The sequence below is a fragment of the Gilliamella sp. X-23 genome, from assembly GCF_057063545.1.
The window spans coordinates 115344-173014 of the sequence record NZ_JBXSQG010000003.1; the positions used below are offsets into that span (position 1 = coordinate 115344).

Annotated in this window: 51 protein-coding genes and 1 tRNA gene (2 of these 52 cut by a window edge); 16 read left to right on the forward strand and 36 right to left on the reverse strand. The window is 36.8% G+C overall.

Annotated features, from left to right (window positions below; genetic code table 11):
* The 6 genes from ACYH9I_RS03215 to cyaY all read left to right on the forward strand — a co-directional run.
* A protein-coding gene (locus tag ACYH9I_RS03215; RefSeq protein ID WP_483558875.1) for a DNA polymerase III subunit psi crosses the window boundary here: on the forward strand, nucleotides 1-265 show its 3' portion. The gene continues 143 nt to the left of window position 1, outside the view; the window shows 265 of its 408 coding nt (coding positions 144-408); its start codon lies off the left edge, out of view; the stop codon is at nucleotides 263-265.
* Nucleotides 234-695: a ribosomal protein S18-alanine N-acetyltransferase gene (rimI, locus tag ACYH9I_RS03220; protein ID WP_483558877.1), complete on the forward strand. Its 462-nt coding sequence runs from the start codon at nucleotides 234-236 to the stop codon at nucleotides 693-695. Before ACYH9I_RS03215 ends, rimI begins: the two co-directional genes overlap by 32 nt.
* A gap of 34 nt (nucleotides 696-729) precedes the next feature.
* Nucleotides 730-1365, forward strand: coding sequence for a thiamine diphosphokinase (locus tag ACYH9I_RS03225; RefSeq protein ID WP_483558879.1), 636 nt, complete (start codon nucleotides 730-732; stop codon nucleotides 1363-1365).
* A 79-nt stretch (nucleotides 1366-1444) separates the two neighbouring features.
* A complete protein-coding gene (locus ACYH9I_RS03230; RefSeq protein ID WP_483558881.1) occupies nucleotides 1445-2248 on the forward strand; it encodes a hypothetical protein in 804 nt (267 codons plus the stop codon).
* A complete protein-coding gene (locus ACYH9I_RS03235) occupies nucleotides 2249-2758 on the forward strand; it encodes a surface-adhesin E family protein (protein WP_483558883.1) in 510 nt (169 codons plus the stop codon).
* Between the two features lie 103 nt (nucleotides 2759-2861).
* The gene (gene cyaY / locus ACYH9I_RS03240; RefSeq protein WP_483558885.1) at nucleotides 2862-3173 is read left to right on the forward strand and encodes an iron donor protein CyaY; all 312 of its coding nucleotides are present in this window, start codon (nucleotides 2862-2864) and stop codon (nucleotides 3171-3173) included.
* Between the two features lie 78 nt (nucleotides 3174-3251).
* Here cyaY and uvrD read toward each other — a convergent pair whose 3' ends face one another.
* From uvrD to pmbA, 12 genes are all read right to left on the reverse strand, one after another.
* On the reverse strand, nucleotides 3252-5450 hold the full coding sequence (uvrD, locus tag ACYH9I_RS03245) for a DNA helicase II (protein ID WP_483559007.1): 2199 nt from the start codon (nucleotides 5448-5450) through the stop codon (nucleotides 3252-3254).
* A 225-nt stretch (nucleotides 5451-5675) separates the two neighbouring features.
* Nucleotides 5676-6389: a 5-amino-6-(5-phospho-D-ribitylamino)uracil phosphatase YigB gene (yigB, locus tag ACYH9I_RS03250; RefSeq protein WP_483558887.1), complete on the reverse strand. Its 714-nt coding sequence runs from the start codon at nucleotides 6387-6389 to the stop codon at nucleotides 5676-5678.
* A 2-nt stretch (nucleotides 6390-6391) separates the two neighbouring features.
* Entirely contained in the window at nucleotides 6392-7312 is a 921-nt protein-coding gene (xerC, locus tag ACYH9I_RS03255) for a tyrosine recombinase XerC (RefSeq protein WP_483558889.1), read from the reverse strand.
* Nucleotides 7313-7321: 9 nt separating this feature from the next.
* Entirely contained in the window at nucleotides 7322-8056 is a 735-nt protein-coding gene (locus tag ACYH9I_RS03260; protein WP_483558890.1) for a DUF484 family protein, read from the reverse strand.
* A gap of 169 nt (nucleotides 8057-8225) precedes the next feature.
* Entirely contained in the window at nucleotides 8226-9050 is an 825-nt protein-coding gene (gene dapF / locus ACYH9I_RS03265; RefSeq protein ID WP_483558892.1) for a diaminopimelate epimerase, read from the reverse strand.
* A 135-nt stretch (nucleotides 9051-9185) separates the two neighbouring features.
* Nucleotides 9186-10439 carry a diaminopimelate decarboxylase gene (gene lysA / locus ACYH9I_RS03270; RefSeq protein WP_483558894.1) on the reverse strand — a complete coding sequence of 418 codons (1254 nt, stop codon included), beginning with the start codon at nucleotides 10437-10439 and terminating at the stop codon, nucleotides 9186-9188.
* A gap of 12 nt (nucleotides 10440-10451) precedes the next feature.
* Complete coding sequence (gene lptM, locus ACYH9I_RS03275; protein WP_483558896.1) at nucleotides 10452-10619, reverse strand: LPS translocon maturation chaperone LptM; 168 nt, start codon at nucleotides 10617-10619, stop codon at nucleotides 10452-10454.
* A gap of 235 nt (nucleotides 10620-10854) precedes the next feature.
* Complete coding sequence (recG, locus tag ACYH9I_RS03280) at nucleotides 10855-12948, reverse strand: ATP-dependent DNA helicase RecG (RefSeq protein WP_483558897.1); 2094 nt, start codon at nucleotides 12946-12948, stop codon at nucleotides 10855-10857.
* A 5-nt stretch (nucleotides 12949-12953) separates the two neighbouring features.
* Nucleotides 12954-15062, reverse strand: coding sequence for a bifunctional GTP diphosphokinase/guanosine-3',5'-bis pyrophosphate 3'-pyrophosphohydrolase (spoT, locus tag ACYH9I_RS03285; protein WP_483558899.1), 2109 nt, complete (start codon nucleotides 15060-15062; stop codon nucleotides 12954-12956).
* Between the two features lie 23 nt (nucleotides 15063-15085).
* Complete coding sequence (gene rpoZ, locus ACYH9I_RS03290) at nucleotides 15086-15376, reverse strand: DNA-directed RNA polymerase subunit omega (protein ID WP_091345929.1); 291 nt, start codon at nucleotides 15374-15376, stop codon at nucleotides 15086-15088.
* Between the two features lie 159 nt (nucleotides 15377-15535).
* The gene (locus tag ACYH9I_RS03295; protein ID WP_483558900.1) at nucleotides 15536-17278 is read right to left on the reverse strand and encodes a SulP family inorganic anion transporter; all 1743 of its coding nucleotides are present in this window, start codon (nucleotides 17276-17278) and stop codon (nucleotides 15536-15538) included.
* A gap of 8 nt (nucleotides 17279-17286) precedes the next feature.
* The gene (gene pmbA / locus ACYH9I_RS03300; protein WP_483558902.1) at nucleotides 17287-18639 is read right to left on the reverse strand and encodes a metalloprotease PmbA; all 1353 of its coding nucleotides are present in this window, start codon (nucleotides 18637-18639) and stop codon (nucleotides 17287-17289) included.
* Between the two features lie 77 nt (nucleotides 18640-18716).
* Between pmbA and yjgA the strand changes: the two genes are divergently transcribed.
* The 3 genes from yjgA (at nucleotide 18717) to cspE (ending at nucleotide 20576) form a co-directional block, all read left to right on the forward strand.
* Entirely contained in the window at nucleotides 18717-19253 is a 537-nt protein-coding gene (gene yjgA, locus ACYH9I_RS03305; RefSeq protein ID WP_483558904.1) for a ribosome biogenesis factor YjgA, read from the forward strand.
* Nucleotides 19254-19317: 64 nt separating this feature from the next.
* Nucleotides 19318-19848: an inorganic diphosphatase gene (ppa, locus tag ACYH9I_RS03310; RefSeq protein ID WP_065561528.1), complete on the forward strand. Its 531-nt coding sequence runs from the start codon at nucleotides 19318-19320 to the stop codon at nucleotides 19846-19848.
* A gap of 518 nt (nucleotides 19849-20366) precedes the next feature.
* Nucleotides 20367-20576 carry a transcription antiterminator/RNA stability regulator CspE gene (cspE, locus tag ACYH9I_RS03315; RefSeq protein ID WP_025315032.1) on the forward strand — a complete coding sequence of 70 codons (210 nt, stop codon included), beginning with the start codon at nucleotides 20367-20369 and terminating at the stop codon, nucleotides 20574-20576.
* Between the two features lie 138 nt (nucleotides 20577-20714).
* Here the strand turns inward: cspE and gapA are convergent, their stop codons facing one another.
* The 4 genes from gapA to ACYH9I_RS03335 form a co-directional block, all read right to left on the reverse strand.
* Nucleotides 20715-21713 (reverse strand): glyceraldehyde-3-phosphate dehydrogenase, encoded by a 999-nt coding sequence (gene gapA / locus ACYH9I_RS03320; protein ID WP_091345936.1) that lies wholly within the window; start codon nucleotides 21711-21713, stop codon nucleotides 20715-20717.
* A 690-nt stretch (nucleotides 21714-22403) separates the two neighbouring features.
* A complete protein-coding gene (locus ACYH9I_RS03325; RefSeq protein WP_483558905.1) occupies nucleotides 22404-24077 on the reverse strand; it encodes a hypothetical protein in 1674 nt (557 codons plus the stop codon).
* Nucleotides 24078-24621: 544 nt separating this feature from the next.
* Nucleotides 24622-26172: a hypothetical protein gene (locus ACYH9I_RS03330; protein WP_483558906.1), complete on the reverse strand. Its 1551-nt coding sequence runs from the start codon at nucleotides 26170-26172 to the stop codon at nucleotides 24622-24624.
* A gap of 446 nt (nucleotides 26173-26618) precedes the next feature.
* Entirely contained in the window at nucleotides 26619-27539 is a 921-nt protein-coding gene (locus ACYH9I_RS03335; RefSeq protein ID WP_483558907.1) for an L-lactate dehydrogenase, read from the reverse strand.
* 411 nt (nucleotides 27540-27950) lie between these two features.
* Here ACYH9I_RS03335 and ACYH9I_RS03340 point away from each other — a divergent pair, with 411 nt between their 5' ends.
* From ACYH9I_RS03340 to ACYH9I_RS03355, 4 genes are read left to right on the forward strand one after another with little or no spacing between them, the layout of a single operon-like run.
* Complete coding sequence (locus tag ACYH9I_RS03340; RefSeq protein ID WP_483558908.1) at nucleotides 27951-28871, forward strand: metal ABC transporter substrate-binding protein; 921 nt, start codon at nucleotides 27951-27953, stop codon at nucleotides 28869-28871.
* Complete coding sequence (locus tag ACYH9I_RS03345) at nucleotides 28871-29761, forward strand: manganese/iron ABC transporter ATP-binding protein (RefSeq protein ID WP_174797629.1); 891 nt, start codon at nucleotides 28871-28873, stop codon at nucleotides 29759-29761. The genes ACYH9I_RS03340 and ACYH9I_RS03345 overlap by 1 nt, the downstream gene beginning before the upstream one ends.
* A gap of 6 nt (nucleotides 29762-29767) precedes the next feature.
* The gene (locus ACYH9I_RS03350; protein WP_483558910.1) at nucleotides 29768-30634 is read left to right on the forward strand and encodes a metal ABC transporter permease; all 867 of its coding nucleotides are present in this window, start codon (nucleotides 29768-29770) and stop codon (nucleotides 30632-30634) included.
* Nucleotides 30631-31467, forward strand: coding sequence for a metal ABC transporter permease (locus ACYH9I_RS03355; RefSeq protein WP_483558911.1), 837 nt, complete (start codon nucleotides 30631-30633; stop codon nucleotides 31465-31467). Before ACYH9I_RS03350 ends, ACYH9I_RS03355 begins: the two co-directional genes overlap by 4 nt.
* A gap of 119 nt (nucleotides 31468-31586) precedes the next feature.
* Here ACYH9I_RS03355 and dnaB read toward each other — a convergent pair whose 3' ends face one another.
* The 4 genes from dnaB to ACYH9I_RS03375 all read right to left on the reverse strand — a co-directional run bounded on the left by dnaB (nucleotide 31587) and on the right by ACYH9I_RS03375 (nucleotide 36189).
* Entirely contained in the window at nucleotides 31587-32996 is a 1410-nt protein-coding gene (gene dnaB / locus ACYH9I_RS03360; protein ID WP_483559008.1) for a replicative DNA helicase, read from the reverse strand.
* A gap of 63 nt (nucleotides 32997-33059) precedes the next feature.
* Entirely contained in the window at nucleotides 33060-33851 is a 792-nt protein-coding gene (gene truA / locus ACYH9I_RS03365) for a tRNA pseudouridine(38-40) synthase TruA (protein ID WP_483558913.1), read from the reverse strand.
* Entirely contained in the window at nucleotides 33838-34857 is a 1020-nt protein-coding gene (locus ACYH9I_RS03370) for an aspartate-semialdehyde dehydrogenase (RefSeq protein ID WP_483558915.1), read from the reverse strand. The genes truA and ACYH9I_RS03370 overlap by 14 nt, the downstream gene beginning before the upstream one ends.
* Before the next feature lie 321 nt (nucleotides 34858-35178).
* Nucleotides 35179-36189 carry a hypothetical protein gene (locus tag ACYH9I_RS03375; RefSeq protein WP_483558917.1) on the reverse strand — a complete coding sequence of 337 codons (1011 nt, stop codon included), beginning with the start codon at nucleotides 36187-36189 and terminating at the stop codon, nucleotides 35179-35181.
* A 304-nt stretch (nucleotides 36190-36493) separates the two neighbouring features.
* Between ACYH9I_RS03375 and ACYH9I_RS03380 the strand changes: the two genes are divergently transcribed.
* Nucleotides 36494-37540, forward strand: a complete 1047-nt coding sequence (locus tag ACYH9I_RS03380) for a LacI family DNA-binding transcriptional regulator (protein ID WP_483558918.1) — start codon at nucleotides 36494-36496, stop codon at nucleotides 37538-37540.
* 299 nt (nucleotides 37541-37839) lie between these two features.
* On the opposite strand, the gene ACYH9I_RS03385 is transcribed toward ACYH9I_RS03380, so the two are convergent.
* The 13 genes from ACYH9I_RS03385 to ACYH9I_RS03445 all read right to left on the reverse strand — a co-directional run bounded on the left by ACYH9I_RS03385 (nucleotide 37840) and on the right by ACYH9I_RS03445 (nucleotide 52246).
* Nucleotides 37840-37965: a hypothetical protein gene (locus ACYH9I_RS03385; RefSeq protein WP_483558919.1), complete on the reverse strand. Its 126-nt coding sequence runs from the start codon at nucleotides 37963-37965 to the stop codon at nucleotides 37840-37842.
* Nucleotides 37966-38490: 525 nt separating this feature from the next.
* Nucleotides 38491-38775 (reverse strand): hypothetical protein, encoded by a 285-nt coding sequence (locus tag ACYH9I_RS03390; protein ID WP_483558921.1) that lies wholly within the window; start codon nucleotides 38773-38775, stop codon nucleotides 38491-38493.
* A 366-nt stretch (nucleotides 38776-39141) separates the two neighbouring features.
* Nucleotides 39142-40050 (reverse strand): tRNA pseudouridine(55) synthase TruB, encoded by a 909-nt coding sequence (truB, locus tag ACYH9I_RS03395; RefSeq protein ID WP_483558923.1) that lies wholly within the window; start codon nucleotides 40048-40050, stop codon nucleotides 39142-39144.
* A gap of 64 nt (nucleotides 40051-40114) precedes the next feature.
* Nucleotides 40115-40492 carry a 30S ribosome-binding factor RbfA gene (gene rbfA / locus ACYH9I_RS03400; protein WP_065586528.1) on the reverse strand — a complete coding sequence of 126 codons (378 nt, stop codon included), beginning with the start codon at nucleotides 40490-40492 and terminating at the stop codon, nucleotides 40115-40117.
* 65 nt (nucleotides 40493-40557) lie between these two features.
* A complete protein-coding gene (gene infB / locus ACYH9I_RS03405; RefSeq protein WP_483558925.1) occupies nucleotides 40558-43194 on the reverse strand; it encodes a translation initiation factor IF-2 in 2637 nt (878 codons plus the stop codon).
* A gap of 17 nt (nucleotides 43195-43211) precedes the next feature.
* Nucleotides 43212-44687, reverse strand: a complete 1476-nt coding sequence (gene nusA / locus ACYH9I_RS03410; RefSeq protein WP_483558927.1) for a transcription termination factor NusA — start codon at nucleotides 44685-44687, stop codon at nucleotides 43212-43214.
* A 16-nt stretch (nucleotides 44688-44703) separates the two neighbouring features.
* On the reverse strand, nucleotides 44704-45165 hold the full coding sequence (gene rimP, locus ACYH9I_RS03415) for a ribosome maturation factor RimP (protein WP_091345968.1): 462 nt from the start codon (nucleotides 45163-45165) through the stop codon (nucleotides 44704-44706).
* A gap of 188 nt (nucleotides 45166-45353) precedes the next feature.
* A tRNA-Met gene (locus ACYH9I_RS03420) sits at nucleotides 45354-45430 on the reverse strand.
* A 208-nt stretch (nucleotides 45431-45638) separates the two neighbouring features.
* Nucleotides 45639-46445, reverse strand: coding sequence for a tryptophan synthase subunit alpha (trpA, locus tag ACYH9I_RS03425; RefSeq protein ID WP_483558929.1), 807 nt, complete (start codon nucleotides 46443-46445; stop codon nucleotides 45639-45641).
* The gene (gene trpB, locus ACYH9I_RS03430; RefSeq protein ID WP_483558931.1) at nucleotides 46442-47635 is read right to left on the reverse strand and encodes a tryptophan synthase subunit beta; all 1194 of its coding nucleotides are present in this window, start codon (nucleotides 47633-47635) and stop codon (nucleotides 46442-46444) included. The genes trpA and trpB overlap by 4 nt, the downstream gene beginning before the upstream one ends.
* A 13-nt stretch (nucleotides 47636-47648) precedes the next feature.
* Entirely contained in the window at nucleotides 47649-49037 is a 1389-nt protein-coding gene (trpCF, locus tag ACYH9I_RS03435; protein ID WP_483558933.1) for a bifunctional indole-3-glycerol-phosphate synthase TrpC/phosphoribosylanthranilate isomerase TrpF, read from the reverse strand.
* Between the two features lie 15 nt (nucleotides 49038-49052).
* Nucleotides 49053-50684 carry a bifunctional anthranilate synthase glutamate amidotransferase component TrpG/anthranilate phosphoribosyltransferase TrpD gene (trpD, locus tag ACYH9I_RS03440; RefSeq protein ID WP_483558934.1) on the reverse strand — a complete coding sequence of 544 codons (1632 nt, stop codon included), beginning with the start codon at nucleotides 50682-50684 and terminating at the stop codon, nucleotides 49053-49055.
* Nucleotides 50684-52246, reverse strand: coding sequence for an anthranilate synthase component 1 (locus ACYH9I_RS03445; RefSeq protein ID WP_483558936.1), 1563 nt, complete (start codon nucleotides 52244-52246; stop codon nucleotides 50684-50686). Before ACYH9I_RS03445 ends, trpD begins: the two co-directional genes overlap by 1 nt.
* Nucleotides 52247-52815: 569 nt before the next feature.
* On the opposite strand from ACYH9I_RS03445, the gene ACYH9I_RS03450 reads away from it, so the two are divergent.
* Together ACYH9I_RS03450 and ACYH9I_RS03455 are read left to right on the forward strand one after the other, a co-directional pair.
* Nucleotides 52816-53724 carry an SPFH domain-containing protein gene (locus ACYH9I_RS03450; RefSeq protein WP_483558938.1) on the forward strand — a complete coding sequence of 303 codons (909 nt, stop codon included), beginning with the start codon at nucleotides 52816-52818 and terminating at the stop codon, nucleotides 53722-53724.
* Nucleotides 53725-53841: 117 nt separating this feature from the next.
* Nucleotides 53842-54306, forward strand: coding sequence for an NfeD family protein (locus ACYH9I_RS03455; RefSeq protein WP_483558940.1), 465 nt, complete (start codon nucleotides 53842-53844; stop codon nucleotides 54304-54306).
* A gap of 65 nt (nucleotides 54307-54371) precedes the next feature.
* Here ACYH9I_RS03455 and yqfB read toward each other — a convergent pair whose 3' ends face one another.
* The 3 genes from yqfB to ACYH9I_RS03470 all read right to left on the reverse strand — a co-directional run.
* Nucleotides 54372-54680 (reverse strand): N(4)-acetylcytidine aminohydrolase, encoded by a 309-nt coding sequence (gene yqfB, locus ACYH9I_RS03460; protein ID WP_483558942.1) that lies wholly within the window; start codon nucleotides 54678-54680, stop codon nucleotides 54372-54374.
* An 80-nt stretch (nucleotides 54681-54760) separates the two neighbouring features.
* On the reverse strand, nucleotides 54761-56428 hold the full coding sequence (locus tag ACYH9I_RS03465) for a bifunctional metallophosphatase/5'-nucleotidase (protein WP_483558943.1): 1668 nt from the start codon (nucleotides 56426-56428) through the stop codon (nucleotides 54761-54763).
* 247 nt (nucleotides 56429-56675) lie between these two features.
* On the reverse strand, nucleotides 56676-57671 hold the 3' end of the coding sequence (locus tag ACYH9I_RS03470) for a carbon starvation CstA family protein (protein ID WP_483558944.1). Its footprint extends 1152 nt past the window's final position; the window shows 996 of its 2148 coding nt (coding positions 1153-2148); the start codon falls outside the window, past its right edge; its stop codon occupies nucleotides 56676-56678.

Here is a 57671-nt window from a genome sequence, read left to right on the forward strand (position 1 = left end):
AAAAATCTATCTGGATATATTAAATGCGATCCGTCTTACTCAAGATCAGGTGCTAGTATTAACACCATCTCAACTTATTGTATCTGCCAGTGATATTAAAACGGTAATTTGGTTTATCGATATAACGCCTGAAGAATCTTGGCAAAACCCATTAACGATTCAAACCACTAGCTTAGATCAACTTGCAAAAACACCACAACAAAAACGCCTACTTTGGCAACAGTTATGTCAATATGAAAACTATTTCCATCCTAACCGAACATGATTTAGCAAAAGCTTTTGAATTAGAACAAATCTGTCACGCCATTCCTTGGTCAAAACAGACGTTCTTTTCAAACCAAGGTGATTGCTACTTAAATTTTAAAATAGCTATTGATGACCAAATCGTGGGGTTTTGCATCTGCCAACAAGTTGCTGATGAAGCAAATCTATTTAATATTGCCATACACCCCAATTTTAGAAAACAGGGGCTAGCAAAGGCTTTGCTCAACCATTTGATAGACAGGTTAATAACCATAAAATCGCCCTGCCCTATTTCAACGCTTTGGCTTGAAGTCAGACAATCAAATAGCCCTGCAATCAAGTTATATCATGCGCTTGGGTTTAATCAAATAACGGTTAGAAAAAATTATTACCCAACAACCGGCGGTAAACAAGAAGATGCGATTATCATGGCTTATACGTTAGCTTTGTAATTAACCAATCAGGTAAATCAAAAAAGGAAAGCCGATGTCACAAAATAAAGCTTTACTCTTTGTCAATGGTGAGCCGCCATTGTATGACTTTAGCAATTTAGAAAAGTACACCTATATCGCTTGTACAGATGGCGCTTATCATAATTATTTGTCGGCATTATCAATCGAGCCTGATTTTATTATTGGAGATTTAGACAGTTATCATGTTAACAAAACAATTCCGTCTAAAACCAAAATCATTCATACTCCCGACCAAAATAAGACTGATTTTGAAAAGGCTATTTTATTCTTAGCTTGTAAAGGGATAACAGAATTTGATGTTTATGGTGCTTGTGGCCGTGCTAGCGATCACTTTTTGGGCAATATTTCTGTTGCAATGAAATATTATCATCAATATCGAATCACTTTTTACGATAACTATTGCCATTTCTTTTTTGCCAAGTATGATCAAGAAATTACCAATGTAAAAGATCGTATTATTTCACTAATGCCACTTTCTCAAGTGACACAATTGACCATCACGGGCTTTCAATATCCTTTGATTGACCAAACGCTATCGTTAGGTGGACAGGTTAGTTTACGAAATAAAGCGATCAATAATTTAGTTCACATATCTTTTAAGGAGGGACACCTAATGATTTTTATTGAAAATTTACATAATGTTAATTGATATTGACATTAGCCTTTACATTACTTTACAATGATTCACCAAAATAATAAGCATAATTACTGGTCAAAGGATATTCGCCATGCTTTTAAAAAAAATTTCTGTCCTTGTTTGTGCCTCATTTGTTTCCTGTGTGTCTTTTGCACAAATGGATAATGCACAAAACGAAACAGATAACGTAATCGACACATTTTTTCAATGTGACAATCAGTTTTACGAACAGCTTGCCAAACATCAAGAATCAATAAATCAATACGTTGATTTAGCAACCACACCCGATAATGTAACTTATATCCCTGTTGAATCTATTCAAAAAAATGATAAAAACAAAGTTCTATTTAAAAAACCATTGGAGTATCGAGGTCTAAAAATTACTGGCTATCAAAGCATCTATATTCCTACCACTTTATCTGGTCAATATTTGTACTGGGGATTCATTTTTGATAATAAAGAAGACGAAATTAAAAACGCTTTAAATAATATTAACTGGTTGCCATACAACACCAATGTTTATATCGCAAATGCTAAGATTTATGATCTAAACGCAAAAGTAACAGAATGGCAAGATGACCTTTATGCCATTGATGGCGTTGCGCCAAGATTTGGTACCATTAATAAAGCACTTTATTTAGAAGACGTTACCGATAATCAAAGTAGTATTTTCTGTTCTATCCAAGGTGATTTAAAAAAAGAAATCCTTATCGAAGCCCGTCCGGATCTAAAACCAATCATCGAAAAACAAGAAGCTGAACAACAAGAACGCATTAAAGCATATAAAGAGAAGAAGCAAAAAGAAGAAGCAGAAAAAGAAAAGTTACAGCAACAACAATCTCAACCACAAACCAATACGACAGAAACTACTTCAAAAGATGGAGATAATATTTAAATGAAAAAGGCCAGTTTATTCTTAATTCTCTTTTCTTTTGTAACATTTGCTCATGCAGTTGAAGAAAAAAACAACACCGATGCTAAAACAAATACAGCAGCTGAAAGTTTGAAAGATCCAAGAGTAGGTAAGCAATTTATTCCTACTTCCAAATCTAACGAAGATAATATCATTGGTTATTCATTTTTAGATAGGCAATCAATCAAACCGCATCCTTTCAATGAACGAATTCGTGTATTTAGTGAAGTGACTAATTATAGTCCTCAATTAGTACAAAAAAATGATGATGGTACTGAAACACCATATAATTCCATCAAAATTGATTATTATGCCAATTGTGACAAAATGGAGTTAGCAAAAGGTAAACTAAGAACAATCAAAAATAACTTTGGCGATGGCGAATTAGTTAATACCATTGAAATGCCAAACCGCTGGGTAGCGATAACTCAAGACAACGAACAATATAAGTTATTTGTTATTGCTTGTTCTTTACCGCTTGTTAATAAATAATTATTAGATCCACACCCTATTTTACTCTTGCCACCTTGCTGTGGCAGAGTATATCCGTTTATGCTACTATCACTCTATTATTTATTTGAATGATGATACCTTTATGAATATCACACAATTCCATACGCTTGCTGATCAGTTATTTAATAAAATCGAACTGTTTTTGGATGATTATGCAGATGAATATGACATCGATTTAGACTATGAAACCAATGGTAATGTTATTACCGTTAGTTTTCCCAACGGTAGTAAAATCATTGTTAATACTCAAGAACCACTTTTGCAGGTTTGGCTAGCCACACGAAAACAAGGTTATCATTTTGACTATGTTAATGATAATTGGATCTGTAATCGAACTAACGAAACATTTGACCGAATTTTTTCTGAATCAGTAGTAGAGCAAGCCACTCAATAGCATACACAAAAAACGGGAATTAATTTAACCATTAATTCCCGTTTGATCACGTCATGATACAAGCTAACCGAATAAAAGCTACAATAAAGTAAGATTTGCTAATTTAACCACCAGCCATTTAATACCTTCATTGACAAAAGCTATTTGAGCTCGCTTATGATCACCTTCACCATCGATACAAACAATGGTTCCTTCACCAAAACGATTATGTAATACTTTACGACCTAACTTATAACCATCATCAATTTGGCGAGCCTTTTTAGGATAAGCTTTTTTATAGTCACGATATTCGTTTCGATCAGACGATTTAATAGCACCTCGATGGCTGATCTCGTTTAATGCATCCACCGGTAATTCGGATAAAAACCGTGAAGGCAAATTACGCTCTTCACGACCATATAGACGCCTTATCTCTGCTAATGACAGTGTTAGGCGTTTACGTGCTCGAGTGATACCGACATATGCAAGACGTCTTTCTTCTTCCAATTTTTCGGAATCTTGCGCTGAACGCTGATCTGGGAATATGCCGTCTTCTAATCCAACGATAAACACATTATCGAATTCAAGCCCTTTAGCTGAATGCAGTGTCATCAATTGTACGGAATCTTGTTCATTAACTAAATCTCGGCTTTCTAGTGAAGTATAAGCTAAAAAAGACTCTAAAATAGTTAATGGTTTACCTGTTTTACTATCTTCAATAACAGTATTTTCGTTAGAATGATAAAACTGTTCAGCAGCTGAGACCAATTCTTCAAGATTTTCTAACCTTGATTGCCCTTTTATACCGGGTTCTTGCTCATACATCTGCAATATACCCGATAATTTAATAATAAGATCAAGTTGTTTGTAAATTGGTTGTGATTCTATTTTATCAAAAATAAATTCCATCAGTTCTAAAAAGCGACTCAAACTTAAGCATTGTCTTTCGCTCAATTCGTTGGTTTGAATTAGCATTAAACAAGCATCCCACAATGAAATGCCATGCTGCTTGGATACAGATCTAACTCTATCTAGCGTAATACTACCGATACCTCGTGTTGGCGTATTAATTGCTGCTTCAAAAGCCATATCATTATTATGGTCATGCAATAGTCGTAAATAGGCAAGCGCTAATTTAACTTCTTGCCGTTCATAAAAACGAATAGAGCCATAAATTTGGTAAGGTAATCCCGCTTGTAATAATGTATCTTCAAGTATGCGTGATTGTATATTGCTTCGGTACAAAATAGCGCAACTTGAGTAATTGTCACCTTCTTGATGGCGTTTTTTTATTTGATTTGTAACAAACCTTGCTTCATCAACATCATTATAGCCAACATAAAGCAAAATCTGTTCGCCATCGCCACTTTCTGTCCATAAGTTTTTACCCAACCGCTTGGTATTTTGCGCTATCAACTTATTTGCTGCGTCTAAAATATTACTCGTTGAACGATAATTTTGCTCTAATCTAATAATTTCAGTTTCAGGGTAATCATTGATAAATAATTGAAGGTTATCTGCATTGGCACCACGCCAACTATAGATAGATTGGTCATCATCCCCCACAATCATCACATTAGCGGTATTGCCAGTTAGCTTTTGTAACAAGCGATACTGGATCTTATTGGTATCTTGAAATTCATCAATTAAAATATTACAAAAACGATGATGACAATACTTCAATACTTCTTCGTCTCGACAAAGTAGTTCATAAGTTCTTAGAATTAATTCTGAAAAATCAAGGTAACCGAGTTTATCACAAATAACTTGGTAGTCATGATAAATCGTTTGCCACATGACTTGTTTAGGATCTTCAGGAACAATATCATCCGCACGAAGTCCTTTTTCTTTTTGAGCAGAAATAAAAGCAGCACACTGTTTAGCTGACCATTGTTTTTCATCAATCTTTAGTTCACGAAAAATCCGCTTGATAAGCCGAACTTGGTCTTCGGTATCAATCAGTTGAAAATTAGGCGGCAATTTAGCCTGCTCTGAAAACATACGTAATAACCGATGAGTCAACCCATGGAAGGTACCCACCCACATACCATTAAAATAACCTTCACCGACTAATGCTTGAATACGTTCTTGCATTTCTGCCGCGGCTTTATTGGTAAATGTAACGGCAAAAATAGAACCCGGCGAATAATGCTTTTCAAGACAAAGCCAAGCAATACGATGAACTAAAACGCGAGTTTTACCACTTCCTGCACCGGCAAGAACAATGGTGTATTGGTTATCAGTGGTGGCAGCATTTTGTTGTTCTGCATTCAGGTCCTTTAATAATGATTTATTCATTTCCATTATATTCAAACCTATTTTAATAATAAAAAATGCTAACAAGCATTAATATTGAAAATGTTAATATTTTCATCATATCCCGAGATGTTTTTTGTTGACCGTGATCAAATAGAATATAAAGGTAAGAACAAAGCCATCGAGCGCAGCATACCCCCAAAGCTCAACAAAACTTAACTTATCTTTACTTTAGTTTACTATTTGTTTATGCGGATAAAGGTAAAATTATAACAGATTATCTAATTCTGGCAATTGAGTTATTTCGACGTGAGGTATACACCTTGCATCATCAAGCTGTAAAATATCACGCTCATAAATATTAATAAAGCAAGCTAAAAAGCCATTATTGATGGCACCATTAACATCCGTCAATAAATTATCTCCCACATGTAAGATATGGTGTGATGGAATAGATAGTTTGTGACAAGCCAATTCAAAAATCTCAGGAAAGGGTTTGGAACGCCCGTGTTCACCACCACGTAGTGAAAATTGAAAATAATCGCCTAGACCAATTTGGTTAATATCAACATTACCATTAGTGATCACAGCCAAAGAATATTTGGTGGCTAATTTGCTTAATAATGTATGAGTTGACTTTGGGACTTGAATCTTGTGTCGCCAAAAATTGAAACAAGCAATTGATTCATCGATTACATCTGCAAATTTTTGCACTGGTATATTAGTTTTACTTAACAACGATTTGATAGTTTGAATTCGCCAAACAATCACATCGTGATAAATTTCGGGATTAGACACAAGCACGGCGTGCTTTTCAGCAAAATATGCTGATATCGTTAGCGTGCGTAATTGTTCATAACCTTGAAGCGTTTTGACCATTTCTTCTTCTGCTTTTTCAACGATCATGCTGTTATCGTATAACGTATCATCAAGATCGAAAGTTAATGCTTTAATCGTATTAATAGATCGATAAAAGTGCATCGTTATTTTCCTCTTTTTGCTCTTGGATGTGCTGAATCATAAACTTCAGATAGATGTGAGAAATCCAAATGAGTATAAACTTGAGTTGTTGATAAATCAGCGTGACCTAGCAACTCTTGGACTGCACGCAAATCTCGACTTGATTCAAGCATATGTGTGGCAAATGAATGGCGTAGTTTATGAGGATGAACATGACTGCTTAAACCTTGTTTAACGCCCCATTGTGCAAATCTTTTTTCAACATTACGTGGAGAAATTCGTCTGCCTAACTTTGAAATAAACAAGGCGTCGTCTTGCGGAGCAAAACAATTCCGCATTGACAGCCAATGTTTAATCCATTTAATAGATTCTCGACCTAATGGCAGTTTTCGTTCTTTATTGCCCTTACCCATTACGCGAATTTCGCCATCGGTGAGATTTAATTCCCGACAATCAAGACTAACTAATTCAGAAAGACGCAACCCCGACCCATACATGACTTCAAGCATTGCTCTATCACGGACTGAAAGTGGATCGTTATAATTAATATCAAGCAACTGATTAATTTCATCAATATCAATATTTTTAGGCAGATGCTGACCTAATTTTGGATTTAATACTCCTCGAGCTGGGTTAGCGGTAAGAAGCGAATTTTTTACCATCCAATCACAAAAACTACGCAAAGCCGATAGCCTTAATGATAAACTTCTTGCTTGTAATCCTGTTTGCTTACTACGACTAATTAACACTCTTACTGCCGATGAATCTAGATCTTGCCACGTTGAAATTTCAATCTCTTTTGCCAATGAAATAAGTGCATAAAGCTGGCGTCGATAATTGATTTGAGTATTTAAACTGAGTTGTTTTTCTGATTTTAGATAATTTAAAAACTGATCAACAGGTAGAGTTAAGATAGTATGATCAATTTCGTTAGCCTGAACCATGACATTTCCTTATTTTTTTCGCATAATCCATCGGCTAATTAAAATAGGTAAAATTTCACTCGTTTTTTCAAGTAACAATGTACCTTGTCCAGCTTGATAATGTTCTGGATTAGCGCTAGTAAACATTAACAGCCCCAAATCACCAAATTGCCCCAATAAAGATAAAGCCACCGACCCTACATAACCATGTTCAGGTAATAAAAAATCAAGCTCCGTTGAATTTAATGTACCTAAATATTGTTGACTATACTGTAAATGTCTAACACGAATAAAATCAAATTGTGATGAATTTAAAGCTAAGTGATGGTAATTTGACGGTGCACTAAGCAGCCATTTGTCGTCAAAGAGATATAAATAAGCACCGCTAAGCCCTAACGATTTTGCCCATGTATTTAATAATACAATCAATTGATTGAGATCCTGCGCTTTAATCAATTCAATTTGTAAATCCATCAGTTGGCTAAACAACAACTCGTTAGCGCTGGCATGTTCCATCAATAATGAGATTTCGCATTCTAATTGATTAATTTTGTTGCGCTGACGAGCCATATTCCATTCAGGTAACGAAATAATCCCTCTCACAGGATGAGGCACTCGCATACTCTCAACATGCCGTGCATTTCGCATAAAAAAATCAGGATTATCAATAAGATATTGACTTACAACTTCGTCATTTAATTTTACTGATGAAGACTGTTGTCGAGCTTTTTTTGCTCTTAAGTTTCGTGTATTTTTACCAACCATATTAACGTCTACTTTATTATCGTATTATGTTACTACTACTTTTTGGGTTTGATTAATGCGTTGAAAACACAAATAAAAACTTCAATAAAATCAATACCTTTCCTGACCGATTTTTGCTTTATAATTTTTTATCAACAAATGCTAACATTTATTGGTGATGATATTAAAGTTAAGTCGCAATAAAACCATCATACACATGTGTAGCCGGTCCCGTCATATAAAGAGGTTGATTACCACCTTTCCATTCAATGAATAATTTACCTCCAGGCAAATTAACATTAACACTTTGATTTAATAACCCTTGATTGATACCAACTGCAACAGCTGCACAGGCACCTGTACCACAAGCTTGTGTTTCGCCAACTCCGCGTTCAAATACTCGTAAGTTAATATTATTGCGATCAATAATATGCATAAACCCAATATTGGCGCGTTCAGGAAAGCGTTCATGTTGTTCTAATAGTGGGCCAAGCGTTGCAACTTCTGCAGTTACAATATTATCAACTTGAATCACACAGTGAGGATTGCCCATAGATGCAACACCACATAATACGGTCTGTTCTTGTGCGCGAATGATATAAGTTTTTTCTTCTTTAATAGCCTTGAAAGGAATTTTATTGGGTTCAAATATAGGCTCCCCCATATTCACACGTACTGTATCATCGTCATTGATAGTTAAAACAATATTACCTTTCATGGTGCTAACTTTTAATACGCGTTTTCGACTCAGGCCTTTTAAACGAACAAAACGCGCAAAACAACGAGCCCCATTACCACATTGCTCAACCTCAGAACCATCGGAATTAAAGATACGATAATGAAAATCACTCTCTGGCACATAAGGCGGTTCAACAATAAGGAGCTGATCAAATCCAACACCCGTATACCTATCTGCCATACGTTTAATCATTTCTGTCGAAAGATGAACATTTTGCGTCACGGCATCAATAACCATAAAATCATTTCCGAGTCCATGCATTTTTGAAAAGTTCATCGTTAATTTACCTTCTACTGTAACAGGTTATTATTTATTTTCTTTTTTTCTAGTGTTTAGCTTTGAATATTAACCAGCATCCACTTAAATCGGAAATGCGATTATCATTAAGCATTTCGATACAATTTATCAAGATTATAAAACCACTTCACCGCGCCATAAATCTTCGAAAGATTCACGCTCACGGATTAATTTATGTTGTTGTTCATCAATGAGCATCACTTCAGCAGGCCTTGGATGGCTGTTGTAATTCGATGCCATACTAAAGCCATAAGCACCAGCGCTACAAATGACCAACAAATCATCTTGCTTAACCGAAAGCTGGCGCTGATAAGCCAGTACATCGCTTGATTCACATATTGGCCCAACAACATTGTATACAAAAGATTCATCGCCAGCTTGTGGTTGTTTTTCGGGCAATATGTTCATCCAAGCATCGTAAAGTGCTGGACGGATCAAGTCATTCATCCCCGCATCAACAATCGCAAAATGGTTATCATCTTGGTGTTTGGTATATTCTACTTTAGTAATTAACACACCTGAATTGGCAACAATAGATCGTCCGGGCTCAAACAAAATTTCAATATCGGGATAATTAGCTAATTTATTTTTTAACTCAGTCACAAGTTGTGATGCTGTTGGTGGTTGCTCGTTATCATAGCACACGCCTAAACCACCGCCTAAATCGATATGTTCAATAACAATATTATCCGATTGTAGTTTATCCACTAAGGCGAGTATGCGATCGGCAGCATCAAGAAATGGCGATAGTTGAGTTAGCTGTGAACCAATATGACAATCAATACCAACAATATTAATATTAACCAATGATCGTGCCTTTCGGTAAACATCTAACGCTAACTCATAGCTAATCCCAAATTTATTTTCGCGTAGACCTGTTGAGATATAAGGATGTGTTTTAGCGTCTACATCGGGATTGATTCTTAATGAAATCGGTGCTGTTTTATTTAATCGTTTGGCAACTTCATCAATTCGATCCAATTCGGCTTCAGATTCAACATTGAAGCATTTAATGCCAACTTCAAGCGCACGTTCAATTTCAACGATTGATTTAGCAACACCAGAAAAAACGATTTTTTTAGGATCGGCACCCGCTTTTAATACTCGCTCTAACTCACCTTGTGAAACAATATCAAAACCAGCGCCCAGTTTTACCAGTAAACTTAAAACAGCTAAATTACTATTAGCTTTAACCGCATAACAAACCAAATGCTTATTATTGGTCAAAGCCTGTTCATAGGCTAAAAACTGTTTACTTATATGATCGGCCGAATAAACATATAACGGCGTACCATACTGCTTAGCAAGATCAGCTATCGCTATTTGATTGGCAAATAAATGATCATGTTGATAATTTAAAAAATCCATCGCTTTATTCCATTATGCAGTTTTAATCAATATATCAGATTGAATTGGAGCAGTTTTTGTTAGTTTGGTTTGTTGCGTTTGTGCCTTTTCAACTGGCTGATAAAGCGGGCCCTTTAATCCACATCCCACTAATGCCAAAGTAACAAAAAAGATAGAGAGTGATTTTATCGTTGATTTCATACAATATTCGCAATTTTTTTCATTTTTTATGATGCTATCTATATTACACGATAGCCATAACAGTGCAAAGCGCAAATAATCATGTCTAACCAAACAGATATAAAAATGGGTAAACTTATAAAGTTAAAAATTCAAGACTAAAACCATACATCAATTGCGCAATTAACTGTTTTATAACAATGAGTTGGATTGATAACAATATCAAAACATCTTGTCAAATCAACCTATCTAAAGCTTACGCATTAATATATTTTTCACGATTTGGCAGCCAACAATCAACTAATTGCACTGCGCTTTGTGGGTAGTTTTTTTGGATATCATAAGAGGCTTGCTGTACTTCGCTAATCAAATGCTGGTCGCGAATCAGATCTACCACCTTAAAATTAGCCATTCCCATTTGTCGTGTCCCTAATATTTCACCACCACCTCGAAGTTCAAGATCTTTTTGGGCAATAACAAAGCCATCATTACTTTCACGCATAACCTTCATGCGTGCTTGGGCTATTTTGCTTAAAGGCGCTTGATACATCAACACACAATGAGACACCGCCGAACCACGTCCAACCCGTCCACGCAACTGATGCAATTGGGCTAAACCTAACCGTTCTGCATTTTCGATAATCATTAAGCTAGCATTAGGTACATCAACACCGACCTCAATGACCGTTGTGGCAACAAGCAGTTGAATTTTTCCAGATTTAAAGTCTTGCATGACTGATTGTTTTAAATCAGATTTCATTTTGCCATGCACTAACGCAATGCTTAAATGAGGTAAGCGCGCTTGTAATTCAGCAACCAACATTTCAGCCGCTTGCGCATCAAGCGTTTCGGACTCTTCAACCAAAGTACACACCCAATATACTTGGCGATTGTCTAAACAGGCTTGATTTACACGTTCAATGATCTCATCTCGGCGAGTATTAGGTATAACAACTGTAGTAATAGGCGTTCGTCCCGGTGGTAATTCATCAATAATTGAAATATCGAGATCGGCATAAACTGTCATGGCTAATGTTCTGGGAATAGGTGTTGCAGTCATAATTAATTGATGTGGATAAAGATGATCTTTAATTCCTTTTTCCCAAAGACTTAAGCGCTGATTAACACCAAAACGATGCTGCTCATCAATAATCACCAAACCTAATGAATTAAATTGCACTTTATCAACAAATACCGCGTGCGTTCCAATTAACATGGTAATTTCACCATTTAAAATACGCTCATAACGCTGCCGCTTATTTTTGGCAGTTAAACTCCCAGATAACCAATCAACAGAAATACCAAGAGGATCAAACCATTGTTTAAAATTGTGATAATGCTGTTCTGCTAATATTTCAGTCGGCGCCATTAAGACCACTTGGTTACCGTTTTCAATCGCATTTAATGCGGCTAATGCAGCAACTAACGTTTTACCAGAGCCCACATCACCTTGAACTAATCGCATCATGGGCACAGATTTGGTCATATCTTGATAAATATCTTGCACAACTCGTTGTTGAGCGCGAGTTGGCGTAAAAGGCAATGATGATAAAAACGGCTTAATCAAGCTTTGATTTGGAAGAAACTGATGCGATTGCTGGTTTTGGTTATGTTTTTTTATCATCAACATACTCAAATGGTACGCAATCAATTCTTCAAAGATAAATCGTTTAATCGCAGGGTGTTCGCCCGATTCTAACTGCGCAATTTGAGTATCAATCGGTGGATTATGAATAGTATTTAAACACTCTAATGCGGACAAAAAACGACAAGCTAGTTGTGGTGGTAAAATTTCCTCTGGAGGATTGTTTTTCAAAAACAATAACGCCGTCATAATCGACCGTCGAATCACTGTTTGAGATAATCCATAGGTGGTTGAATAAATAGGCGTATATTTTTCTTCATCATCATCTAAAGTGACGCTTTTATCATTCTGATTGGTTTTAAGTTTAAATTGAGGATGAATAATTTCAAGGTGGTTTTTTCCGCGTTTTATTTCACCATAAGCACTGACCCATTTTCCTTTTATTAACGAAGCTTTCATGCCCGCAGTAAAATGCATAAATCGTAATAAAGCAATGCCTGAATGGTCTTGAACATAGCAAACGAGCATTTGCCGACGGCTAAATGTCACTTCGCTTTTGACAATCACACCTTCTATTGTCGTAAATTCACCGATAACAGCATCACCAATAGCACAAGAAGAAGTGCGATCTTCATAACGCAAAGGGAAATGCAATAGCAAATCTTTGGCGGTATAAATCCCTAATGTATTGAATTTTTTTTCTAAACTTGCCCCAATCCCCGTTAATTTTATTAACGGCAAATGGTCTAGAAAGCGATTTATCATAATGACTAATTTATATTTCGTACAACACTTACTACATCAGGCTGAAGTGATATTTTGCGAATTAATTCATTAAGTTGCTGAGTATTTTTTACTTCTATCTGCAAGATAATAGTATAAATTTGCCTATCTTTTTCTTCAGTATTTAGCCATTGCAAATGGGTATTTTCATCATTAATAATTGAAAGAATATCAGCTAAAGAGCCTTGCGTATTTAAAATATCAACCCAAATTTCGGCAACAAAGCGTTGAGAAATATCAGGTGCCCATTTAAGCGAAATATATTTTTCCGGGTTATGTTGATACCCCGTAATATTTCGGCAAGATTCATGATGCACTGTCAGTCCTTTTTCAGGGCTAACATGCCCAACAATGGGGTCGTTGGGGATAGGATGACAGCACTTAGAAAACGTAACCAAAACGCCTTCACTGCCAGTAATAACAAGTGTTTTGTTTGGCTCTGCTTTATTTGCCAATAGCGATTTATGTTCTAAACCTTTTGCAATAAAATGACTCATAATATTGCCTAGCCCAATTTCGGCTAAGACGTCATCAAAAGTGGGCAATTGTGCTAATTCAACTACTCGAGCTTTTTGACTCGATGATAGCCCATTAATACCGCCAGATTTAACTAACGAAAGATTAAGTAAACGCCGACCTAATTCAACAGCATCATCACGTTTAAGTGTTTTAAGCGCATGACGAATACGCAATTTTGCTTTAGCACTCACTACAAAATTTAACCAATTAGCATTAGGTCGCCCTTCTGGTGAGGTAATAATTTCAACCGTCTGACCACTGCTTAAGGGCTGTGATAGTGGATAAGGTTTACGATCAACTATCGCACCAATACATTGATAACCAATGTCCGAATGAACCGCATAAGCAAGATCAACTGCAGTCGCCCCTTCAGGCAACTGAACAATACGTCCTTTAGGGGTAAAAACATAAATCTCTTTAGGAAATAAGTCTGATTTTACGTTTTCGATAAATTCAAAAGAATTCCCTACACTTTGTTGTAGTTCTAGCAAGCTTTGCATCCAGCGCTGTGCTTTAATTTGCGTTGTAGTATTGTTTAATTCGTCAGTTTCGTTGTATACCCAATGCGCAGCAACACCCATTTCTGCCATTTGATCCATATCTTCAGTACGAATTTGCACTTCAACTGGTGTGCCATGTGGTCCAATTAATGATGAATGTAATGACTGATACCCATTTGCCTTAGGAATCGCTATATAGTCTTTAAAGCGATTAAGTCGAGGTTTATATAAATTATGCACCAGCCCAAGCGCACGATAACAAGTATCAACATCTTTAACCACAATTCTAAAAGTGTAAATATCCATAATGGAATGAAACTGCTGCTCACGCAGTTTCATCTTTTGATAAATCACATAAATATTTTTTTCGATACCTGTGACATTGGCATCAATATTTGCATCAAGTAATCGCTGCTTTATTTCAGACAAAATCTGTTGAATAAGTTCTTTTCGGGTATTACGTGCTGTTTTAATCACTTTTTCAATTACTTTAGCACGATTGGGATGCATTGCTGTAAAGCCCAAAATCTCAAGTTCAGTTTTTATATGATGAATGCCTAAACGATGAGCCAAAGGGGCATAAATTTCGAGGGTTTCTTTAGCAATGCGGCGACGTTTGTCAGGTCTTAAAGCCGACAGTGTGCGCATATTATGAGTACGATCGGCAAGTTTAATTAAAATCACGCGCACATCTTCGGTCATGGCAAGAACCATTTTCCGAAAATTTTCAGCTTGCGCCTCTTGCCTGTTACGGAATTTTAATTTATCAAGTTTAGAGACACCTTCTACTAAAACAGCGACATGATTACCAAATTTGTTTGTAATATCTTGAAAAGTGACTGGAGTATCTTCAATAGTGTCATGTAAAAGTGCGGCAATAATGGTCTCATAATCAAGCCGCATCTCAGCTAAATTTGTTGCCACTGCAACAGGGTGAGTTATATAAGGTTCACCACTACATCGGAATTGCCCTTCATGAGCATTTTTAGCAAAAAGATAAGCATCTTGTATCAATTCGACTTGTTTAAGAGGAAGATAGGATGCTACAAGCTCTTTTAAGCTATCAAAATATTGCATAAGCAATTCCAGTCAAGCTAAGCTTATTCGTACGATGGCGTGTTTTCGAGAAGAATCGACTCATGAAGCGTTGCACGCACTTCAGCTTCTTCATCTTGGCGTGCTTGGAAATCGGCAACATCAAGAATTTGCTTATTGACAAGACCTTCTTCAATTTCACGCAAAGCAACAACGGTTTCTTTGTCGTTTTCTTCCGGAACCAGTGGTGATTTATTTTCAACTTGTAGTTGACGAGCGCGTCTTGCTGCTACAATAACGAGATCAAAGCGATTACCAATTTTTTCTACTGCATCTTGAACAGTTACACGTGCCATTTTTACCTCTAAAATTGTTTACTAAAATGCTTCATTTGAAAGATCTAGTATTCTACTTAAATTTGTAGGGCATTGTCTATATTAATATTGGTTTATCTATCGAAATGAAGGGATATTTAGATAAATAAAAAAAAACAAATCTTCCATATTAAATCACCATTATGATAACTGATCATATTCATCGTTAATCTTATTATCCATATGCTCCTTACTTTGAACCAATCTAACCGCAAAATAAAGATCATAAGCAAACTCAATATATTCCTCATCAAGCTTAATATTCATTTTTTTAAACCAGTTTTTGAGCGTTTTACGTCGACCAGATAAAATTAGAATAATGTTTCTTACTTTTAAAGACTTCACCAATTCATCAATTCCCGACAACACACTAACGTCTTTATAAGTAAAACAAGGAATCGCATCAACAATCACATAGTTTATAGGTTCTTGAGCTTCGTCAACATAACTAATAATTCTTCGTTTAAAATACGCAATATTGAAATACGTCAATGGAGAATTAAATCGATAAATCATCGTATTATTGAGTGGTTTTACATCTTGGCTTATTGAATGAATTCGACCACTTTCATCAACGCCTAGTAATTGATCGTTTGGCCTAAATACACGACGTAAAAACAAAAATAGCCCTAATAACACTGCTAACGCCATACCAGGAATAATACCAATAACCAGTACTGACACAAGTGTTGTCAAACTTAAATAAAACGCATCTCGATCAAATTTAAAAAAGCGGATGATCGTTTGAAAATTGATTAATGAAATTGAAGAATAAATTAAAATCACCCCTAATACGCAAGTTGGAATAAATTGCAAAGGAGAAAGAAAAAACAACACAACTATACCAATTAACATTGCAGCAATAATCGAAACGAGCTGAGTTTTTCCCCCATTAGCATCATTCACAGCAGTTCTTGATGAAGTGCCACTAACCACAAAACCTTGAGATAATCCTGCTACAATATTGGCAATACCTAACGCTTTAAATTCGACATCAGCATTGGTTTCATAGTTATTTTTAGAGGCAAAACTACGTACAGTTATCATCATACTCACAAAACAGATGATGGCAATATTAAGTGAAGGGACAACTAAATCACGCATTAAACCTTTATCAAAATCAAGCCATGATTCAGCAGGAATAAAATCACTACTCACATTACCAATAATACGGATATTAAAATACTCAAAATTAAACAGCCATGAAAAAAACGTCATCACAATAACGGCTAACAACGGTGCTGGATATTGAGGCTTTAAACGCTTTAAAACAATTAAAATTAATAACGTAAAAAATGAAACCAGTGCAGTACCTATATGGATTTGTAGTATTTTAAAGGGAAAATACACAATTCGCTCAATCAAATAAGAATAGTCATAACTAAAGCCCAATGTTTTAGCTAACTGATCAACCATAATGGTGATTGAAATACCGTTAAGCAAACCAATTAAAATGGGCTGGCTTAGTAAGTCGGCTAAAGCGCCAAGATGTAGCTTTCCTGCAATGATACACCAAATACCAATCATGATTGTTAATATCACAACTAATTGCCAACGCAAGATTGGATCATTTGCCGCTAACGGTAATACAACAGCCGCAACCACAGCACAAGTAGCCGTATCAGGCCCAACAATAAGTTGCTTAGAAGAACCAAAAAGCGCATACACAATTAAAGGCAAAATGGTCGAATACAATCCTGCTATAGCACCAACGCCAGTCAATTCAGCATAAGCAATTGACACGGGTAATGAAACAGCGGCAACCGATAGACCAGCCTTAATATCAAAACCAAAATACTCGCGTTTATACTGTAATAAACTACTTAATCCAGGCATCCATGAAGTTATTTTTTGAAAAAAAGCACTGTGAAAAAATCTGCCCATACTGATCCTTATTTTCCGGCTATGCTCATATTATCAATCAAAATTGAGCCACATTGAATATTCGTTCTTGTTTCGACATCATTACCAATTGCCACAATATTTTTATACATATCTTTAAGATTGCCAGCAATAGTAATTTCGCTAACCGGATATTGAATTTGTCCGTTTTCAACCCAAAACCCAGTGGCTCCGCGTGAATAATCGCCTGTCACACCATTAACACCTTGCCCCATTAATGAAGTCACTACAAGACCTTTATCCAATTTTTTAAGCATACCATCAAAACCCGCATTATTTTGGCTTGGTGATACAAACCAATTATGAATTCCACCTGCATGCCCAGTCGATGTTAAGCCCAATTTACGCGCAGAATAGTTACCTAACAAATAAGTTTGCAACACGCCTTGTTCAACAATATTACGTTGAACTGTTTTGGTACCTTCATTATCAAAAGGTGACGACCCAACGCCTTTTAGAATATGAGGATCTTCATAAATGGTTAGCCACTTAGGAAAGACAGCTTGCCCAACACTATTTAATAAAAACGAAGATTTCCGATAGATTGCACCGCCACTTATGGCGCCTACTAAATGCCTAATTAGCCCAACGGCAACTTCGGCACTAAATAGCACTGGCGCTTGCATTGTTGCGATTTGTTTAGCGCCTAAATGTGAAATCGCTCTGTCGGCCGCCTGCCTACCAACCCAATTTGCTGATTTTAACTCACTAAAATCGCGTGATGAAGTATAAGCATAATTACTTTCCATCTGCCCTGCTTGTTCAGCAATAACAGAGCATGAAAGTGAATGTGAACTTGCGCAATAACCTTGTAACATTCCTAAACTATTGCCATACACATAAACACCATAGCGACTACTAAAATAACCGCCATCAGTATTAATTAATTTTGAATGATTGAGCGCGGTTAACTCGGCTTGTTTGGCCTGCTCAATAGCATTATCAACATTCAAATCACTTGGGTAAAATAAATCTAAATCGGGTGGATTAAATGCCATTTGGCTTGCATCGCCCAAACCAGAGCAAGGATCGGGTGAGGTATATTGCATAATATTAATTGCCATATCCACAGTCTGCAAAATAGCCTGTTCGGATAAGTCATTAGTTGATGCACTGCCTTTACTTTGATTTTGATAAACAGTTATTGATAGCGCACCATCACTATTAAACTCAACATTTTCAGTTTCGCCACGACGCGTACTTACACTAATACCCGTTGATTGATTTATCGATACCTCAACAGCATCAACACGTGACTTTGCTTGATTAATAGCATTAGCGACAATTGTTGATAAATGTTCTTTTTGGTTTAAGGCTTCTTTTTTAATCTGTTCAATACTCATTTTATTATTTTCTACAATTCTGCTAGTGATAAGTTATAATAAGCCAGAATTGAATATTAGTTAACAAAAGAAATAACATGAATCACAATCAAGAGACAAATCTAGAACCCAATTTTGCTATTGACAATGAAGACGAGGAAATCATTTATGTTAGCAAAAGTGAAATCAAACGCGATGCCGAAGCCCTCAAAAAATTAGGTATTGAGCTTGTCAATTTAAGCAGAAACGAACTAGAAAAAATCCCTCTGGATGAAGATCTTATTTATGCCATTGAACTTGCTCAGAAAATAAAAAAAGAAGGGTATCGCAGACAAATTCAATATATTGGCAAACTGCTACGTAGCCGAGACATTGAACCTATTAGTCAAGCGCTTGATAAACTCAAAAATCGCCACAATCAGCAAATTGCCTTATTTCACAAACTTGAAAAGCTACGCGATGATCTGATTGCAACTGGTGATGCTGAAACCATTATGGACTTATACCCAACAGCTGATCGCCAGCAACTGCGCACTTTAGCTCGTTTAGCTAAAAAAGAGCAAGAAGCCAATAAACCCGTCAAATCGGCAAGGCAAATTTTTCAATATTTAAAAGAATTGAGCGATACAGAATAATCTTTATAATGTGCGCTTATTGTTATTAACAAACACTATATAAACTTAGATAGAGGATACAAAAATGGGACTTTTAAATGTACCAGCAGGTAAAGAATTACCAGATGATATTTACGTTGTGATAGAAATTCCAGCTAATGCTGATCCAATAAAATATGAAGTCGATAAAGACACTGGTGCAGTATTTGTTGACCGTTTTATGGCAACAGCAATGTTTTATCCATGTAACTATGGTTATATTAATCACACATTATCATTAGATGGTGATCCAGTTGATGTATTAGTCCCAACACCATACCCACTACAACCGGGCTCTGTTATTCGTTGCCGCCCTGTTGGTGTATTAAAAATGACTGACGAAGCTGGCCAAGATGCAAAACTAGTTGCAGTGCCTCACAGCAAACTATCAAAAGAATACGATCATATTAAAGATGTTGATGATTTGCCTGAATTACTAAAATCGCAAATCAAACACTTTTTTGAACAATACAAGGCATTAGAAAAAGGTAAATGGGTTAAAGTTGACGGTTGGGATAACGCTGAGGCAGCTCGTAAAGAAATTATTGAATCATTTGAACGAGCCAAAAACAAATAAAATTAAGTAACAAAAAAACTTAAACAAAGCCATAAATACCATTTATGGCTTTTTATTTTGTATAAAAGCTGTTGATCTTTCATTATCAAGGTACAGATAAGTTAAATTATATCAGCATAGTCGGGTTAGCATATTGTATGATGTGGCTAAAAATGCAAAGGAGGATTATGATTAATACAAAAAATCAACAGCCTCTAATATATCGACTTTCGAAATAATTTAAAAGATTCAATTACACAACAATTTACTTTTTATTAATTAATAAATGACTATCTAAAAATTTAAGAAAAACTGCATTCTAAGTAAAAAAAAATTATTATTAACATCTTGCTTTCGATTATAATTTATGCGGTAATAGCAATGGGTAAACAACAAAGTAAAAAATTACGGAAACGATTCACCTTAATTAATGTAATCTTGAATACATGATTATAGTTTTGAGCTACATAATTGATACAATGTTAATACCCATACGAGCCGAAAGGCTAATTATTAATTATTGTTAGGATGTCTAGTAAATGAATAAGAAAACAGGCCAAGTGAAATGGTTTAATGAAAGTAAAGGTTTTGGTTTTATTACCCCTGCTGATGGAAGCAAAGATGTATTCGTTCATTTTTCTGCTATTTCAGGTGACGGTTTCAAAACCTTAGCTGAAGGGCAACAAGTTGAATTCGCTATCCAAGATAGCCCTCGTGGACCAGCCGCTGCTGAAGTTGTTGTTATCTAATAACTGAAGCTTTAAAAATTCATTTCCATACAGCAACGCCCATTCACAAATGGGCGTTTTTTTATATTCTAAAATTACCCAATTTAATGCATAAAAAAAGCGACCCTAAGGCCGCCTTTAAACAAAGCTAAATGCTAATTATTTTTTAGAAATAACAGCAATTAAGTCTAATACTTTGTTTGAATAACCCACTTCGTTATCATACCAAGAAACAAGTTTTACAAAGTTATCGCTTAATTGGATACCAGCTTTAGCATCAAATACAGATGTACAAACTTCACCTAAGAAATCGGTAGAAACAACATCATCTTCAGTATAGCCAAGAACGCCTTTCATCGGGCCTTCAGCAGCTGCTTTGATTGCTTTACAGATATCTTCGTATTTAGCAGGTTTTGCTAAACGAGCTGTTAAGTCAACAACAGAAACGTCTGGAGTAGGAACACGGAAAGCCATACCTGTCAATTTACCATTTAATTCAGGAATAACTTTACCTACTGCTTTAGCAGCACCAGTTGATGAAGGGATGATGTTTTGAGCAGCACCACGACCACCACGCCAATCTTTATGAGATGGACCATCAACAGTTTTTTGAGTTGCTGTGGTTGCGTGAACAGTAGTCATTAACGCTTCAACAATACCAAAGTTGTCGTTGATAACTTTAGCTAAAGGCGCTAAACAGTTAGTAGTACATGATGCGTTAGAAACGATATCTTGACCTGCATAATCTTTATCATTAACACCGATAACAAACATTGGTGTGCTATCTTTTGAAGGACCCGTTAAAACAACTTTTTTAGCGCCAGCTTGGATGTGCTTACGCGCAGTTTCGTCAGTTAAGAATAAACCAGTTGCTTCAGCAACAACATCAACACCGACTTCGTTCCATTTCAAGTTTGCAGGATCGCGTTCAGCAGTAACACGGATTGCTTTACCGTTAACAACCAATTTACCGTCTTTAACTTCAACTGTACCGTCAAAACGACCGTGAGTTGAATCATATTTAAGCATATAAGCCATATATTCAACATCTAATAAATCGTTGATTGCAACAATTTCAATGTCTGAACGTTTTTGAGCAGCACGGAAAACAATACGGCCAATACGGCCAAATCCATTAATACCTACTTTGATTGTCATAACAATTACCTTCTTTTTTTGTGTTTTTAATGTTAAAAATCTTTCCTGTAAACTATCAAATTTTAAAGATTTATTCAAGAAGATTCCTAATAATTAAACACGAATTGATTAAATAGATTAGACCAAGTGTAGATAAGATAAATTATCGCAAATAAAATCATCGTGTTATTTAAAATAACGGCCCAGTATGATAAGACATACTATAGTTAAACATTATTGTAAAAAGTTTATATGCGCGATAGATTCAATTGGATAAAAAGCAGGCTGAAACATTTTCCTTTAAATATCTATTAAAACGACAAAAAACTATATTATATGCTAATAACCTAGCTTAGTTGTTGGCGCATTCTGATGCTGAAATAAGACAAATAAAATAAATTATTGTTTTTTTATGCTTTGCATTTTTTGATTGGGTGTTTTTTGTTAAAAAACACCAAAAAACTTTAATAAAATCAATACCTTTTCTGACCGATTTTTAATAAAAAATTGAATCCTTTTTTGAGAGTTAAAAGCGATTATTGCTTTGGTTGTTTGGATCTTATGTTGTTGTAGTAATTAACCACAACAACACAAGCCCAGTTTTACTGGTCCGCCCCAACTACGCGGAGGGCTGTTCTTTGTTAGATTATCCTATACCTGCACTATAACCCCCCCCCCGCGGCCCAAGGATTAAGAACTAAAAAATAAAAGCTAAGGTGTGGTACAAACAGCATAGTAGCTGTAGCCGGCAAAGAAGTAGTCGACCTTACCGAAGGTCGTGCCGACATGGAAGAAGCGATTACCACTAAAAGCGTCGCTCGTCCAATAGGCGTAGTCGATGAAGCCCAAATCAGCGTAGCGGCTCATGCTGCCCCACTCAGAGAAAAAACCAGCCCCCATGTGACGCATGTAATGATCATCAAATGAGGTTGGTAAGGCGCCATCTATGCCATTTACACATGGGAAAAAAGGAAGCGCACCACACATCGCGTTAGTTAAATCCTTAATCTGTGGCAATCGATAACCCAAACTTCTACACCAAGTGGATTGGTTAGACAAGGTATCCCGTTTATTACCCCGATTGACGAACCACTGCTTTAGCACAAATCCATACCGAACCTCATTACCTCGACCATCCCTACCGACCAACTCAAATTTCTGTGGCAAAGATAGTACACTAAAAGGACTAGGACTATTTGAACTTATCTGAGCGCTATCAGCCCTAGGACCACTTAACGTTACCCGTGTGACATAACTTGATTTATCAGTAATCCAATTATCTGCTTGTACTGTAAATCCTCTTAGGTCTGTGAATGTATCAGAACGCGGCGTTGTCCAACTCACCGTTGCCCTTATACTACCATTCGTGACAACAGACCACGTCAACTGACTTGCATCCACACCAACAATGTCCAAATCAAAATACAACCCATCTGCACCCGTTGTAGGAAAATTTTGGTCATAAGATGATGAACTTATTGACTGAGTTAAAAAACCCTTTGTACGAGACCATATGTTAGATGGGCCGCCGTAATCGAGGTAGCCATAATTAAGATTCGGCCTTGCGTGACAAACAACAGGACCAGTAACACCATACGGATTGATATAATATGTCACCGTCTGACCATTAAAACTGGCTCTATTTGGAACCCCGTACTCTGTTTGTAAATAACCATCAGTACTACTTAAGGTTACCCTATAAGGAGCTTTACACATATCCAATGCATCACTACGATTAACAGTATTGCCATCCTTATCCGTAAACGATACCGATATATCCCCTGTAGCAGTAACACCATTTATACCCTGTCCATCTCCATCATCATCTCCCCAATAATTATACCTAGTGACTAAATCACTTAAACTCACTGAATTCACTGATGATGGAATTACCATATCTATATCTCCCAAAGTACTTCCTGCATAAGGTAAAACTATTGGATTTGTTGAGCTTGATGGATTGGTTGATGGTGTGAACCTTGTGCCATCCCGCAACTTAATAAACAAAAAACTATCCGTTGAAGTTGTCCTTGTTCGACCACCGTCAAACGTTAAATATGGCGCACTACCCTCAATATACCTTGATGTAGACGTCGTTAATGCCATAGAGCACTGTGTATAAGGCAACAAAAACAATGGCACGAAGAACAACAATAATTTAGTTAATCTAAATAATCTAAGTAAGTTTGATAATTTAGATAGAAAAAATAAGCACCTCGACCTCGGCGATAACCCTGCCGATAAACACGGCGACCTCGCCAAGCGCGATGAGCTTGATAACTTCGGTGATGAAAATAAGAACAGTGTCTGATTTAGACTACGGTGAAATTGAAAAAGATTTTGGGCGTAGGTTTGGCAGGCCAGATGCCAGATGCCAGATGCCATGCATGGTAGCGCATTTCGATAATCCTGTCAAGTAATTTATTGTTTTATTTTGATTTTTATAATTATCCGCTCAACTAATGAGCTTTTCCCTGCCTTAAAAGCGCTCAAATTATAGCCGATTGATTGATAATGCGCCAGTTTTTTGTTAAATATTTGTAAAGTTTTGCTAAGTTGATAAGGTTGAGCTTTTGGTGGCGTGTTTTGAGAAATGGTTTTGGTGGTGTTTTTGAATAAAAACCACCAAATAAAAACTTTAATAAAATCAATACCTTTTCTGACAGATTTTTGGGTGGAAAATCAGGCTTTTTTGTTCTGGTGCATAGAATGAATTAGGTGCAGAGGTTTCGGACGTTTGCCGTTTCGTGTTCAAAACAACTATCTTGACCACGTCCGAAATCTTGCCACATCAAAATAAACCACGAATTTAAACCACAACAACGCATCTGCAATAGTTTGCCCCAACTGCGCAGAGGTGCGGCTTTAATAACTTGGCCAACTATAGTCATATAAACACCACTGCGAACTTAGGATTAACAGCTAACAGTTAAGGAGTAGTACAAACAGCATAAAGCCCGCCGGCAGTAGCGTAAAGGACCGTACCGGTGTCCGCATTGGCAGCAAACAATCGGCCGGTAGCGGCAAAGTCAGGTGTCCAGTAAAAGTAGTTGGCAAAGCCAGCATCAACGTAACCATACATGGATCCCCACTCCGTAAAAAATCCAGCCCCTATTCGTCGTTGGTAATTATTACCAGGTGACGACGGCGTGGCGCTTGGGCAAGCATTACAATTGGCATTAGTCAAGTCCTTGAGCTTAGCAAGACGATAACCCGAGCTACTACTACACCAAGATGATTGGTTAGATGGGAGATCTCTTTTATTCCCTCTATTGACGAACCACTGCTTCAACTGAAATCCATATTTCACAACCACTCTACCACTACTATCCTTACCCTCTAATTCAAAGGTCTGCGGTAAAGATGGCGCACTTAAACTAGAACTACTTGAATTTATCTGATTATCATTTGCCCTTGGACCATTTAGCGTTACCCGAGTTACATATTGGGATTTATCACTAATCCAACTATCGGCCTGCATGGAACTTCCACTTGGGGGGGTGAATGTATCGGAGCGTGGCCTTGTCCAATTCACTGTAGCCGTTATTCCACCGCGAGAAACAGAAGACCACCTCAACTGACTTCCATCCACACCACCTATATCTAAATCAAAATACAAACCATCTGAACCTGTAGTGGGAAAATTAAGGCCGTAAGATGACGGATTTGTTGACTGAACCAAAAAGCCTTTATCAAGATTCCATATATCTGCTGGGGCACCTGAATTTTGAGCAAGATTTGGCCTTGCATAACAAGTCATAGCTTCAGTTGAATTCGGATTGATATAATACTCCACCGAATTACCACCGAAATTACTACTATTAGGAACACCATATTGTGTAATTAAACTACCACCGGTGCTACTTAATTTCACTTTATAAGGTGCTTTACAGATGTCTAATCTATCGTTACGACTTACTGTATTCCCATTCTTATCAGTAAAACTCACCGATAAGCTTCCTGTTGCCGTTATACCATTAGCTCCTACACCATCCCCATCATCATCATCCCAAAAGTAATAACGATGCACTAAATCATCTAGACTCACCGAAGTCACTGATGGTGGAATTATCATGCCTATATCACTAAGCGTACTTCCATTTATTAACTTTATTGGATTTGTGGCACTTGATGTATTGGTTGACGATGTGATGATTCTACCATCAGGCAATTTAATAGCCAATAACATGTCAGTAGTGGTCAACTTAGTTCGACCTCCATCAAATGTTAAATACGGAGCAGAACCTTCAATCACTCTTGAGGTATAAGCAGACAACGCCTGAGAACCTTGCGAATAAGACAATAATAACAATGGAACAAACACCAAGCACAACCTCAACAAGAACTTCGGCTTCGATGACAACCTTGTCGATGAACGTGATGATAAAAATGAGAATTGAGTCTGTTTTAGACTACGGTGAAACTTAAAAAGATTTAGGGCGTAGGTTTGGCAGGCCAGATGCCAGATGCCAGATGCCAATTATGATAGCGCATTTCGATTAACCTGTCAAGTAATTTTTTGTTTTATTTGAATTTTTATAATTATCCACTCAGTTAATGAGCGTTCCCTTTGCTTTGAAAGCGTTGAAATTATAACCGGTTGATTAATAATGCGCTAGTTTTTTTGTTAAAATTTTTAAAGTTTTGTTAAAGCCGGAGTCAACCTACGTTGGCGTACTTTGGGGAATGCTTTTTGCTGGTTGTTTTTTTAGTACCTTTAAAAGTGCCGACAACTAAGTAAGGTTAGCACGTCAAAAAGGGATTTGTGGCTTGGCTTTATAGGATTTCGCATAAAAATCCTTGAACTCAGGCGTTGTCACAGATGCCTTTTATTTTTTAAAAGGCCAAAACGTCCTAAACCAAACCACTCCTAGCTATTCTATACTTTATATATAATAGTAGATATTAAAATGTTTTTACTGCAATTTATCTAATTTGTTCAATATACCCTTTCACAATATTGACACTTTTTTCAAAGAGTTGTTTTTCATTTTCGTTAAAGTCAAGCTTGATCACTTTTTTGATTCCATGCTGATCTAAAATTGCAGGGACACCAATAGCAACATTTTTATAGCCATACTCTCCATCTAAAATACAACTGAGCGCTAATGCTCGGTGGCTGTTGGTGAATATATGTTGGCATATTTCGGTGATAGTGCTGGCAATACCGTATTCGGTGCAGTGTTTTCGATTCGCTATTTCAAAGCCCATTTTTCGAGCTTGGCTACCCACTTCATCAAAATCTATTTTGTTTTTTTCTAAATCATTTAAATTAATACCATAAACTGATGAATGAGACCAAACTGGAAACTGCGAATCACCATGTTCGCCCACAATGAAGGCGTCAATGCTTTGTGGGCCTATGTCCATTTTTTCGCCTAACAATCGACGTAATCGTACCGTATCAAGCCATACCCCTGTACCAATTACGCGGTGACGAGGTAGCTTTGATAGTTTCCAGACTTGATATGTGATGGCGTCACAAGGGTTGGTTGCAATTAAGAAGATGCCTTTAAATCCATTACTCATCATGTTAGGTACAATGCTAGCAACAATTTTGGATGTGCCAGCAAGTTCTTCGGATCGGCTTTTTTGGGCTATACCTGATGTGACGGTGATAATGGCAATATCTATGTCTGCACAGTCAGTTGATTCACGCAAGCTAACTTTGACCATGTTTTGCCGATAAGCCGCAGCATCTAATAAATCTTGCGCATGTCCATAGGCTAGCTCTTTATTGAGGTCAACAAGTGCGATTTCTTCACAAATGCCTCGGTTAACCAATGTATAAGCTGTTGTTGATCCAACATTACCCACGCCAATAATCATCACTTTTCGTAATTTCATGTTAAGCCTCGCTTGATTTAAGAAATAGGTAAAACAGTAAAGATTATTTCAATAATATACCTTTAGTTATTATCAATAAAGGGACATTATTGCAACTCAGTTAATTGTTTGTTTTGTGCTAACTATTAGTTAAATAGACGGAATTACCTACTATTTAATTGAGTTTTATATACAATAAATTCAGGCTATCGTTATAGCAATAATGAAGCAAGAAACAGCAAGTTTTAAAAAGGATTTGACTTTATTGCGGCAAATGATAATAATTCTCATTAACATTTAGTTTTATTGCTGTTCAACCGGTAATACTGTTTCATTATTATAACTAATTAAATAAAAGATATCTGCTAAATTGGTGTATCGCTATCACTGAATTTTGTTATTTGATTATGTGTTGTTTGCAAGGAGTCGCTAATGAAGTTCATTTTTTTTAAAAACCGCAAAACGTTATTAAAGGTTATTTTAACTTCGTTAATTATTTTGGCGGGTCTTTCTGAATCTGCCCATGCGGTAGAAAAAAAATTTAAAGTGGTTACCACCTTTACCATTATTCAAGATATTGCGCAAAATGTTGCTGGTGATGCTGCTGAGGTTGAGTCAATTACCAAAGTCGGAGCTGAAATTCATGAGTACGATCCCACACCGAAAGATATTACTAAAGTGCATTCAGCCGATTTGGTGTTATGGAATGGCCTTAATTTAGAGCTTTGGTTTAAACGTTTTTTTGAAGACGTTAAAGATGTACCTTCGGTTGTGGTGACAGAGGGTATTGAGCCGATGCCAATTCAAGAAGGCAGCTATAAAGGTAACCCGAATCCGCATGCTTGGATGTCGCCAACGTTAGCTTTAACTTATGTTGAAAATATCCGTGCGGCGTTTGTCAAATATGATCCGCAAAATGCCGCGATTTATAATAAAAATGCAGCCGATTATATTGCTAAAATCAAAGCACTTGATGCGCCATTACGTGAGCGTTTAGCTAAAATTCCTGAAGCCAAACGTTGGTTAGTCACCAGTGAGGGCGCATTTAGTTATTTGGCTCGCGACTATAATTTGAAAGAAGCTTATCTTTGGCCAATCAATGCCGAGCAACAAGGCACCCCTCAGCAAGTTAGGCATTTAATTGACTTAGTTAGAGCAAATGATATTCCTGTTATTTTTAGTGAGAGTACTATTTCAGATAAGCCCGCTAAACAAGTTAGTAAAGAAACCGATATTAAATATGGTGGCGTTTTATATGTCGATTCACTTTCAACTAAAGATGGCCCTGTACCCACTTATATTGATCTACTCAAAGTGACCGTCGAAACTATCGCTAAAGGATTTGAAAAATAATGACTCAAATTTGCTTGAATGTTGATGATATCACCGTGACTTATAATAATGGTCATACCGCAATTTATGATGCTAGTTTTCGATTAAATGGTGGCACTATTTGCGCGTTAGTCGGCGTTAATGGTAGCGGTAAATCGACGTTATTTAAGAGCATTATGGGGATGGTTCGTCCAACTCGTGGTCATGTCACATTTAATGATATGTCAGTTAAGCAGACCTTAAAACAAAATATCATTGCCTATGTGCCACAAACCGAAGAAGTCGATTGGGATTTTCCTGTGCTCGTATCAGATGTGGTCATGATGGGGCGATATGGACATATGTCCTTTTTGCGTATTCCAAGTAAAGAAGATAAAAAACAGGTCGATCTTGCCCTTGAACGCGTTAATATGCTCGATTTTAAGCATCGTCAAATTGGTGAGCTATCAGGTGGGCAAAAAAAACGGGTATTTTTAGCTCGAGCGTTAGCTCAGCAAGGTAAAGTGCTGTTGTTAGATGAACCCTTTACTGGGGTTGATGTTAAAACGGAAAATGCCATTATTGATCTGTTGAAAGATCTGCGTAAAGAAGGCCATTTGATTTTAGTTTCAACTCATAACTTAGGTAGTGTGCCTGAATTTTGCGATCAAGTGGTATTAATTAATCAAACTGTTTTGGCCTTTGGTCCAACTAAAACAACCTTTACACCACAAAATTTAATGACTACCTTTGGTGGTGCCCTGCGTTATCTGAGTTTGTCGGGCGAACAATTGCACGATGATGAAGATCCTCGTAAAGTATCGATCTTAACCGATGATGAACGTGCTGCAATTTTTTATGGGGAAGGTAAGCATGACTCACCTCATCGAGATTTGCTAGTTAACCATCACGATAATGAACCAAAAGGGTAATAATAAATGGAACTGTTACTTGAACCATTCACCTACGGTTTTATGTTAAAAGCAATTTGGGTAAGTAGTATTGTGGGTGCTGCCTGTGCTTTTTTATCGGCTTTTTTAATGTTAAAAGGTTGGTCACTCATGGGCGATGCGCTTTCGCATTCTGTTGTGCCGGGAGTTGCAGGGGCTTATGCGTTGGGGGTGCCTTATTCTGTTGGTGCTTTCTTTACCGGATTACTCGCTGCACTGGCAATTACGCTCGTACGTGCCTTTACGCGATTAAAAGCAGATGCCATTATCGGTTTTATCTTTTCAACCTTTTTTGCTGTCGGTTTGTTAATTATTTCGCTCAATCCAACATCAATCAATGCACAAACCATTATATTTGGTAATATTCTAGGGATTGATGATAGTGATATGTGGCAAGTGCAAATCATTATTTTGGTGTCATTTATATTACTTTTCTTTTTTTGGAAGGATTTGTTAGTCGTTTTTTTTGATGAAACCCATGCCCGATCCATTGGATTAAAACCACTACCATTAAAAATCCTATTTTTTACCATTTTAAGCGCCTGCACTGTTGCGGCACTGCAAACTGTTGGGGCCATTTTAGTAATTGCTATGGTTGTTACACCTGGTGCAACCGCTTACTTATTGACTAACCGATTTTCGCACTTATTGATTATTTCGGTGCTAATTGGCGCTGTAACAAGTGCTATTGGCGCTTGGATCAGTTACTTTTTAAATGGTGAAACCGGTGGCGTTATTGTGACGTTGCAAACGCTAATATTTATTGCGGCATTCTTATTTGCTCCACAGCAAGGGTTAATTATAAATCGCCTTAGGATCCGCCAAAGCCGTTTAAATAAAGGGAGGCAGGTATGACAGAGTTTTGGGAATATATCTATTATCCGCTTACTCTTCCTCTTATTCAGCGCGCAATTTTAGCTTCGTTAGCAACCGGTATTGTGTGTGCCCTACTATCTTGTTTTTTAGTATTAAAAGGCTGGTCGTTAATGGGCGATGCGATCTCGCATGCAGTTTTACCCGGCATTGTGCTGGCATATGTAGCAGGTATCCCAATTATCATTGGTGCTTTTGCTTCAGGTCTATTTTGCTCGGTTGCAACAGGTTATATTAAAGAAAACAGTCGCATCAAAGAAGATACGGTCATGGGGATTGTGTTTTCAGGGATGTTTGCTTTCGGTTTAGTATTATTTTCTAAGGTGGATACGTCGCAACATTTAAATCATATTCTATTTGGTAGTGTGCTTGGCACCAGTTATGACGATCTCAAACAGATCATATTCATTGCTATAATTGTGTCGCTTTTAATTATTATTAAACGCCGTGATCTGATGCTCTATTGCTTTGATCCAGTGCAGGCTAAAGTTGTAGGACTACCTGTTAAGTTACTACATTACGGTTTGTTGAGTGTTTTGGCTTTAACTATTGTAGGATCATTAAAAGTCGCTGGGATGATTTTAGTTATTGCGATGTTGATAGCACCGGGCATCACTGCTTTTTCGTTAAGCAAACGCTTTGAATGGATGTTGGTGATTGCCGTATTGGTTTCGACATTTTCAACGGTGATGGGAACCTTGATAAGTTATTATATAGATGCGTCAACCAGCGCCTGTATCGTTATTTTACAAGCAACTCTTTTTTTATTTGCCCAGACTTATCAGTTTGTTGCTCACAAAAAAGTGCACCGTTAAAGTGATTTTTGAAACTACTACTGTTGAAACCGCTTTTAAAACGGCTTTTTAATGGCGATAAAAAAACAGCGTAAATAGAGTTGTACCCCTATTTACGCTGTATCGATACTTATTATTTTTTACTCATCATCAAGAAATTTACTGTTATCTGCATAGTTATCAAAACGTGAAAACTGACCTTGGAATTTTAATCGTACTTTACCAATTGGACCATTTCGTTGTTTTCCTAAAATGATTTCGGCAATACCTTTATGTTCAGAGGCTTCGTTATACACCTCGTCACGATAGATAAACATAATCACATCGGCATCTTGTTCGATAGAGCCTGATTCACGTAAGTCTGAGTTAACCGGTCTTTTATCAGCACGTTGCTCTAAGCTACGGTTAAGCTGTGAAAGTGCAACAACAGGAATTTGTAACTCTTTCGCCAAGGCTTTTAGTGATCGTGATATTTCGGCAATTTCTAATGTTCGGTTTTCAGAGATATTCGGCACCCGCATTAATTGTAAGTAATCGACCATAATCATACTTAACCCTTTATGCTCACGATAAATACGTCTGGCTCTTGAGCGTAACTCCATTGGCGTTAAGCCTGATGAATCATCAATATAGATATTTTTCTTTTCCAACAATAAGCCCATAGTGCTTGAAATTCTTGCCCAATCATCGTCTTGTAGTTGCCCTGTTCTAATTCGGGTTTGGTCAACACGCGAAAGTGACGCTAACATACGCATCATAATTTGTTCTGATGGCATTTCTAAGCTGAATATTAATACTGGCTTTTCTTGCTCTAGGGCAGCATTTTCACACAAATTCATGGCAAATGTGGTTTTACCCATTGATGGCCTTGCTGCAATAATAATTAAATCAGAACGCTGTAAACCAGCCGTTTTTTTATCTAAATCAATATAACCGGTTGAAACCCCTGTCACACCATCATGCGGGCGTTGGAACAATTCTTCAATCTTAGCTACCGTTGCTTCTAACACTTCGGTTATACTTTTTGGGCCTTCGCCTTGTTTAGTCCGACTTTCAGCAATTTGGAAGATTTTACTTTCCGCCAAGTCTAAAATTTCGGTACTATCGCGCCCTTCGGTGGCATAACAGTTATCAGCAATATCATTTGATGCGCTGATTAATTCGCGCAAAATCGCTTGTTGGCGAATAATATCGCTATATGCAACAACATTAATCGCACTTGGCGTGTTTTTAGAAAGCTCCGCCAAATAAGCAAAACCGCCTACATCGGCTAATAGGTCTTTACTTTCAAGACTTTCAGAAAGGGTAATTAAATCAATTGGTGTCCCTTTGCTGACCAAGGTATGCATTTCAGAAAAAATCAATTGATGATGACGAGAGTAAAAATCCCGCTCAGTGATCATTTCAGATACCGCATCCCAACGTTGATTATCAAGCATCAAGCTACCCAGCACAGCTTGTTCAGCTTCGATTGAGTGCGGTGGAAGCTTGATATTGTGCAGATTTGATTTTTCTGCTTCTTGATTTTTAGAATCTTTGTTTGCTCTTATTCGATCAGTATTCATTACATTCATCTTTTGTTCTAAATTGAATTTATTGCTAAGCTATGTTGCTTATTTTAAAAATAATGGACCTAAACTAGGATCGGGTATTTGGTATTCAGATGGATAATCCACCTGAACTAAATATAATCCTTCCGGTTTTGCTGTTGCGGCGGCTTGCGTTCTGTCCTTAGCTTGCAAAAGTTCATCAATCCACTCTGGACGCTGATTACCCGCACCAACTTCAAGTAAACTGCCCACAATATTGCGTACCATATGGTGCACAAATGCATTGGCTTTAATATCAACAATAATATATGCACCTTGCCTTGTCACTTCAATATGATGAATATTACGCCAAGGCGTTCTTGATTGACATTGAGCTGCTCGAAATGATGAAAAGTCGTTTTCACCTAATAAATACTGCGCAGCTTGGTGCATTAATATTTCGTTTAATGGCACATAATAATGTGACACCCCTTTAGCTAAAATCGCAGGGCGATAGCGATGATTATAGATCACATAACGGTAACGTCGAGCTGTCGCACTAAACCTTGCATGAAAACTATCCTCAACAGTTTGCGACCAGCGCACTGCAATATTATCAGGTAAATGCGAATTAACGCCCATTGTCCAAGCACTCGGTGAACGCGCAGCTTGGGTTTCAAAATGCACTACTTGTCCTGTCGCATGCACGCCAGCATCGGTTCGACCAGCGCAAAATACGTTGATTGGCTCATTAGCAATAATGGATAATGCAGATTCTAGCCGCTCTTGAATAGAATCGACAGATTGCTGGCGTTGCCAGCCAAAATAACCACTGCCATCATATTCAATACCCAGGGCAATTTTACAGGTAGTCATTAATCAGGATCTCAAGCGTCTCAATTAACATCAATGCTCCTAAATAACGGATATTATCGGCTACTGACCAAAATTGAATTTGTTCATAATGACCATAACTGTGTCTTAAATTCGCCAATTTTATAACCAAGTTGTGTTCTGATTCGGTACTGACTTCGGTCACTGGCGTTGGCAAATTATCGCCTTGCACTTCAACACCAAATTCACCAAAGCGTGCCATATCTAATTCAATTGGCAAACTACTTGATACATTAATAGCTTGTGACACGCCATAAAACACGGGCACAATCACTGACTCGATAGAAACTGGAAGTTCATAATTACTCAATACTTTACGGATTTGATCAACTTGGGATTTTTCTCCGAGTATTGCATCGTGATGTTCGTGCGATACCGGTAATAGATTAAAAGCTAATTGCTTATCAAACAGTTGATTATCAACCGGCATACCATTTAACAAGCGAGCACTTTGCCCTGCCAGTTCATCCACGCCAGATTTGCCATACAATGATGCTGGGATAAAACTAGTCGCATGTAAATTTGTTAATAATTCCATATCAGTTAACGAAGCAACACAACGCAACAACTGACATACAGTGGCACTAGCAACGGAGATAATATTTTCATTACGGTATTCGGTCAATACACTATTATTAACTTTAGGTACCACTAATGGAATATGATCTTGCTGAGCAAAATAACCACTTGCATCAATCACTATACACCCCGATTGTGCTGCGACTTGCGCATACTTTTCACTGGTTTTAGCACCAGCGACAAAAAAAGCAAAATGGCACTCGCTCCAGTCCATTTGTGTACTGTCAATCACCGTTAAATTTTTGCCAGCAAAGCGAACTATTTCGCCAGCACTATTGTCGCTACCGACTAAATAAAGATTTTCAATTTTTAGACTACTGTCTTGTAAACTACGTTGCTGTAGCAACTCAACTAGCGCAGAGCCAACTTGGCCTGTCGCCCCCACAATAGCAATATTCCATGCAGACATATTTATAAACCCAATAAAAAATTTAGCGGTAATTATATCACTATATTGTCAAAGATAGCGGAAAAAGATACATGACAATAGCATTAGATGAATAGATTTCAATTGACTGTAATTCTGAACATTAAAACGATAAGCCATCATTAAGATGGCTTTGTTGATACTGAGCTTTTGATAATACTCGAAAATGAATTTAGCAGTTTACTTTTTCACAGGTTATTTGACTATTCAAACAAATAAAATAATTTTTAGCCTTCACCAGATAACGAATTATCTTTTATTGATAAAGTTTATACTAACTTATTATATGATTACAAAATAATACTAATTGGCTAACTCATCTTCCACGTGTTTGAGTGCCTGCCGATGTTGATCAATTAAGCAAGTCAAAACTTTATCTAAATAAGGTTCAATATCACTTTCATAAATCGGCGCTGGTGTAATTAAACATGCTGTATTTATATTTTGTTTTAATGTCAGCAACGAATCTTGTTGTTGTTTTTTATTATCAAGCTGCTTTACTTTCTCTTTTAGCTGATCTTGATAATAACGATAGACTCTAAAATCAAGACTATAATCAGAAGATCCATTTTTAGCTGATTGATTAAACAGTGCAATAGACTCTTCTAATGTTAAACCATACTCAACAGCGCCTTCGTGAAATTTAGTATTAAATTGGTTAGGATAAATAATTTGATAAGTTGCTTCTGGCATATTGATTTGCATCTCTTTAAGCCCAAATTTCATATTACTTGTGTCAATATTGTAATGCTTCCATAATGTAGGAAAAGTCCCAGACTCATCCTCAATTGCTTCTGATTTTATTGTCAATAATGTGTAAATATCGCCACTTGGAGCAATATAGTAATGCTGATAGCCATTCCAAAGAGTAGGATTATTAGAAAAAGAGTTATTTGCTAAAAAAAGCTTATCAATTACCTGATTTTTGCTAATTAAAAATAACGTAATATCTCGCCCAGAATTAGGTATATCTTTCTCGTTTTTGTTATTAGGATTAATTGGGTTAATGCTTAATTTTAGTTGAAAATCATTACCATTATAGACAATAGGATCATTATCGATTAATTTATCTAACTGTTTAAAATCAAATTTCAAATTGTTGAGTGGGCAACGGCTATCATATTTTATCTTTTCTTTTTTATCGAGTTGATTATATTCATCTTCGTTTCTAGCGCAATCTTGTTGCAATTGATGCATATCAACACTCATAAAAAATGGTTCACCACGATATTTAGAGTTAATATCAAGTAATTGACCACAGACACAATAACTAAACATAAATAAAATTGCGCCCAATAAAGGTTTTAGTTTCATATCAAATTCCTTTTGTTTACCTCATGTTAGCATACTTCCATTCTATTTTTCTAATAGAAGAAAATACGAACTTTTATCTAAGTTTTTAATAATAATTTTTTCATTCAAGTATATTTTTCACATCATATATAACATGGTTATATTACTTATTCCATATTTTTGATAAAGCATACCTGTTTAAGCTGCTTAGATATCTGTGATGGATATTTTGGGACACAGATCGACAAAACAAAATTCTATCCCTTACAAAACAACTCAATATCAGTAAAGTGATAAGCCATTTTAATTAGTTTTATGCATTATTATGACAAAAATCACCCTATCAACAATTGCCAAAAAAGCCAACACGTCAGTCGCTTCAGTATCTAGAGTGTTAAAAAAACCACATTTAACATCCTCTCAAATACAACTACGCGTTTATAAAGCTATTGAGGAATTAAATATGGACACATCAAAAAATTTCAAACCCTATAAACCAATACATAACAGCGGCAAGATATTAATTATTGATAACCAACTTTTTTCAAAGAGCTTAATCAATATTGGTGTCGAGCAAGAACTAAAAGAAAAGCAGTATCAAGTGTTTTATTTGCAGTTTCCTTATAATAATAAAAGTGATATCCATCATATTATTCGTTATGTTGCTCAAAATGCCTTTGACGGAATTATCATTATTAATGATGCTCCCTATTTAAAAACGTTGGTTGCTTATAAAAATACATTACCACCTATTGTATTAGTTAATCACTTTTCGCTTGATTTTGTTTGCGTGCATTTTGATCATTTGTTGATTGGACATCAAATAACAAAATATTTGATTGATAAATCACATAGCAAAATTGCTATTTTGCTTAACGATGAAACACTAACCAGCTCCACGCTTCTGCTACAAGGTTATAAACAGGCTTTACTGCGCGCCAATATTGCTATTGAACCCCGATATATTATTCACGGCTGCTTTACCTATCAACATGCTAGATCGGCAGTAAATAAACTAATAAACAGTACCAAATCACCTACTGCAATTATTTGCACCGATCATTTTAGTTTAAATTGCTTGAATAAAAATAATTATAAAGAACAACACCACCAATCACCCGATAGCATGGTTCTCGGCGCGTTGCACCAAGCCAATGAAAATAAAGCAAAACTGACTAAACCACTTACAATATCGTATTTTAGTGCCTCTAAGGAACTTAAATACAATGAATTAGATAGCCTGTACAGAATAAATAAACCATTGTTTAAAATGGGGCAAAAATCGGCGGCTTTACTGTGTGAGCTTATAGAAAACACAATAAAACCCATTAAGCGCTGTACAATCATTAACACTGAATCGATGTTTTATTAATATTTGAGCCGTTCGGCTTATCGCTAAACTTATTGTGATTAACATCGATTATAGAACTTGCCTTGCAGATTTAAACTAAAATGCATCTGTTTATTATAAGATTTTACGAAAGGATTAACTATCACTTTTAAAATAGCAAACACACAAAATATAGAATGAGTTCATTAAATAACATGTAACTCAGCAGAATTTGCTATACCTCTTATTTTTTCTCTCTACAATAAATTTCTGTTCACGCTCATGCTTTAATATAAAGCTAGCATGATCGATATCACGGCTTAACTCCTCAATATCTTGTTTTATCGATCTTTATTGCGAATAACAATCGTCCCTTCGGATACCGCTGAATATGTAGTCGAACTTTCACTTTCGCTTTTGTTGCGACTGGCTGGCATCGATGGCATGCCATTGATGCTAATTCCCACACTTCTGCCACTTACTTTGTAGTCCGCTTTGTTTTCTATGTCACTAACTTATCGTGCCGTGTCAAGTCGGGTTTTACTGCAGCCCTCGTCCTCAGAGGCTATCACCGCTATCTTTGCCGACAAAGAAAAACACAAAAAACACCAAGAAAAAACTTAAATAAAATCAATACCTTTTCTGACTGATTTTTGTAATTTAAATAGGGGGTTAGTGTATTTTTTATGTTTTGAATAGAGAGATATATTGCACAATGAACAATACAACAAGTAGGCTTTATTGACAATTGTACATAAAAAAATAAGAGAAATTAAACTAAAATCAGACACGATGCAAAGCTTCATCGCTGTAATCAACTAAGCAGTTTTATACCGCCAGTTGTACACATAAGACACTGAGCCCAAATCATAACTGACCATTAAAGGCAGGTAACAAAAAACTTGGCCTTAATGACACTAGCCTAGTGTAATTAAAATTATCACATTTAATTCTTTAATACACTAAATATAGAGCAGGCTCAATATCTAATTTTACATATCTAACTTATCTGCTATATATCTTAAAAGACTAGACAACTTTCTCAAATTACCACTAGTAAGTGTATTTTGATTCATAAAATAAACTAAAAACTGATAATCTTCGCTTAATTGCCCCATATCAAATTCTTTGGGTTCATTAAAATGATCATATAGAAAATCAGATGGTATATTCCAATAAAAATCATAATCGAGAGATATGTTGTAAATACCGTTATTTTTTAATTCGTTTATAATTAAATTAAAAAAATTTTCTATTCTATCAAGTTCAATATTCATAACTAATCTATTCTTCATTTTATTAATATTATTTTTAAAAGTATTAATTTTTTAACTACTCCCGAAAATAATACAGCAAAAGAGTAGAAAATTCTTCATGATAAAAGTAATAGAGAATTTGAATATGAAAAAGATGACAGAGCACCAAATCGTCTTTATATTAAAATTATAGTTTAGGCAGAGATTTTCTGAACCTAGTTTACAATCACAACTTCTGCTGTACTATTTGCCCATTTCTTACATTGGTATTGCTTATTACTTGTAAAAAAGATTCAGGAGTCTATACCGTTTCATATCTAAACAAGTCGTTAAAAACCACTAGCTTGAAAAGCTTGTTTTTTTCAGCGGGATTTAAACCAAGCAAGACTAGTTGATGAATGTTGATATTAATCGTTTTGGCGATAATTTGTTACTTTGCATCACGCCGGCGCCAATAAATTGCTTGCCTTGATAAATTCGCACCAAGGTTTCAACTTGTGCAGCGCTTTCAAATTCAATGGTTCGCCCTAACAATATATCTTTACCTTGTGCATCAGTCAGCGTTATTTTTGGACGATCTTGTAACGGGCTATCAACAGGCATTAACAGTTCATCCTTTTCGGTCCTATTTTGTAATGCATCTAAACTGATCATTTTATCAATCGGATAATTAGATACTTGCAAACGCCTTAAATAAATAACATGTGCCCCACAACCCAGTAATTCGCCTAAATCATCAATAATAGTTCGAATATAGGTGCCTTTAGAGCAGTGTATTTCTAGCGTTAATTCGTTCTTTATGGCATCAAATTGGATAAATTGATTTTCGTAAACGGTAATAGGCCTAGCTTCACGTTCAATGACAATACCTTGGCGGGCATATTCGTAAAGTGGTTTACCTTGATATTTTAAAGCCGAAAACATGGTCGGTACTTGTAAAATATCACCTCGAAAATGCATTAAAGCTTGGTTAATTTGCGATTCGTTCACTTTAACAGGTTTGGTACAAATAATTTGGCCATCCGCATCTGAGGTATCTGTACGCTCACCAAGTTTGGCGATCACTCGATAACGTTTGTCTGAATCTAATAAATACTGTGAAAATTTGGTCGCTTCACCAAAACAGATAGGTAGCATACCTGTCGCTAATGGATCAAGTGCCCCTGTGTGCCCCGCTTTTTTAGCATTAAATAACCATTTCACTTTTTGCAGAGCATCGTTGGATGTCATGCCTTGTGGTTTGTCTAGTAACAAAACGCCGTGAAGATCACGGCGAGTTCTTTTTATATTCATCATTTATTTTATATTGAAATGCATAGTTATCTGAAATTTTTACAAAATTCAGGACTATTTTTTAATATTAATCTTTATGACGCTCGTTATCATGCTTGATAACATCCGCCACCAAGCTCGACATTTGCATACCTTTAACAAGCGACTCATCGTAAAAAAATTTGATCTCAGGAATGATTCGCAAACGCATAGCTTTACCAATCAAAGTGCGAATATAGCCTTTAGCATCATTAAGTACTGCTAAACCTTGTTCAATCACTTGCGGATCATCGTCATTTAAAAAAGTGACAAACACTTTAGCATAGGCAAGATCGCGCGAAATATCAACACCCGAAACAGTGACCATGCCAAGACGAGGATCTTTAATTTCTCGTTGTAAGATAATTGCAATTTCTTTTTGTAATTCATGCCCAACTCGAGATGAACGATTAAATGCTTTTGCCATATCTATTTTCCTTAAAAAATGAATAAGCAAGGCTAAACCTTGCTTATAACATTAATACGTTGTAATTAGATCGTACGTTTGATTTCGATAGTTTCAAAGACTTCAATCGTATCGCCAACACGAACATCGTTGTAGTTACGCACACCAATACCACATTCGGTTCCATTACGCACTTCGTTAACATCATCTTTAAAGCGACGTAATGATTCAAGTTCACCTTCATAGATAACTACGTTATCACGTAGAACACGAATTGGGTTGTGACGTTTAACCACACCTTCGGTTACCATACAACCAGCAATTGCACCAAATTTAGGTGATTTAAATACATCACGCACTTCAGCAAGACCAATGATTTCTTGTTTGTATTCTGGTGCAAGCATACCACTCATGGCTTGTTTAACTTCATCAATTAAGTCATAAATAACAGAATAGTAACGTAGATCTAAGTTTTCTGATTCGATCACTTTACGTGCTGATGCATCGGCACGAACGTTGAAACCTAAAATAATCGCATTCGATGCAGCTGCCAGTGATGCGTCAGTTTCAGTGATACCACCCACGCCTGATCCAATAATTTTAACTTTAACTTCGTCTGTTGACAGTTTAAGTAATGAATCAGAGATCGCTTCAGCCGAACCTTGAACATCCGCTTTTAATACGATATTAAGCTCAGAAACATCGCCTTCTGTCATATTAGTAAACATGTTTTCAAGTTTCGCTTTTTGCTGACGAGCAAGTTTCACATCACGGAATTTACCTTGTCGATAAAGGGCAACTTCACGCGCTTTCTTTTCATCACGCACAACAGTTGCTTCATCACCTGCTGATGGCACACCCGATAAGCCAAGGATTTCAACTGGTATAGAAGGACCCGCTTCTGTAACTTCTTTACCTAGTTCGTTACGCATTGCGCGAATACGTCCATATTCAAATCCACAAAGAACAATGTCGCCTTTACGCAGTGTACCTGATTGCACAAGAACAGTAGCTACCGAACCACGACCTTTATCAAGGAATGATTCAATCACCACACCACTTGCCATACCGGTTTCGTATGCGGTAAGTTCAAGCACTTCCGCTTGTAATAAAATAGCTTCAAGCAGTTGATCAATACCGGTTCCTGCTTTAGCCGAAACATGAACAAACTGTGTATCACCACCCCAATCTTCTGACATTACACCATATTGAGCAAGTTCACCTTTTACACGCTCAGGATCGGCTTCTGGTTTATCAATTTTGTTCACAGCAACAACAATTGGCACGTTTGCTGCTTTAGCATGTTGAATTGCTTCAATGGTTTGTGGCATCACACCATCATCGGCAGCGACTACAAGTACCACAATATCTGTTGCTTTAGCACCACGCGCACGCATTGAAGTAAATGCCGCATGACCCGGAGTATCTAAGAATGTAATTTCACCGCTTGCGGTTTTAACATGATAAGCACCGATGTGCTGGGTAATACCACCAGCTTCACCTGATGCCACTTTCGCTTTACGGATATAGTCAAGTAATGAGGTTTTACCATGGTCAACATGCCCCATAATGGTGACAACTGGAGCGCGTGCAACTTTTTCTGCACCAGTATCACGGTCGCTCATGAGTGATTCTTCAAGCTCATTTTCGCGGCGTAATACCACTTTATGTCCCATTTCTTCAGCAACAAGTTGCGCAGTTTCTTGGTCAATAACCTGATTGATGGTTGCCATTGCGCCCATTTTCATCATGGTTTTGATGACTTCAGATCCTTTTACTGCCATTTTGTTAGCAAGTTCAGCAACAGTAATGGTTTCACCAATCACAACGTCACGGTTGACTGCTTGTACTGGTTTGTTAAAGCCCTGTTGTAATGTGCTTTTACCTTTCTTTTTATGACCACTGCGAGTCACTGCACGTGCTTCTTCACGCTCAGCTTTACCTTCGGATAATTTGCTACCCTTTTTCTGCTTAGTTTGTTTACCACTCCGACCTCGACCACGTGCACTTTCAACTTCACGATCGGTGTCGTCTTCAGCTGCGCGCGCATATTTAGAAGTTGTGACATGGTAATCTTCGTCTTCGGTAGTGTCTTTTTCGTCGATATTACTATATTGTTCAGCTAATTTGCGCGCTTCTTCAGCCATGCGTTTAGCGTCTTCTTCTAGTTTACGACGATTTTCTTCTTCGGCTTTGCGTTTAATTTCGTTAGCTTCTGCTTCTAATCGTGCTTTTTCTTCTTGCGCTTTTTTCACTTTTGGATCGCTGGATTGTTCTTGCGCTGCTTTTGCTTTTTCTTCTTGTGCACGTTTTTTAGCTTGTGCTTCTTCGCGTTTTTTCGCCTCTTGTGCGACTAGTTTTTCTTTTTCTTCCGCCTCTTTTTTGGCTTTTTGTTCAGCTTCAAGGCGTGCCTTTTCTTGCTCAGCAGCAATTTCGGCTGGATCACGTTTAACAAAAGTGCGTTTTTTACGCACTTCTACTTTAATTTCTTTACTTTTACCACCACCGCTAGACACATTCAAGGTTGAGTGCGTTTTACGTTGCAATGTCAATTTTGTTGGGCCTTGCTGAGGTTTTAAGTGGGCAAGCAAAGCTTCTTTTTCCTTTTGTGTGACAGTATCAGACGCAGTTTTATTCATACCTGCATCGGCAAACTGTTGCAAAAGTGTTTGCACTGGAGTGTTGATTTCTTGAGCCAGTGTTTCTATTGATACTTTGGTCATGTATTACTTTTCCTCAATTATTCATCTGCAAACCAACAAATATTACGTGCAGCCATAATAAAATCGCCAGCTTGTTTGCTTGTTAAGCCTTCAATATCGGCTAGATCTTCGGTACCTTGTTCTGCTAAATCTTCCAAAGTAATGATGTCATGTTGCACTAATTGATAAGCTAACTCTTGTGTCATACCTGGCAGATTAAGTAAATCTTGAGCAGGTTGTTTGTCGCCACTATTTGCTAGTGCAAGTGTTGTTAATGCATCTTTTGCTCGGTTTCTTAATGCTTCAACTAGTTCTTCATCAAGGTCTTCGATTTCAAGCAATTCATCAACAGGTACATAGGCAAGTTCCTCAAGCGAGGTAAAGCCTTCTTCAACTAATAGCTGTGCAAGCCCTTCATCAATATCAAGATGTTTAATTAGATTATTGATTGCTGCAAAAGATTCTGCATGGTGTTTTTCTTGCAAATCTTCGGTACTCATTACGTTTAATGTCCAACCAGTAAGTTGAGACGCTAAACGGATATTTTGACCATTTCGACCAATGGCTTGTGGTAAGGTGTCTGCATTTACCGCGACGTCCATGGTATGTTTATCTTCATCAACAACGATCGAAACCACATCAGCTGGTGCCATGGCATTGATGACATATTGTGCAGGGTTATCGTCCCATAAAACAATGTCAATACGTTCTCCACCAAATTCATTCGATACAGCTTGAACACGCGCTCCACGCATACCGACACAAGCCCCAACAGGGTCTATACGACGGTCATTACTGCTAACAGCAATTTTAGCACGTGAACCCGGATCTCGAGCTGCACCTTTGATGTCGATCATCTCTTCACCGATTTCAGGCACTTCAATGCGGAATAATTCTTCCATCATTTCGGGATTTGAACGGCTAATGCAAAGTTGTGCAGGTTTATTATTCTGTTCTACAAGATATAAAATCCCTCGAACACGATCGCCAATACGGAAATTTTCACGCGGTAGCATATCATGGCGTGACATCATAGCGTCAGCATTGTTGCCTAAGTCAAGAATAACACTATCGCGATTGGTCTTTTTGACAATACCTGTCACAATGTCACCAATACGATGTCTAAACATGTCAATCACCATGGCACGTTCTGCTTCGCGCACTTTTTGTACAATCACTTGTTTAGCCGTTTGCGTGGTGATACGGTCAAAAGCAACTGACTCAATTTGCTCTTCAACATAATCGCCTAGTTGCACTGATGGATCTTCGTATTGTGCTGCATCTAATGTAATTTCTTTCGTTGGTTGGGTCACTTCGTTAACGACTTGCCAACGACGGAAGGTGTCATAATCGCCAGTTTTATGGTCAATTTTTACAACAACATCAATATCAACAGCATGTTTCTTTTTAGTGGCCGTTGCTAATGCAGTTTCTAACGCTTCGAAAATTTTGTCGCGCGTAAGCGCTTTTTCGTTTGATACCGCTTCAACAACAGCTAAAATTTCTTTATTCATCCTTTACATCCGTACTCTATTTAAGGTTAAAATTAGGTACAATGTTTGCTTTTTGTATATTGCTAAAAGCAAACACTTCATCATTATCGTCGACAGTTAATGTAATCATTCCACTATCGATAGACTTAATTCGTCCTTTCCATTTGCGACGGTTAGCAACAGGAATACGCAAACTCACTGTGACCTCTTCGCCAACAAAACGCAGGTAATGTTCAAGCGTAAACAAAGGCCTATCCATTCCCGGCGATGAAACTTCAAGATTGTAAGCATCTTTGATAGGGTCTTCGACATCCAGTACTGCACTAATTTGTCGGCTAACATCAGCACAATCATCAACCGTTATACCATTTTCACTATCGATATAGACTCGTAGTACAGGGTAACGACCACGAATATACTCAACCCCGACTAATTCAAAACCAAGCGCATTAACTGGCTCTTGGATAATGTTGGTTAATTGCTGTTCTATATTAGCCAAACAAACCTCCACTGCAAAAAATAAAAAAGGGCATAAAGCCCAACATTTCTTTTAAACTTACGTTTAAATCATAACACAAAAAAAACCTCGACATGCGAGGCTTACATTTAAATACTAACTATAATGAAGCCACTTCATTCGAACTTTCACACAATAACAGGATAGATTGGTATGAATGAAAATTTAAGTGGTTGCGGGGGCTGGATTTGAACCAACGACCTTCGGGTTATGAGCCCGACGAGCTACCAAGCTGCTCCACCCCGCGATAGATGAATGAGAATTATACGTTATTTTGAATAAAATGCAACTGCAAATCACTGTAGTTTTATTCATATGCTTAAAATCATGAAAAAACATTACACGCTAATTTTAGCGTGTTTAATAATAAAACAAGGCATAACCGATAAATTTATATTAGCACAATAATTCGCATTTCAATGCAACTATTTATGCTAATAATTCAGTTCGATAAATTACTTATGAGTTGCCTTTTTCATAGTTTTAACAAAATTCGCTAACTGGTTAAGCATTTGTTCTGGATTATTAAGGTTTTCCTCAATAATTTTAACAGTTGCAGATCCACTAATTGCTCCTGCCGCACCTGATTTAATCGCTTCGCTTACTTGATCAGGTTCAGAAATACCAAATCCTTGAATCGCAGGCGGCGCGCCAAATTTGGTTAATTTTTGTAATAAATGAGTAAGCGGCTTATTCGCGCGATTTTCAGCACCCGTCACGCCAGAACGTGATACCAAATAGGTATAACCTTTACCTTGGCTAGCAATATTTTTAATGACTTCATCATCAGCATTAGGTGGACAAATAAAAATTGGCGCTATATTGTATTTTTCTGCTGCCCCTGTAAATTCTTTTGCATATTCAACAGGTAAATCGGCAATTAATACCGAATCAACTCCCGCTTTGGCGCACTTGGCATAAAAATTATCGATACCTTTTTTGAAAACTAAATTAGCATAAATAAGTAACCCTATTGGGATATTAGCATGTTGCGCTCTCACATTAGCTAAAATATCAAAACACTTTTCAACGGTTATTCCACCTTTGAATGCACGAATATTAGCATTTTGAATGGTTGGACCATCGGCCATAGGGTCTGAAAATGGGATCCCAAGCTCTAACGCATCGGCGCCAGATTCGATTAATGTTTGAATAATGTTAAACGATAGTTCTGGCGTAGGATCCCCAACGGGAACAAAAGGAACAAAAGCACCTCGATTTTCAGCGGTTAACTGAGTAAACAGTTTTTGATAACGGTTCATTCCACTTCTCCTTTTGCTTTTAAAATATCGTATACGGTAAAGATATCTTTATCGCCTCGCCCTGAGAGGTTAACAATTAATAGCTGTTCTTTCGTTGGGTTTTCTTTAATCATTTTCATGGCATAGGCTAATGCATGAGACGATTCTAATGCAGGAATAATACCTTCACTACGCGACAAAGCTTTAAAAGCGTCCAACGCTTCATCATCGGTAATTGAAACATAATCAGCGCGCCCAATGCTATCTAAATAAGCGTGCTGAGGCCCAACCGATGGGAAGTCAAGTCCTGCTGATATTGAATATGATTCTTCAATTTGCCCTTCGTCTGTTTGCATCATTGGCGATTTCATACCAAAATAAATCCCCAATTTACCATGTTTAAGCGAAGCTCCATGTTCACCAGACTCGATACCATGACCACCGGGCTCAACACCTATTAATCTGACCGATTTATCGTCAATGAAATTAGCAAACATACCAATGGCATTTGAACCACCGCCAACACAAGCAATCACCGCATCTGGCAAACGCCCTTCTTTTTCAAGAATTTGCTGTTTTGCTTCACGGCTGATCATTTGCTGAAATTCACGCACAATGGTTGGAAAAGGATGCGGACCCGCTGCTGTACCGAGCATATAATGGGCTTTTTCATAACTTCCAGACCAATCACGCAATGCTTCGTTACAGGCATCTTTTAAGGTTGCAGATCCTGTTTCAACGGGGATCACTGTTGCCCCCATGAGTCGCATTCTAAAGACATTAGGTGCTTGGCGTTTAACATCTTTCGCACCCATATAAATTCGGCATTTTAAACCCAGTAATGCACAAGCTAAAGCTGATGCAACTCCATGTTGACCCGCCCCCGTTTCAGCAATAATTTCGGTTTTGCCCATTCTTTTAGCAAGCAACGCTTGTCCTAAAACTTGGTTCGTTTTGTGCGCACCGCCATGTACCAAATCTTCCCGTTTTAAATAAAGCTTGGTTTTCGTGCCAGCGGTTAGATTTTTACATAAAGTTAATGCAGTTGGTCTGCCAGCATAGTTGACTAATAAATCGTTAAATTCTTTTTGAAAGTTAGGATCATTGATTGCCGAAATAAAGGCGTCCTCAAGTTGCTCAAGTACTGGCATTAATATTTGGGGAACATATTGTCCACCAAATTCGCCAAAATAAGGGTTTAATTTAGACATAACCATTCCTTTTTTAAATTAAAATTTGTTCAAATGCAGCTTGAATTTTCTGTTTATCTTTAATTCCTGGTGAAACCTCAATCCCTGAATTAAGGTCAACCCCCATCACGCCTGTTGCTAAAGCTGCCTTTATATTTTGTGGGTTAATACCACCAGCTAAAATGACATTATTTAAATTGTGATCAGCAAGCATTGTCCAATCAAAACATTTACCCGTGCCTCCAACTCCATTATCAAATAGATAGCGTGAAACTAATGGATTGTTATGTTTGGGGATGGTGCTTCCAATACTTAATGCCTTCCAAATTTGGCAAGTTTTAGGTAATTCTTGTCGCAACGTTTCGATATAGTTTTCATCTTCATCACCATGCAGTTGGACTGCATACAAGGATAACTGTTTTGCTATTTGGCATACGGTTTCAATCTCTTCATTTCGAAAAACACCAACCCAATTCAGTGGTGCAGAGGCAATAACAGATCGTGCCTTAATTGGCTGTATATAACGCGCTGAATTTGGCACAAAAATCAAACCACCATAGACAGCACCAACTTGATAAACATTTACTGCGTCTTCGGCGCGTGTTAAGCCACAGACTTTATTTTCACCTAATATTACTTTGCGAATTGCCAACGTTAAGTTTGGTTCAGACATTAACGCACTACCAATTAAAAATCCATGAGCGTAATGGCTTAATTCTTTAACTTGATTATGAGTATAAATACCTGACTCACTAATAATAATGCGATCGTCAGGAATTGATTTAGATAAAACTTTTACCCGATTTAGATCAACCGTTAGATCCCTTAAATTACGATTATTAATACCAATCACTTTAGCACCAAGCTTGATTGCACGTTCAACTTCCGCATCGGTACTTGCTTCAGTCAGTATACCCATATTAAGTTGATGAGCAATTTTACTTAAATGATCATATTCATCATCGTTCAATACAGATAGCATTAATAGTATTGCGTCTGCTTGATAATAACGCGCTAAATAGATTTGATATTCATCAATAATAAAGTCCTTACAAAGCACAGGTTGTGTCACTTCATTACGAACTATTGGCAAAAATTCAAAACTACCTTGAAAATATTTTTCGTCAGTCAGCACCGAAATAGCCGAGGCATAATCTTTATAAACCTTAGCAATACTAGCGGGATTAAAGTCATCCCGAATTAATCCTTTTGACGGTGATGCTTTTTTACACTCTAAAATAAAGACAGTTTCAGATTGATTTAGCGCTTGATAAAAATTGCGATCACTTGGGGATATCACTGATTTAAAGGTATTAAGTGGCTTTACTGCTTGCTGCTCAGTTAACCAAATTTGTTTATCCTCAATGATCTTTTTCAATACTGTTGCCATTTCAACATTTTTTGCTAATGCTGCAATTACCATATTATTCTCCACTCATTATCTTGCTGCTAATTGTTGTAATAGCGTATAAGCTTTTCCGCTGTGCATCATTTCTATTGCACGCTGCGCATTTTGTTTTAAGTCTTCTTCACCAAACAAACTCATTAGCATCGCGACATTAACAGCAATGGCTGCCTCGTGAGCAGGTTTACCATGACCTTGTAAAATGGCAATCAACATATCACGATTCTGTTCTGGTGTCCCGCCTTCAATATCTTTTAAGGTAAATGTTGGCAAGCCAAAATCATCTGGTGTAATTGTGAAATAATGGATTTCACCATTTTTAACTTCAGCTACTTGAGTTGCTCCATGAATGGCAACTTCGTCCATTCCTGCACCATGCACCACATAAGCATGGGTATAGTTCAACATTTTTAATGTTTCGGCAATCGGTTTAATTAAATCAGGATGATACACACCCAATAAAATACGTTTAGGACGAGACGGGTTTATCAATGGTCCTAATACATTAAAAATAGTACGTGTTTTTAACTGTTGTCGAATAGGAGCCGCATGACGGAAGCCTGAATGATATTGCTGGGCAAACAAAAAGCAAACCCCTAGTTCATCTAACGCTTGACGTGACGCTTCGGCAGACATATTTAATCGAATCCCCAAAGCCGATAACACATCTGAAGATCCCGATTTACTTGATACGCCACGGTTACCATGTTTTGCCACTTTATACCCCAATGCCGCTGTCACAAAGGCACTGGCAGTTGAGATATTAATACTATTAGTGCCATCCCCGCCAGTTCCGACAATATCGGTAAAATCGTAATCGGGAATATCAAAAGCATCAGCATTTTCAAGTAAAGCCTGAGCGGCACCAGCAATCTCATCAGGTTTTTCGCCTCGAACTTTCATACTAATAATTGCACTCGCCAATATCGTTGGTTCAATTTTTCCTTGAATAATTAAATTAAATAATACTTTGCTTTCTTCTTGGCTTAATGTTTGTCCTAAATACAATTTATTAAGTGTTGGTTGAATATTGTACTCTTGCTTGTCTACAATAGCTTCTTGCTTTGGTTTTTCCTTTTTTTGTTTTGGGTTAAGTGCCCATTTAATGGTTTGCTCTAATAATTTTACCCCTTGGATGGTTAAAATCGATTCAGGGTGAAACTGAAACCCACAAACGCGATCTTCATCATTACGCACCGCCATAACAACATTGTTACAAAGTGCATTAATAGTGAGTGTTTTGGGAATGTTTTCCCCTTTTAAGGAGTGATAACGTGCAACAGGTAGTGGATTTGGTAATCCTTTAAACATCGCCTGCTCATCGTGTTCCATCAACGATGCTTTACCATGTAATATATCACCGGCTGGCACAATACTACCGCCATAAGATTCAACAATTGCTTGATGTCCAAGGCAAATACCGATTATCGGCAATTTTCCTTTTAAACGTTTAAGCAGTTCAGGCATACAGCCAGCTTCGCTCGGAGCTCCAGGACCAGGGGATAACATTAGAATAGGATTTTGCATTTGTGACAATTTTTCAATAATTACATCAGTTGCAATCGTGTTTCGATAAATGGTCACACAATGTTTGTTATTACGTAATTGATCAACTAAGTTATATGTAAAAGAATCAACATTATCAATAAATAAGATATTAGCCATTAGAATTCACCTTCTACATGATGTGCTGCCATAATCGCGTGGATGACGGCTCGCGCTTTATTACGCGATTCATCAGATTCAGATTGTGGATCTGAATCCAAAACCACACCAGCACCAGCTTGTATTGTTGCAACACCTTCTTCTACGTACGCACTACGAATCACAATACAAGTATCCAAATCACCATTAGCAGTAAAATAACCGATCGCACCACCATAACTACCACGTTTGACTTTTTCAGACTCAGCAATTAATTGCATTGCCCTAATTTTTGGCGCACCCGTTAATGTCCCCATATTCATAGTAGCTTGATAAGCATAAAGCGCATCTAAATCATCACGCAATTGTCCAACAACCCGCGAAACTAAATGCATAACAAACGAATAACGGTCCACTTTTAATAACTCTTTGGTGTAACGAGTACCTGGTTTACAAATGCGGGCTAAATCGTTACGCGCTAAATCCACTAACATCAAGTGTTCAGCCAGCTCTTTTTTATCTGTACGCATTTCAAGCTCTAACCGGCTATCTAAGTCATAATCAATCTCGCCATTAACGGTTAATCCTCGTGGACGAGTGCCCGCAATAGGGTAGATTTCAACCTGATTGGTTGCTTTAGTGTATTTAAGTGCACTTTCAGGCGATGCGCCAAATAATATAAAATCATTATCTTGCATATAAAACATATATGGGCTTGGGTTGTTATTTTTTAATACCCGATAAGCCGATAACGGTTCTGGACAAGGTAAAGTAAAACGCCGTGAAGGCACAGCTTGGAAAATTTCTCCCTGCTGAATCGCATCTTGCATCTTTTTGACAATCGTATTGAAATCATCATCACTTTTATTACAAGTCACTTCAATATCCGTCAACGACTGAGTACGAATCGGTTTTATCGGCTTATTTAATGTTTTTTGTAAATTTTCTAATTGTTGAGTTAATCGAGAAATCTCAACAGAATCATCCGTAAAAGCTGTCGCTTTTAAAATTGACTCATGATCTTGATGATTAATTTCTAATAGTGTTTCTGCCAAATAAAAACAGAAATCTTGGCAACGTTGATCTGTAGGTAAACTAGGTAAGTTCTCAAATCCAGAAACGAGATCATAACCAAATAGGCCACCGACAAAAACTGCATCTTGACCGTATTGTTCTGGAATATCCACAATAGTTAATAATGTTCGTAAGGAGTCAAAAACAGATAATGACTTTAACCGTGAGTCTTCATCTTGCATACTATCAATAGCAGGGAAAACCAATTTAAGTGTTTTTTCATCCATTTGAACATTGACTGGTTTATCCGAAAAAGAGTGTTGCAATAAAGGTAATAGCTTTTCACCATTTGTAGTCAATGCCTTAAAAGTGACTTCATTGTTTATTGCCGAAATGCGTAATGCACTGTCGATAATCATAACACTTTTAATACCTTGCTTATTATCAATTTCAGCTGATTCAAGCAACAATGTTGCCGGTTTGTTATTACATAATTGACAAAACACTTGAGTCGGATCTTGATAATAACCAATGGTTTTGGTTATCTGTGTTAATGTTGGCTTATTCATTGGTTGACTCTCTACATTTAAATTTTATTCAGATTTATGTGATATTGGCAAGAAGCTATAAAACCCGCCTTTAGTGGGCTTTGTAAAATAAGACAGTCTTATTACATCATCCTCAAAAATCACGCCCCAACAGCCAAAACGAGTTATTTTATTTATATTTAAGTGATGTTCTTGATGTTGCATAATTTTATTTATTTGAGTTACTTATTAAGTTTGTACTATTAAACTAGTTCAGTGATGCAATGTCAAGTGAATATTTTGTGCTCAGAAATAAAATTGGTATGGGAGGATAATAGCGATTTTTTATAAAGGACTCGATAAGGAATACATCATTAGAATAAAAGAGATCTATGCATAATTTATTATAAAAAAAATCTATTGAATTGTTGTTTATCTTTTGTGTTTTCATAATATCATTCAAGTCATATTAAGAAAAATTGAAATCATAAATTAACACATTCACTTCGCAATATTTTATATAATATTAATTAAAACTGGTCAAAAAATTCAATAACCTATAAAATGGTTGATTCATTTTTATTATAAATAATTATAAGGATTTTTGAATTATGCCAGTATTTTATATCGTCATTGGTGTTATTGTTTTACTCGCTTTAATTACGGTCTTAAAAGCAATTACCATTGTTCCCCAAGGTTACCAATATACCATTGAGCGTTTTGGTAAATATACTCATACTCTTGAACCCGGTTTAAATATCATTATTCCATTTATGGATGGTGTTGGTCGTAAAATTAATATGATGGAACAAGTGCTCGACATTCCGTCACAAGAAGTTATTTCAAAAGATAATGCGAATGTACAAATTGATGCAGTTTGTTTTATTCAAGTACAAGAAGCTGCAAGAGCTGCATACCAAGTTAATCAGCTTGAACGTGCTGTAATTAATTTAATGATGACTAATATCCGTACTGTACTTGGTAGCATGGAGTTGGACGAAATGTTATCACAACGTGATCATATAAACTCTAAATTGTTAAGTATTGTTGATGACGCAACTAGCCCATGGGGAATTAAAATTACTCGTATTGAAATCCGAGACGTTCGCCCACCAGCAGAACTTATTGCAGCAATGAACGCGCAAATGAAAGCCGAACGTAATAAACGTGCTGAAATCCTTGAAGCAGAAGGTGTTCGTCAAGCAGCAATTTTACGTTCAGAAGGTGAAAAACAATCTGAAATCTTAAAAGCAGAAGGTGAAAGACAATCTGCCTTTTTACAAGCCGAAGCGCGTGAACGTGCAGCCGAAGCAGAAGCTAGAGCAACTCAAATGGTATCTGATGCTATTGCTGCGGGTAATATCAATGCGATTAACTACTTTGTTGCGCAAAAATATACTGAAGCGCTACAACAAATTGGCTCTGCGGATAACAGTAAAGTTATTATGATGCCACTTGATGCGTCAAGTTTAATGGGCAGCATTGGTGGTATTGCTGAATTGATAAAAAATACTAAATAAAATCGATTCTTATACTTAGATATTTTTATACTTAAACATAGTTTTCCAACACTTTTGATAGGCATGGTCAATTCTATGTTTAAGTTTTTCCTGAATGGATTTTAAAGGTAATTGATAATGACTGATTTTTTTATGGTTATTTATAATTCTCCCCACTGGGTGTTTATTGCTTTAGGCGGTTTGCTGCTGATTGCAGAATTACTTGGCACTGGTGGCTATGGGCTTTGGAGCGGAATTGCAGCTATTATTGTTGGTCTAATTGCTTGGGTTTTACCACTTTGTTGGCCAATTTTGTGGATTTTATTTTCAATCCTAACGCTTATATCTGCCTACATTTGGTGGCTTTGGCTTCGAAAACAAGGGAAAGATAAATCTAGTAAAGGGGAAATCAATCAACCCCAACAAGATTTAATTGGAATTAAGACTGTTGTGACAGATGCAATTGTTAATGGTTCAGGACGAATAAAAATCAAAGATGGAACATGGTCAGCAAGATGCGATCAAGATCTTAAAATTGGTCAACGTGTTGAAGTTATCTCTGTTGATGGTTTGATTTTAAATGTACTTCCTATAAATCATTAATAACATGAATTAATTCTATTTAATTGTCAGAATAAAAATACGCACTAATAGTGCGTATTTTTTTGTTATAAAAGCGAGAAATGAATAACGAAAAAATGTTTTTCATTTGGATAAATATCAGAAATCACCTTTTTCAAATCACTTAACATCATATTCTCTTGTTTTGCATGTTCTTCCGTTAACTGTTCAAGAGTAACTGGTGTAACACTGATTATTTTTATAGTACAAAAATACTCGTCAGTTTCAAAAATGCCAACACGAAGCTTATCGCCTGCTTTAAAATGTGACTCTTTATTATCGCGGATAGTAATCACTTTTAAACCAGCTAAAATATCGGACTTAAAACGTTGATAAAAAGTAATATCATTTTGCATAGTAATTATCCTGCATAAGTAATCAGCCAATTTACTTATTGGCTGATTACTTATAATTATAAATTAACGAATAATGAGTATTAAGGTTCGATGCCGATGACTTTCCAATTATGATTAGACTCATCAGTAATTTTTCCTTTTTTCACTTCGATTATATATTTTATTGTCATATTACGTATAGTACCGTCTTCATCACCAAAAGCAGTACGAGAGTTCCAAATTGATTCAACTCTGCGTCCTTCTAATGGTCCCCCTTTTTTAACTAGCATTTCATAACGGTAAGCATTCATGCCAAGTTTGATTTTCATATCATCAGTAACAGGTTTACCATTAAGTAATGTTAAATCTTTAATTCTTTGCCCAACAGGTTGTCTTAGATCAATGATATACTTTACACCACCAAACATATCATAAGTCATATACTTTGATGCGCCGCGAATAGGATCATATTGGTAATTATTATCCGTCGGTTTTACTTGAGCAAAATAAGCCGCAGACCATTCCATATAATCTTTTAGATCTCTGCCAGTAACTTCAAAAATACTCGTTTCACCAGCTGTGTATTGATAATTATTGGCAATATCTTTACGCGCTATTTTACCCTTATTGAGCATAGCTTTTTTATTATCAACTAACACCGATGTCACATCAGCACCGCTATAATAAAGTTGCACTGAGTTCAACAAATTCGTTAATCCTGATTCTTCTAAATAAATTGCTGGAATGCCGTGAATCAATTGTTGTGGAACTAAATCGCGATCAGTTTCACCAATAACTTGATTCGAAATTTCTCTTAGCTGTTGGTGATACGGCGCATATATTTCTTCAATTACCGGATCGGCCGGGTAGGTTTTAACCGGCAAAGTTTCTGATTTTTTATGCTCTAGCGTTTTTCTATCTGCTTGAATATCAAAAGTTAGATCCACAACCGACACCACTGTTCCATAACGATGAGGTTCAGTAATTACAACATTATTAATTACTTCTTCACTAATATTTTGATGATTATGCCCGGCAATAATTACATCGATATCCGGCACTTGTTTTGCTATATCAGCAACACCAGTACCGGGTTTATTATTTTCATTATCTAATCCCATATGAGCAATTAGAACAATTGCATCAACAGATTGTTGTTTTAATTGATCAACCTGCTTTTTAATTTCTGGAATGGGCATTGTAAATTCCATCTGTTCAACATAACCTGTTTTATTTTCATATTCAGGTACGAATGGCGTAGTGGCACCAATAAACCCAATTTTAATACCCTCTTTTTCAATAATCGTTGAGGCCGGAAGGTAAGGCTTTCCTGAATTTTTGTAAAAAATATTGGCGGCTAGCGTTTTACCATTGAACTGCGAAATAATTTTATCAACAACTGGCATCCCAAAATTAAATTCATGATTACCTAAGACCATAATGTCATAGTTCATTGCATTTAGAGCAGCCATGGCAGGGTGCTTTTTAACATCGTAAAAACGTTCGATTTGATTATCTTGAATAATATCCCCCGCATCAACCAAAATAACATTAGAATGGGTATTGCGATACTCTTTAATAAACGATGAGATTTGTGCATAAGAACCCGAAGTATCAGTTTTATCTGTACCATAATTCCAAGGTACCATTCGACCGTGAACATCAGATGTAGCTAAAATGGATACATTAACTTCTTTAGCCAGAGCTTGAAATGAACAACTTAACACTAAAATGTTACATAATGACAATAATTTTTTGGTAATGGGCATCTTTATCTCCTATAAAAATGACACGAATTTTTTATTTTAATAAATAAACAAAAGTAATAATGTGATTTTTTTCACATTTAAGTTAAGTTACATTATCAAGCTAACTGTGAGATATTTACTGTTAAAACAAAGTATCGTTTATAAAAATGCCCAACAATATGAATATTGTTGGGCAAGCAATAATTTGATTAAAAGCTAATAAAGATAATAAGATGCTGAACTAACACAGCACCCTATTACTTAAAACCTAGTGCGACATCGATGTTTTTACACCGCCCTCAGGAATTGGCACATAAGCTGTTTCTTTATCTGTTCTGTGTTTATTATTACGTACTTTTAGTGCCGTTTTAATACCAAAGAAGATAATACCGTAAACAACCAGTAGGAATAAGATACTTAAGCCAGCATTGGTATAGTTATTAATAACAATGTGGTGCATATTATCGATTTGTTGCGCGGTTAAATCACTCCCTTCTGCAATGCGACGATTATATTCATTCGCTAAATAGAAGAAGCCTTCTAATTGAGGATCTTGACTAAATAACTTCAATGCTAATGCCCAAGTTGTACAAATTAACAACCATATAGCTGGAATGATCGTTACCCAAACATATTGAGCACGTTTCATTTTGATTAATACAACTGTTGCTAATATTAACGCAACCGCCGCTAGCATTTGGTTAGAAATACCGAATAATGGCCATAAGCTCTTAACACCGCCTAGTGGATCAACAACACCTTGATAGAGTAAGTAGCCCCATAAACCAACGCAACCAATTGTGCCAATAAAGCCGGCAACAAGTGAATCTGTTTTTTTCAAAAATGGAACAAAATTACCCAATAAATCTTGTAGCATAAAGCGACCAGATCGAGTACCAGCATCAAGTGCGGTTAAAATAAATAACGCTTCAAATAAAATACCAAAGTGGTACCAAAAGCCCATATTTGCGCCAGGTAGAATTTGATGGAATACATGCGCAATTCCTACGGCTAATGTTGGTGCACCGCCGGCACGATTTAACACTGAAGGTTCACCGATGTCTTTTGCAGTTTGGATAATTTGCTCAGGCGAAATAACAAATCCCCAAGAACTAACTGTTGCCGCTGCATGCGCTGTCACATCTTGTAATTGAGCCATGATCATCGGAGCATCGGCAGTACCAAGCTTATGCAGATCTGGCATAGTAATACCTAATGCTGCTGGCGGCGTATTCATTGCAAAATAAAGACCTGGTTCAATAAT

Excerpts from the sequence above, each read along its gene's own strand:
- ACYH9I_RS03295 (WP_483558900.1), bottom strand. The coding sequence starts at position 17,278 with ATGGGCAGATTTTTTCACAGTGCTTTTTTTCAAAAAATAACTTCATGG.
- truA (WP_483558913.1), bottom strand. The coding sequence starts at position 33,851 with ATGACTACCTGTAAAATTGCCCTGGGTATTGAATATGATGGCAGTGGT.
- ACYH9I_RS03235 (WP_483558883.1), top strand. The coding sequence starts at position 2,249 with ATGAAAAAGGCCAGTTTATTCTTAATTCTCTTTTCTTTTGTAACATTT.
- trpCF (WP_483558933.1), bottom strand. The coding sequence starts at position 49,037 with ATGGTAATTGCAGCATTAGCAAAAAATGTTGAAATGGCAACAGTATTG.
- ACYH9I_RS03340 (WP_483558908.1), top strand. The coding sequence starts at position 27,951 with ATGAAGTTCATTTTTTTTAAAAACCGCAAAACGTTATTAAAGGTTATT.
- ACYH9I_RS03370 (WP_483558915.1), bottom strand. The coding sequence starts at position 34,857 with ATGTCTGCATGGAATATTGCTATTGTGGGGGCGACAGGCCAAGTTGGC.
- ACYH9I_RS03450 (WP_483558938.1), top strand. The coding sequence starts at position 52,816 with ATGCCAGTATTTTATATCGTCATTGGTGTTATTGTTTTACTCGCTTTA.
- ACYH9I_RS03335 (WP_483558907.1), bottom strand. The coding sequence starts at position 27,539 with ATGAAATTACGAAAAGTGATGATTATTGGCGTGGGTAATGTTGGATCA.
- recG (WP_483558897.1), bottom strand. The coding sequence starts at position 12,948 with ATGATAAATCGCTTTCTAGACCATTTGCCGTTAATAAAATTAACGGGG.
- truB (WP_483558923.1), bottom strand. The coding sequence starts at position 40,050 with ATGATGAATATAAAAAGAACTCGCCGTGATCTTCACGGCGTTTTGTTA.
- cspE (WP_025315032.1), top strand. The coding sequence starts at position 20,367 with ATGAATAAGAAAACAGGCCAAGTGAAATGGTTTAATGAAAGTAAAGGT.
- ACYH9I_RS03445 (WP_483558936.1), bottom strand. The coding sequence starts at position 52,246 with ATGAATAAGCCAACATTAACACAGATAACCAAAACCATTGGTTATTAT.
- spoT (WP_483558899.1), bottom strand. The coding sequence starts at position 15,062 with ATGCAATATTTTGATAGCTTAAAAGAGCTTGTAGCATCCTATCTTCCT.
- ACYH9I_RS03345 (WP_174797629.1), top strand. The coding sequence starts at position 28,871 with ATGACTCAAATTTGCTTGAATGTTGATGATATCACCGTGACTTATAAT.
- ACYH9I_RS03350 (WP_483558910.1), top strand. The coding sequence starts at position 29,768 with ATGGAACTGTTACTTGAACCATTCACCTACGGTTTTATGTTAAAAGCA.
- ACYH9I_RS03230 (WP_483558881.1), top strand. The coding sequence starts at position 1,445 with ATGCTTTTAAAAAAAATTTCTGTCCTTGTTTGTGCCTCATTTGTTTCC.
- lysA (WP_483558894.1), bottom strand. The coding sequence starts at position 10,439 with ATGGATTTTTTAAATTATCAACATGATCATTTATTTGCCAATCAAATA.
- ACYH9I_RS03465 (WP_483558943.1), bottom strand. The coding sequence starts at position 56,428 with ATGCCCATTACCAAAAAATTATTGTCATTATGTAACATTTTAGTGTTA.
- ACYH9I_RS03380 (WP_483558918.1), top strand. The coding sequence starts at position 36,494 with ATGACAAAAATCACCCTATCAACAATTGCCAAAAAAGCCAACACGTCA.
- cyaY (WP_483558885.1), top strand. The coding sequence starts at position 2,862 with ATGAATATCACACAATTCCATACGCTTGCTGATCAGTTATTTAATAAA.
- ACYH9I_RS03390 (WP_483558921.1), bottom strand. The coding sequence starts at position 38,775 with ATGAATATTGAACTTGATAGAATAGAAAATTTTTTTAATTTAATTATA.
- trpB (WP_483558931.1), bottom strand. The coding sequence starts at position 47,635 with ATGTCTAAATTAAACCCTTATTTTGGCGAATTTGGTGGACAATATGTT.
- yjgA (WP_483558904.1), top strand. The coding sequence starts at position 18,717 with ATGAATCACAATCAAGAGACAAATCTAGAACCCAATTTTGCTATTGAC.
- ppa (WP_065561528.1), top strand. The coding sequence starts at position 19,318 with ATGGGACTTTTAAATGTACCAGCAGGTAAAGAATTACCAGATGATATT.
- nusA (WP_483558927.1), bottom strand. The coding sequence starts at position 44,687 with ATGAATAAAGAAATTTTAGCTGTTGTTGAAGCGGTATCAAACGAAAAA.
- ACYH9I_RS03375 (WP_483558917.1), bottom strand. The coding sequence starts at position 36,189 with ATGAAACTAAAACCTTTATTGGGCGCAATTTTATTTATGTTTAGTTAT.
- ACYH9I_RS03325 (WP_483558905.1), bottom strand. The coding sequence starts at position 24,077 with ATGGCATCTGGCATCTGGCATCTGGCCTGCCAAACCTACGCCCAAAAT.
- rbfA (WP_065586528.1), bottom strand. The coding sequence starts at position 40,492 with ATGGCAAAAGCATTTAATCGTTCATCTCGAGTTGGGCATGAATTACAA.
- ACYH9I_RS03260 (WP_483558890.1), bottom strand. The coding sequence starts at position 8,056 with ATGGTTGGTAAAAATACACGAAACTTAAGAGCAAAAAAAGCTCGACAA.
- trpD (WP_483558934.1), bottom strand. The coding sequence starts at position 50,684 with ATGGCTAATATCTTATTTATTGATAATGTTGATTCTTTTACATATAAC.
- ACYH9I_RS03455 (WP_483558940.1), top strand. The coding sequence starts at position 53,842 with ATGACTGATTTTTTTATGGTTATTTATAATTCTCCCCACTGGGTGTTT.
- xerC (WP_483558889.1), bottom strand. The coding sequence starts at position 7,312 with ATGGTTCAGGCTAACGAAATTGATCATACTATCTTAACTCTACCTGTT.
- ACYH9I_RS03355 (WP_483558911.1), top strand. The coding sequence starts at position 30,631 with ATGACAGAGTTTTGGGAATATATCTATTATCCGCTTACTCTTCCTCTT.
- yigB (WP_483558887.1), bottom strand. The coding sequence starts at position 6,389 with ATGCACTTTTATCGATCTATTAATACGATTAAAGCATTAACTTTCGAT.
- lptM (WP_483558896.1), bottom strand. The coding sequence starts at position 10,619 with ATGAAATCAACGATAAAATCACTCTCTATCTTTTTTGTTACTTTGGCA.
- ACYH9I_RS03225 (WP_483558879.1), top strand. The coding sequence starts at position 730 with ATGTCACAAAATAAAGCTTTACTCTTTGTCAATGGTGAGCCGCCATTG.
- rimI (WP_483558877.1), top strand. The coding sequence starts at position 234 with ATGAAAACTATTTCCATCCTAACCGAACATGATTTAGCAAAAGCTTTT.
- infB (WP_483558925.1), bottom strand. The coding sequence starts at position 43,194 with ATGACCAAAGTATCAATAGAAACACTGGCTCAAGAAATCAACACTCCA.
- dapF (WP_483558892.1), bottom strand. The coding sequence starts at position 9,050 with ATGAACTTTTCAAAAATGCATGGACTCGGAAATGATTTTATGGTTATT.
- gapA (WP_091345936.1), bottom strand. The coding sequence starts at position 21,713 with ATGACAATCAAAGTAGGTATTAATGGATTTGGCCGTATTGGCCGTATT.
- yqfB (WP_483558942.1), bottom strand. The coding sequence starts at position 54,680 with ATGCAAAATGATATTACTTTTTATCAACGTTTTAAGTCCGATATTTTA.
- rpoZ (WP_091345929.1), bottom strand. The coding sequence starts at position 15,376 with ATGGCACGTGTAACTGTTCAAGATGCAGTAGAAAAAATTGGTAATCGC.
- uvrD (WP_483559007.1), bottom strand. The coding sequence starts at position 5,450 with ATGAATAAATCATTATTAAAGGACCTGAATGCAGAACAACAAAATGCT.
- trpA (WP_483558929.1), bottom strand. The coding sequence starts at position 46,445 with ATGAACCGTTATCAAAAACTGTTTACTCAGTTAACCGCTGAAAATCGA.
- pmbA (WP_483558902.1), bottom strand. The coding sequence starts at position 18,639 with ATGAGTATTGAACAGATTAAAAAAGAAGCCTTAAACCAAAAAGAACAT.